Genomic DNA, 57671 nt, shown 5'->3' on the forward strand with positions numbered 1-57671 from the left:
CTATATCTTCCATTCCTTTATCTAGAGCAATCATTTCTACAATTGGCTTTAAACCTGGAATTTGTGCGACTGCGTGTGCAAGAGCAGGGGACACCCGAATGGATCCAATCAAGAGAATCATAAGAATTGCAAAGGCGACGGTCGATTGAAAAAGGCGCTTGCGTTGAGTTTTCTGTTTTTTAAATCGATTGTATCCAATAAGCTGTGCTTCTGTCTGTAAAGTTTCCAGTGGTACTGAATCTAGTAATTCCAAATATCTTTGTTCTAGTTGTTTATCAAACTGGCTCATGAAATGCCCCCCTCTCCAAATAAATGACGAATTTTCTTTAACGTTTTATGTAATCTTGATTTAACAGTCCCCTCGGGAATATTTAGCACGGTCGCAATTTCACTATTCTTTAAATCCTTGAAGTACTTCAAATGAATAAGTTCCTGCTGTTCAATGGGCAGCTTTGAAATGACATCGTTTAGTTCAAATAGCTCTGCCTTATGCTGAGATTGTTCTTGAAAGTCGTTCGTTATGACATCACGTTCTCTCCGGCGCCTCATCATTAAACATGTATTAATGACAATCCGTACGAGCCAAGTTTTTAAATACTCTGGCTTCTGCACTCTATGGATGTTTTTTAAGCACTGATAGGTCATTTCTTGAAAAGCATCATTTGCATCATGTTGATTTCTCAAATAACTGTATGCAATTCGATACATTGGGTCTTTATATAAGTTCAAAAGCTGCAGTTGAGCAGCTTCGTTTCCATTGATTGCTTGTCTGGCGAGTTCAATCTCATTCATCTCCAAGCCTCCTTTACAAATTAGATGCACCAATCGGTTAGTTCGTTCACTTGGGTTTGAAGTTATTTCTAAAAAGGGATTACCTTTCTAGTAATTAAACACTACTAAGGATCGTCATAATAGTAAAATTGGCAAAACTCATCGCCTAGGAATTTGCCATTGTTCCATTCATAAATAATTTCTTATAAAATGGTATTATATGGTTATTATAAGTAAGCTATGGTAAATTGAAAGTGGAACCAACTTGTTAAACCTTTTCTGCAAATACATCGTTTTTAAGAAGAAAGACAGGGGAGGATACGTTTTGACGAAAAAATTCTATGTTTGTTTGTTGGTATTAATAATCGCCGTGATTGCTTTTTTCGGATATAGATATCGGGAACAAAATCTGGCCAATTTAGTGAAAATAAAAGACGTCGAGAAAGTGTATATCATAACGGGGAATAAGGGGTCAAAGGAATTTCAACTTATAAAACCAGACGATGAAACCATTCATGACCTCTCAGAATTTCTTAGTCAATACCGTGTTAAATTAACAAATCAAGAAGGTTGGAGTTCTGAACATCCAAATGAACAGTTTACACTTTACCTCGGTTATAAAGATGGGGATTTGAAAATATATACCTTTGAGCGAGACATTGTCGCATGGACCCGAGGTTATAAGGTATTGAATCCGCCTATGGATTATAAGGCCATTGAGAAACTCGAACAAAGGCTTATTTCTGAATAGTTAAGATTGAAGTTGAACCTTGTCTATTTGCATCTATGCTAAATGTAAAAATAGGAGGGGAAGAGAATTTTATTCAAAGTTATCACTGCTTTTGTCTCTACTGTTGTCTGCTCGCTATATATGCTGCGACCAACAAGTATAAGCATAAGTACTGACCTAAATATAATGATGATTATCTTTTTCGGGTATCTTATTTTAGGAATACCCGCTTCATATCTAATTGACATAGCTAATCAAAAAATTATAATACGGAATAGTATTTGGAGATATTTTTTCAATGTCGTTATGTACGGAATGTTTGGGGTAATCGCATTTTATATTCTATTAGCTTTCTTAGCAGGAGAGCTAATCTTTAGGGATATTTCCAACGTGCTGGGCGGGTTTATCCCTTCACTCATATTTTTTCATGTGTTTTTATTGTTTAAAGGTCTGCTCATCATTATTAGAGTAAAAAAGAAGAGTAAGGGATTTTATAACTAACAGATAAAGTTTAAGAAGTGAGAATAGAAAGGCCGTATTACCAGCGGGTAATCATACAATAATTTGAACAGAGGAGGTTGTTATGACTAAGGTTCCAATTAATAATAATTTTGATGAATTAATGAAGACTACAGAAAAATATGTTGAACCAAATTGGAGAAGATTGGGCTTCGATACTACTCCTGATGTAAATACATCAGGAAAAGGAGTCGGTATTGTAATAATCGATGATATTCAACCTCATAATTTAATTGATCATTTAGGCGATAGATTAAAGCAAGTTAAGGTAGATGATGATTTTAATATTTCATGCTTAAATGTTTCATTAAATCAACCTAAACCACTGGAAAAATCCAAAGAGCATGGTCTGATGTCTTTACTTTTGTTGGCTCATAAACCCTTAATTGTAGGTGATCATTACCATGTTGGACTAGCCCCAGCGGCTACATTTATCATGCTATCTGAAGTGGAGCCCAAAAAAGTTGAGAAAGGTTTGAATTGGATTCTTAAAAAACGCAATGAATGGAATATACAGATAGTATTAAATTTGTTTGTACCTAATACAAGGGAGATAGGTTCGATAAAACATACTATAAATGATCCATTTGTCCGAGCTTTGGAGCCGGCTTTTCGATCAGGATTGTTAATAGTAGCTGCCAACGGAAATTCAAGGACTCATAATAATTTACATCCAATTCACTTTTTTACTGTTGGTGGCTACAATGACAATGGAGTATCTTGTTCAAAAAAACACTTTTCTCATCCAGCTGTCCCATGGGGAAGGAACGGAGACGGTCATTTTCGCCCTGATATTTTAGCTCCATTTACTTATTTATCAGTTCCATATTGTGAGAAAAAGGATTCGAAACGTTTATTATCCTATTTTGGAGGTTCCTGTGGTTCCGCTACTCTTGTAGCAGGTGTTTGTGCATATTTCCTTTCAACTTATCCACAAATAAATAATAATACGTTAAGAAGTGCATTGGTACAGAATGCGACCTTTTATCATAATGACATTCCAGTACCAAGAATCGATATTGGAAAAGTGAAACAATTTTTAACAGATGACTATAATATTCCAGAAATAGTTCCTTTTTCTGCAAGAATAGATATTAAAAATCCATCTGAATCCCTATCTTCAAAAGATCCAGTCCAAAGGGCATCTGCACTTACAGAATTAATTGAAAATAAAATGATAAATAGAGAGACATTATGGTCCTACCTTGATGATGAGTCACCAATTGTCAGAAAAACTATAATATCATATGGGCTAGGTGCACCACGGGGAGAAAATGAGAGGGCATTGTATTGGAATTACTTTAACACGAGTATTAAGGAATCCGGAGAGAAAATTTCTTGGCTATACCAATTACTAAAGGATTCAAAGGAAGACGAGTTAGATCGTTGGATAGAATTATTAATGGAGCTTGATATCGAAATAGTCTTATGCGTTAAAATTTTTCTTGAAAAACACTATAAAGACTCACCAGAAATTCATTTTTTTCCTGATCCTAGCGATGATTTCATCAAAAAGATGACCAGTGATGTATTAGGGTGGTACAAAGAATATAAAGGCAAAAAACATGATTAATATTAAAAGTGGATCCAGCAATCAAGAAGGGTGCATGTTTTGGAAAGCCACTACGAGTGTATTAACATTCAGGAAAGCAGAACCGTCCCACTACAAAATAAGAATCCATTCAAAAAAGATCGCGCATAGGAGTAACGGGTTCGGTTCCCTATCGCAAACATTCAAACCTTTTTTTATTTCAATGTTGACTTAATTAAAATTACTCTGATAAGGCAGTAAAATACTACCACTTTTATAGTATCTATATAAAATTATGATGACAATCGGAATCAAAAATAAAAATGCAATTGCAGAGATGTTGAAAAACAAAATAATCTTTTCTGTATATTCTGTTATCACCCCAGATTCAATAGGAGCATCTTCTACTCCAAATTTTGCCCCTAAAATCGGTAAACCTGCAATCAGATTATTTAATGCGTGTAAAATTATAGAAACAATTAGTCTTTTTGTTTTTATATAGACAATACAACAGAACAATCCAAAAACAAAATGCCCAATGAATCCTGAATTTAAATGAAGAATTGAAAATAATAATGATGTTAAAACCATAGCCTTGGAAATTCCTAAAGTTTCACCCCATTTATTAAACAAATATCCCCGAAATAATAGTTCCTCGGCAAATGGTGTAATGGTGAATGATATTTCTAAAAAGTGGATTAAGCATATTCATTGGTTGGCTATTTGGGGATTTTTAGGAATCGTTTTTTATGTTATAAGTTACATTTTCCGAATTATGTACTCTGATTAATATTGAATTCCTTATTGAGTAAACGTGGCAGTTAAGTAAAGGAAGAGTATTGTAGAGAAGAGGAATGAAAATTGGATAAACAAAGAACTTTCTTTTATGGGTTTATTGTTGGTTTTGTATTATTGATTTTACCTATACCTCATTTTTTCTTTTGGCGAGACGTTACGGATATTGTAGAAGCAATATTTCGATATAGTGGATTTGTTTTGATGGTAGTTTGCGGAATTCCTTTGATTTTTGATGTCTTTAGGAATTTTATTAAATGAATTTTCACTAACTGGCGCCATAGCTGGAGATTCTGCTGCTTGTTCGACTAAAGGGGAGTTGAACAAAGAGGATAGCTTAAGAGGAATATGAAAATAATTAAGCGAAATACATAGAAATGGATCTTTATTACAGGGGGTGATCGTAATGATTTATGAGATGACCTATCAAGTTCGCGTATCTGATTTTGAAGAAGGGGAAAAGTGGTATAAAACATTATTAAATAAAGGACCTGATTATACTCCTCACGCAGGTTTTGCGGAATGGGAGCTAATTCCAGGTTGCTGGCTCCAGGTTGCCGAAGGTACACCATCCAAAGGTAGTGGTCCAATACGCCTTGGTGTATCTTCAATTGAAACTGAACGAAATAGGATGATTAAGGAGTTGGATGTCGATTCGTTTGAAATCCACGAGTTTAACAGGTTTATGGATATGTGGAAATATGGGAATTGGGGTAAAAAAGGGAGGATTTCATAATGTGGTAATAAAGAAAAGTACAATATTAATTGGTTCTATATTTTTTGTTCTTTTTCTTGTTATAGGCGTTTTAATCTTTTATATGTTTTGGTTAGAGGAGGATACGTACTATCCTGAATACCAAGATGGGATAACAGCTAAAGTAATTAACCGAAGTCAGGTTGAATTACCTGACCTGAAATTTTCCTTAGGAACTATAGGTGACCCAAATTATAAAAAAATCGGTTCAATGAAAGGTTTAAATGCTAACGAATTAGGCGAAATCCATGTGCCTGAAACATTTAATGGACCCAACGACCTTAGTTTCTATATTCAATATAGAGATACTAATAATAAATTGGCATTAGATGCCCCATTGTACATCTCTGGTGCACATCCAAAAAAAATTGTAGTTGTTCTGACAATAAAAGAAGTAACTGATTCAGGAATTTTAATCTACGAATATGAAGCATTTGATGGTTGGGATAAAATTGGTCCTTATCCAAATGATATTAATTATATAGATTATGAGGATTAAGGGACCAAGTAAGTTCAACTGCCTAAAGAATGTTAAAAAGGGGTCTCGCCAACATTTCGACAATTTTGTACGGCAAGCGTATTTGGAAGTAGAAAGTAGGCTGTTTCTGTACCCTAAAGCGGTCCCAAAAAGGATTGTGCTGACACTATGGTTTTTGGAACACCTTTTGGTGCTATTATTTAGTGCCTTGTTACTGAAAAGTGCGATAGAACCATAAATAAACGTTATTAGAACATTCCTTTTATTATGTCAAAGATATTATAATTTTTCTTACTCAACTTCGGTGAAGTTTAGTTTTATAAGAAAAAACAAGGTAATTACTACAATGCAAAGGAACTATATATATATCATTATAAAAATTGAAGGAGTAAAATGATGATTGAATTGACGAAAAGTGAATTTGGATTAGTTTCTCATTTTATTAACGAAACCGAATATGAGGTTATTTTTGCTCATGCAGTGCTTGACCAAAATCAGCCAGGAAGAATATTTACTGATAATATCGAAAATCCTACTGTCGCCTTATTTGCAAGTAACGGTGGACATTACTTTTTAGTTGGTAATCCTCAAAACGATGATTTTAATAACTCCTTATTTCAATTCTTAATGGATGAAAATAATCATTGGATCTTTTTCGATCTTTATACTTTTTCATATGAGTGGTCAGAAAAAATAAGTTCTTTTATGCAAGATTACGTAATAAAGGTAAAAAGGTCTGGATTTTCATTTAACCCAGAAAGATTTTCAACTTTGCCTTCATGGAAGGAAAATATACCAGTTGGTTTTGAAATGAAAGAAATGGATGAAACATTGTTTGATCAATATCAAAGCGAAATTGACAATCATTTTTAAATTGTTATGGGATTCCCCAGTTGATTATGTAAAAGAAGGATTCGGTTACTGTCTCTTATATGAAGGGAGATTTGCAAGTGTATGTAATTGTTATTATATCGGTGGTGGCTATGTAGCTTTAGATATAATGACAGCAAATGAATTTCAAAATAAAGGTCTTGCAACTTTAATATCCATGGCTTTCATTAAAAAATGTTTAGAAAAAGATTTAATTCCAAGTTGGGAATGTCAGGCGGAAAACCTACCGTCAATAAAATTAGCCTCTAAATTAGGATTTGACAAGCAAGATGAATTTCATATTTTTTGGTGGCATAAAAACAAAAAAGTATTAGAAAATTTCCTGAAAAGAAATGCCGAATTAAGTAACTGAAATATAAACCTTGTATAACTAACGGTTGTGATGATTCAGGAAGGATTACCTTCCTTTTTTTTGAGTTCCTTATTGAACAAACGGTGCAGTAATGTTTAATAAAGGAGTTCATTTGAAAACTTTTTATAAGGGGGAATTAGACATGATATACATAATAAGACATGGACAAACAAACTTGAATAAAGAACATAAAATGCAGGGAAGAATGGGCTTACCATTAAACGAGCACGGAATAGAACAAGCCAAGGCTTTAAGAGAGATATTAAAGAAAATAGATTTTGATTTTGTATTTTCTTCCCCACAAGAGAGAGCCGTACAAACAGCAGAAATTGTTACTGGAAAACGAGCTATTTTGGATGATAGATTGGATGTTTTTGATTTAGGAGAAGCGGATAGGTTACATATTAATGAAGTAAAAATGACTGGTCCATTACCTGATTCTTCGCTCTATCAAGGGGTAGAAGAACCAAATAGATTTGTTAAAAGAGTGTTTAGCTTTATGGAAGAACTTGAAAGCAAATATGGAAAGAAAGAACTTAATATTCTTATATCTGGTCACAGATGTACCACTGGTTGTATAGGTGCATATTTTGAAGGAATACCGACAGATGGGAATTTGCTGAAATATTCCTCCAATACAGGGGATTATAAAACATTTAATTTTTAGTAAGGTCTGGTCTGTGTGAAAGAAGTCAAATTAAACAAACTGGATTACCGCACTTTTTTATTGAATTCTTTAGTAAACAAACGGGGCAGGATTGTTCAATAAGGAATAATCACTTGAAGGCTATTTTGGCAAGATTAGTTCATAAATATTAAGGTTAAATCTTAGGCAGTCCAGAATGATAGCTGGGCTGTCTTTTCGAATTTTTAAAGATTCTTAATAATAGTGCCAAAAGGTTCACTTTAGTGTAAAATTAAACTATATATTTAATAACAATAGGGGGAATCGTAATGTCTGAAAAGAGTGTGAATATGCTAAATGTCGTTCTTTTTTTAATCTTAGGTTGTTTATACGTTTCCTATCCAAAAGTATTTATCTGAAAAAGAAGTTGCAGAATATATGAAAAAACAAGGGATTTCAAAAGAAAATATAAGAACCAAGGAGGTATTAAAAGATTATAAGCAAAGCGGTTATTACGTAGTTGTTGAGTTGAAGGACGACCCTGGTGTAGTTTATGACTATCACTGGTTTCCTGATAGAGGCGTGGTTCTTACAGGATACGACGACAGCCACAGTTATGATATTGAAGATCGGGAATTGAAGTACCCTCCCATTGAATGATAGGAACCTGTTACCATTGGAGTAGATCTTTTTTTGCTCTAACTTAAAAATTACTTCTTAGGGAACCCGATTTTAGTGATAATATTTTCGGATTTGGAAAAAATAGCGCTAAAAGGAGGGATTCCAAAATGTTTGTAAAAAAAGTAAACAAATTTGCCGTGTTGCTCTTAATGATTATTGCTGTGATTGCTTTAGGATCATTCAATGTATTTGCGGAAACCGGTGTTGGAACAGAGCCTGTTGACCGAGAGAACGCGATTACAGTCGAGTTGAACGATGATTACTTTAATCCGAAAACGATCACTTTGCCAAATGGACGAGCAACAACGGTAATATTGAAAAACAATGGCCAGAAAGAGCACACCTTTACAGTACAAAGGCTCGGAATTGATACCGTTGTCCAGGCCGGAACAACAAAAACCATTACCGTAAAACCGAATATGCCGGGTACATATGATTTGATATGCCGGTACCATTCTCAACAGGGAATGGTTGGAAAAGTAATCGTTAAATAAAGTTTTTTCACAGAAAAGGGCTACTAAGGTAGCTCTTTTATTTTTGAAAAATGACAGGCTCGTTTTTGTCGAAAAAAGAAGTTTAAACTAATTCTTTTAAAGGAATAGTAAGGGTTAGGGTGACAGAAATATAGCAAGATGGGAGTGTAAAGGTTTGGAAGTCAATAACACAAGGACATGGACGTCAGATACGATTAGTATTGGAGCGTTGGATGCAAATGCCATTAAAGTCATTGCCATTATCGCGATGATCGTTGACCACACGGCTATATGGCTGGTAGCGAAAGGGACAACGCTGGACATTGTTATACATACTTTTGGAAGACTTGCCGCACCTATTATGTGCTATTTAATCGCTGAAGGATATCATTACACTTCGAATTTAAAAAAGTATAAGAAGCGCCTGTTTGTTTTTGCTATCATTTCCCACTTCCCGTTTGTGTTGTTTTTAGGGCTTGAGTGGTGGCAGGGGACAAGTGTCATCTGGTCCTTGCTGATGGGGCTCGTTGCCTTGGGGATAAGCAAAAGAGAGGATATTCCTCTTGCCTTAAAAATAACGCTAGTTAGTGTATGCTGTCTGCTGGCTTACAACGCAGACTGGAATTATATCGCTGTATTGTGGGTTTTGTTTTTCGGCATATTCAGAGGCAATTTCAAAATGCAAATGACGAGCTATGCAACGATTGGGACGGTATTCTATATAATCCCTGGTATCGTTTCCATGGGCTTCGATTCCATTTTCCGCTTTGGAATTTTTCTGGTCATTCCTTTATTGGCCTTATACAATGGGGAGCGGGGCAAAAAATCGAAATTGATTCAATGGACATTTTACGTTTTTTACCCGGCGCACCTAATTATCTTGTATCTTTTTAGACATGTTATTTTTGGGTAGTAGAAATTGAGGAGAAGGTTAATGTTTGATAGTAAAAATAAGTCTCTGCTTGCTGTATTGATGGTCATCTTCCTTATTCTTGCAGCCTGCACAGCTAATCCGGACGGAGAGCATTCCGGTAACGATCGACAAACACCGCCAGCTGCAGAGGATCAGGAAACCAATTCAGATTTATCAAAAAAGGAACCCTCCGAAAAAGTAACAGCGGAGAGAAAACCATATATAGGCGAGCTGGAACTCCCGGTCGAAGGTGCAACAGGCTACACATCTGTTGCACTGGAATTAAAGGCTTCGGTAAATCCTGATGCAAAGACAATTGAAACCATGAAGGCAGGAACAGCTTTTGAAATTATAAGGGAAGAAGGGGATTGGTGGTTCATAAAACGGGGGCCTTCATCTGGCTGGCTGCCGCATCAATATTGTTTTATCAATCTTCCCGACGTCATTCCTTCGATTGTATATGACAACACGAATACGTATTCTTCAAAATTTGTCTCATCAGGCAAGGAAATTCCCACTATTACGAACCGGGCTTTATATCCAGGGAAGACATTTAACGGGCGGCTTGGAAAAGAAGAATATATCATGCCTGTTCTTTACACGATGTCGAAAAAAATCCACAACGCTCAACAGAATGCATTGAAGGAAGGGGACTCCCTCAAAATATATGAAGCGTTCAGGCCATTCTCGGTTCAAATGGCGGTCGTCAACAGCCTGAGTGCCTTGGCAAAAAAAGACCCGCACGTGATGGCGGGAATCAATACGCCGCCATGGGACATCACCTGGTTTATTACAAACGGTGTTTCGAATCATCAAAAGGGTTATGCCATCGATGTGAGTTTAGTGAAAGTTACTGAGAAAAAAGAGGTGCCAATTGGCGAATACAGCGTTACTATGATTACCGATTATACTGAGTATGAGATGCCGACACCCATTCACGAATTGAGTGGAGCATCGGCGATTTTTACTGCTCCAGTCTCATCGAGGTCAACAACAGCCTGGAAGAACGCGACGTATACCGATTCCATGAATGAGGCTGCCATGAAATTGCAGTCCTATTGCACTAGCGCCGGGCTTAGCCCGCTCGCTTCGGAATGGTGGCATTTTAACGATCTGGAGGCAATGAATGAAATAGCCGACAATCCCGGAGAGGGAAAATTTGTTTTGACTGAAAGCTATAGTTCGAGCCGAGATTGAGAAACAAGTTAAATACGATAATAAAACAGTGGGTAGTGTTTGTTTCCCACTGTTTTATATTAATGGAGTGTTTATATTAATAGAACGAGCTTGATTAGCACATCCAATCTCTGAAATCCCGGTTGGATTTCACAAAACCACCGATTCGTGACAACCCAGCCCCGAAATCCGTGTTTGTTGTCACAATACCCCTTGATTCGCGACAACCAAGCTCAAAATCCAGGTTCGTTGTCATAATACCCTTTGATACATGACAACCAAGCTGCAAATATTCTCCAATTGCAACTGACCCTTGTGTAAAATGATATTAATGGAACTTATTGTTACTGAGACCGTATAAAAGTTTCAAATAGTAATTTTTATTAAAGAATAGATAAGGAGGAGCGCCGATGGGTTGGTCAATGGCAAGCAATACTGATTTTTCCGGGTATCAACTTGAAATTGCCCTATACCTGACAATTGTCTTCATGTTCGCGGTTTGGGTATTTTTCAATTCGGATTATCACTTTCGTGGGTTATTGCGACACTTTTTCTGGCTTCTCACGATTGTCCTAGGTCCAGTTGGATTATTCATTTATCTATGTGCAAGGAGATTAGAGCTACGGAGAAACGGATGATCAAGAAATCCAAGTGTCAAATACGTTAGGATTTAAAAGGTAGTAGGGTTATGACTCGCGAATATACATTTCGGTGTTAAAGAAACTGAATTAAAATAAATGCCCTCCCAATCGGAAGGGCATTTCGCCTGTTTATTTTTGTAAGTTTAATTCCTTCATTGCATACATGAGCCCACTGTTCAGTGAACCGAACGTTTTGATCTCACTTAAGTTAATGCCTAATCCGATGATCGTTTGGGCAATTTCGGGCCTCATTCCGACAATCATGCATTCTGTTCCTAGCAATCTTGCAGCCGTGGTGGAATTGATGAGTGACTGTGCTACAAAGGTGTCGATTGTCGGGACTCCGCTTACGTCCAGAAAGACAATTTCCGCCTTATGTTTTTCAATTCCCTTTAGAAGGCTTTCCATTATTGTAGTGGCGCGTCGCTCATTGATGTTCCCGACCAAAGGCATAACAATGATGTGGTCAAAGAGTTGAATCGCCGGCGCCGACAATTCCTGGATGGTTTGTTGCTGCTGCGAAAGGGCGTTTTCCCAATCATTTGAGCAATCGTTTACAACTTGGGAGATGATTGGGTCGAACCAACGGTCAATCTCGTAATAAACTTGAAGAACTTCCTCTTTTGTTAAATCTTTCTGAAGGAGCGTTTTTAAGGCAATCCTCCGAAACCCCTGAAATCCATAAGTTAAAAAATTTATTGAGCCATTGAAGTCCATCAATTTTGAATAAAAAGCACTTAAGTCAGATGAGGAGTCGGTGTCGACTTTTTTAATGCTTTCAAAAATAATCTCAAAAAGTTCAGTTGCCAATATCCCTTCCGTATACTCGGGTTTTGGAAGGGCATGATGTAATTCAATTTTCCAATCTGCCAAAAGCTTCTCTCGATGTTCATTTAAAATTTCAATAATTCTTGTTCGCATTTTCTACCTGCCCTTAAAAAAATTGTTAGACATTATCTCAGTGAATTTACCCGTTTTTGGGTTAATGTAACCATTTTTTCAAAGATGGAACAAAAAGGAACAAAAATGAATTTCAAATCTTTTTTTCCAATACAAAAAGGACCAATTGATTGGTCCCAAATCCATAAAGACATTTTCAGTTACTTATCGGGCGTAAGTGCAAGGGCAGGCTGCTTGTAAAACGTGTCCGTGATTAACCTTACTCCAAATAGGGCGAATACGAGATAAAGATACGCCGGAAAGTTGAAGAATCCGAAGAGGGGGGCGATGATAAAAATGGGAACCAGAAGTACCAGCATTAGTGCCATCCAACCTGGATACGTTTTCGCTTTCCAAAAAGCTACCGCTGACCAAAGCGGGCCAATCAGGCTCAGCAGCAACAAAAAGTTTAAAAATCCAAAAGGTTCTTGATCGTAAATCGTTGTCACAGCCTGGAAAATTTCCTTTTCACCGTTCACATCCGCAAGCACATGAGGATAGGTAGCCAACCTGATAACCGGCTGTATCAGGTCGACGACCAGCAAACCAGTGAACATTAGAGGATATCCTGCCCATCCCCAGAGTGATAAAGAATCGGATTGCTTGATGAACAGTGCTGCCAAACAAAGCAATACGACCGGAACCCCAACCAATAACAACGTATCGGAAAGCAGCGATTGTGAAATAAAACGCTCGATCCCACCATTGTTTACTGGCGGCTGCGGCTTCAGTAAATGGCCAATGACTACCGCGATGGACCCCAATACCATAAATGCTCCGCTAACCCGAAAAAAATGATCGGAAAACTTCATTTCTCTCATTCTCCCTTAATTGAAATTTAAAATACCGTAGTAGAAAGAAGAGTTCAAAATGTAATCCGGTATTCTATAGTTCAAAATTATCATCGGGTATTACCCGCTGTCATGGGAGCCATGACCCGATACTACCGGGAACTTTTCGGGAATAATTCGGGAGCATTTCATCAATTTTTAAAACTTCCTGCCCATGCCCTCGTTTTTAGCCTGTTCAATCGCTTCTGCGCGGTTCGCCACCTGGAGCTTGTTATAAATATTCGACAGATGATTCCGGACCGTCTTTAAAGAAATACCTAATTTCCTTGCTATTTCCGGATTATCTTTGCCGTCCACAATCAATTCCAAAATGTGCCGTTCTCTTTCCGTTAATTCCGGGAAAATAACGGTTTCTTTTAATTGCCCTGTCCGAAAATAGGATAAAAGCCTGCTTGCGATTTGGGGACTGAAGATCGATTCACCATTTGAAACGGCGCTGATTGCCCGCAATGTCTCCGTACGGTTCGCACCTTTCAATAAATATCCTCGCGCACCCGCCTTTAGCGCGGCAAATACTAAATCATTGTCATCAAACATTGTCAAAACCAGAATCCCGATTTCAGGTTTTCGGCGGGTTATAGATTGGATGGCGTCGATTCCATTCAAAACCGGCAAATTTAAATCCATTAAGATGACATCCGGATGTAACCTGTCCGCCATCTCAATCGCTTCCTTCCCATTTGTGGCTTCCCCAATCAATTCCGCTTCGTCTGTTGACTGAAGCAAAGTTGCAATTCCTTCCCGAAACAGCGGATGGTCGTCCACAACCAATACCTTTATCATTTATTCCACCTCTATTTGATTGGTATTTTCGCAAAAACTTTTAAGCCTCCATCTGGCAAGTTCTCAATGATTGTAGTTCCTCCAAGCTCATCCGCGCGCTCTTTCATCGAGTGAAAACCAATGCCTTTTTTAAAAGTCTCAACGGGTATTCCGATGCCGTTGTCCATAATTTTCACATGCAGCAAATTCTCATTTTCAGCATCTATCGTAATCGAGCACTCATTTGCGGACGAGTGGCGGACCACATTCGTAATGGCTTCCTGTGCAATCCGGTACACCGCTATTTCAGCGGCAGCCGGCAAAGCGGGCAAGGGTTCCGGAATCGAAACGACTGAAAAGTTTATTTCTGACTGGCTATAGTGGTTGCACATTTCCCGAATCGCCGCAACTAGACCCAGTTCATCGAGGACAGGGGGGCGAAGGGAATAGACCAGGGTCCTGATTTCTTCAATCATTTTCTTTAATTGGTTCCCGGTCTCATGGATGATTTTCGCGGTGCTTTCAGGCTTCCCTTCAATAAATGATTCCGCTACATCCAGCTTCATTTTTATGCTAGCCAAACTAGGTCCTAGCCCGTCATGCAAATCCCTGCGCAACCTTCGCCGTTCTTCTTCCCTGGCTAGTACTAGCTGGCTCCGCGACCGCTGCAAATCCTTGTGGAGCATAATCGATTGGGCAACAATACCAACCTGTTGCGCCAGGCCGTCGAGAAGCTTCATATCCGACGGCCTAAATGGTTCAAGCGAATCCCGGCTCGAGAGCAATAATGAACCGAGCCGATTCCCCTGATAAAATAGAGGAATTTCCCTGTCCACCTCACTTGGTTTTCCGTAAGAGGCAGCGATATACGAGTTTTCCTGCTCAATTAGCCGTATCGCCACATACGGAATTTTCAAAGTTTTCGCCAATGTCGTGGCGACTAAAGGAAGGACCTTTTCCATGCTGCTTGCGGCCGTTAAGATCGAATTCAACTGTGTCAGGATGAATAGGGGATTATCCCGGTCCCCATACACGAGGCGGTTCACAAAAGATTGGAGTTTTACTTTTACCGGCTGAAAACAAAAAGCAAGGATACCTGCCGTGATCAAAGAGGAGATCATTTTATCCTTTTCAACGATATACCGGCTCAATACACTGACGCTTACGCTGTAAAAAAGTACAACGAGGATACTGAGAATCCCGTATAGAACTGTTCGATGAATGATGATATTAATGTCCCATAATCTGTATTTGAAAATGGCAAAACCGATGGATAAAGGAATCAATATTGAACTCAATGCATAGACGAATTCCGTTGCCATTTTTAGTGAAATGCTAAGCGGGCCAACGAAATTCAACAGCAGCAGGGCAATCACGTACATGATAATACTGTATACATACCACTTCATTTGATGCCGAATAATGGCATCGGACCTTTTCCTGTATCGATAAATTTGTGAAAAAATCAAAATGACATGAAAGGATATCCAGAAAACTGCCCCAAGCCAAATGGGCCAATTCTCCACATCCATAACACTTCCTTTAAAATAAACCGAAAAGACACCTACCATGATCCAAAACACGGCGATGGCAAAGGTCCATTTAGGGACAAACTTCCCATCCGGGAGCAAATAGAACAAAACAAGGTAGGTTGCGCCGAAATTGCTAATAAAATGGTACATGATGAAATGCGTTGGATGATCTGCTAGAAAATTGTAGGAAAGACCGATTCCCAGTGAAAGGAATACGAGGGAGACATAGAGGTTGAACCAAGGCTGCTCTTTACGGAAAAGCAACAGGGATGAAACGCTAAAATAGACAAACACTTTCACGATTTCCAGAAAAATTTTAAAACCTGCGAAGGCATCCAGGGACAATCCCATTTGGCTTAACTGCCGTGCCTCGTCGCGGTTAAGCTGTCCAGTCTCGAGGCAAATCGTCTCATCACCGCATACGGAACTATACATTTCAAGCCGAAAAGGAAAATCCAATATAAAAAAATAAATCGCAAAACAGGCGGTCACCAACCACAAAACTCGTGTCAGCCAACGTGTTTTAGTTTTCTTTATGAAGGCAATCGTGTTCATATCAAATCTCCTTCAAGGGTCCAGTCTAGTAAAACTTACATAATTCTATTCAAAAATAAGGATAATAGAACATTACACAGTTGTTTTATCCTTTTCGGATTGAAAGTAGTAGAATAATTTCACTATATGGATTAATATGCCAAGAGGTAGGTTTATTTAGTATTATATGTGAACACAGGTTTATAATGGAATAGCAAAATGACAAATATAAACTGATAGCTATTATAGGGAGGGATAGTAAATGATTGAGAGAAATATTCACTCATCTAACGGTACGGTTTATTACTGGACAAATGAAATGGCTGTCCCACAGAAATTTGCAATTGTTTTTTGCCACGGATTAACAGCGGACCACACCCTTTTTGATAAGCAATTTGAGCAGCTATCTTCTAAATATAAGTTAATATCTTGGGATTACCCTTTACATGGAAAATCAAGACCCTATAAAGATTTCTCTTTCGTGAATGTAAATAAAGAGCTGTTAACTATACTCAAACAGGAGAATATAGAAAAGATAGTCTTAGTGGGGCAGTCAGCCGGAGGTTATATTGCTCAGTCCTTTATTCAGGAATATAGTGATAAAGTGATAGGGTTCATAGGTATAGGCACAACGCCATTTGGTAAAAGTTATTATAAGAAGTCGGAAATGTTTTGGATAAAACATTATTCTACCATCGCCAGACTGTACCCCTATAGTTACTACTGTAAAGTAGGTGCCAAAGCAATTACGGTAACTGATGAAGCTAAGGAAAGCATGTACAAATCATTAGTTAGTTTGGGTAAAAAGGACATGTTGAAAGCGGCTAGTGCGGTATATGGTGAGTTTTTGAAGATAGAAGATGAAGTTCAATTTAATTGTCCAGTTTTGATTACTTATGGAGAATATGACAATACAGGTTATGTTAAAAAATACTGTAATAATTGGGCAGAAAAGACAGGGTATCCACTGAGAATTATTTCTAATGCCTCTCATAATGCAAATTATGATAATTATGAGGAATTTAATGAATTACTCATTTCTTTTGTTCAGTCCATTAAATGAATTTGTGATGGAATGTACTTAAAGGGGTAGTACCAGTGAAGCTGTCACCACCCGCATTAAGGAAATGTCAAGAAAACATGTATTATTCAATAAAGACCTTTTATTCATTATTGTAAAAATCAATAACGGACTTGGCTAACGATACGACTTTATCCGGAAGATCTTTTGGTGAAACGACCTTTATTTTGTTTGCAAAACCCAATATAAACTCTATAGCCTCTTGCTCATCATTAAATCTTAGAGTCGCAGGTATCCATTTGTCTACAATTGGATTTTCTGTTTCTATAACTTTAACAAACTTACCTGTATAATTAATTCTTTTAATAATTTCTGGATGTATTTCTACTTGTACATCATATTTCGGTAAATTTTGTACAAACTCTACTTTTGATTGTTCCCAGTATGCCGCTAAATTGAAATTAAGTGGTCTTTTAAAAGTTTCATTTTCAACTTTTGCATTGTGTATACGTGATACCCTATAATTACGTAGTTCTCCATTTTTTGCAGCAACAAGGTACCACTTATTCCCTTTTGCCACCAATCCTAATGGTTCAATTAACCTTTCTTTTTGCTCCCCATCTACCTGTTCATAGTGAATTTTCAGCTTTTTACTATCCCAAACTGCTTGTTGCACGGTATTAAGTGCATGCACTTTTTCTTTGGATTGTCGCCAAGTGCCCGAATCTATATGAATTCTTTCCCACATCGCCTGTGCTTCATCTCGAAAAGTCCCTGGGATTGCTGCAAGTAATTTTTGTCTGGTATCTATTGCTTGGCTATTTAATCCTAAGTCTTCAAGTAATTTTCTTGAAGGGAAGAGGAATAGAGTTTTTATGTCATCTGTATTTAATCCACTTAATTTACTGCGGAAGTTGTCTAACAGACGCCATCCTCCCTTTTTTCCCCTATCAGAGACAATGGGTACCCCTGCAGTACTTAATGCATCCATGTCTCTAAGGATGGTTCTATCTGATACCTCTAGTTCATTAGCTAATTCTTTTGCCGTCATTTTCCCTCTGTTCTGTAACAAAATCATAATATTCATTAATCTATCTGCTCTCATTAAATCCACCCCTTCGATGAAATTACGAATTAATTATTTTTATATGACAAAAGGTGTCGTGTATTGATAATATACTTTTTTTAAAGCTAAGGAAAGGAGAAATATTATGAATCAAAATCGAAAAGTCGTATTATTTATTGCATCGAGTTTAGATGGATATATTGCTACAAAAGATGAATCTCTTGAGTGGTTATTTAAAGTAGAAGGAGAAGGTGATAATGGCTTTTCGGAGTTTTTGGATACGGTTGATACAGTTTTAATGGGTAAAAAAACTTACGATTGGGTAATGAAACAAGAAATTAAGGAGTTCCCGTATAAAAATAAGGAATGCTATGTGTTTACAAGATCTTCTTATAAGGATCTCGAGAATGTGAAGTTTGTTAATAATGACATAAATAAATTTGTGAATAAACTAAAAAACAAAGTCGGTAAAAACATTTGGTTAGTCGGTGGAGGTGAATTGTTAAATTCTTTTATTCAAGAGGATTTAGTGGATGAGTTCATTATAACCATTGCTCCAACTATAATAGGTAACGGAATCCCTTTATTTAAGGAAGGAAATCACCAACTAGACCTTTCTCTGAAAGGAACGAAGAAATTTAATCAATTTATTGAATTGCATTATGATGTTAAAAGGTAAATTATCTAACTAAGCAAATAAACAGCCCTAATAAGGAGAACTGTTTTTCTTTTTAAACTTCCTCAACGATCTGGTCCGAGTTGAACAAGCAATTAAAAATAAATGGGCTTAGAGAAGATTCTCTAAGCCTTTTTTGCCTAATGTCTTTTAGACCCAGTATCCAATTGATTTTCCACCGCGGTTTTCAAAGCCGCAAACGCATTTTATAGTTTATTATCAATGATGTCTTTCAATCGATTCGCAACCCACTCAATGTCATAGCCGATTTCGTTGAGGATAACTGTGTTATAAATCTCTTCCAACCCGATACGAATCATATAACAGTACATTTTCTCGCGCGACTCATCAGAGGTGAGACGCGGGTTATTGTTATTCATTCACATTGCGATTCCTAAACCCCCGACTGCCTATCATAATTCCGGAAAAGCATGCCGTTCGACCTGAACATCCCGATCTTTTCATAAAAAGGGACGAGGTCGTCTTCGCAGCAAAGGTCAATCATGTAAATGCTGCCGAGTTGTTCGAGCATCCGTTTTACAAGTTCCTTCCCGATACCTTTGCCTTGGTATTCCGGCAGCACTTCGAGGAAGGGGATGTAGGCGGATAGGACGCCGTCACTTGTTGCCGTTATAAAGCCGACAACTTTATTATCGTCAACCGCAATCACAATATGGCTGCTGTTCCCAAGCAGCTTCAAGTGCGTTTCCGGGCTAGGCGGATTCGGCCAGCCAACGAAAAAACCGTGTAGCAAATCAGAGGTAATGCCATCAATCGTATGTTTGTAATTCATTTTATCAACTCCTGTTTTTTTTAAAAAAATGACCGGGAAGTTGATAAAAATCAATTGTAAAGTAACAAAGCTAGTGCCTCCAAACATATTGTACTCTCTACACTATTCGGCATTAACTCGAAAAACCCTTTTTTAAAATGGCTATGTTAATTTCTAATGTAGATATTTGACCATAAGAAAACTGCCTTAGTTGAAATGGCGGTTTATTCTATCGTTCTCCGTTAGGTCAATCGCCAATCCCATAAAAAACTACGTCATTTCGCATAACTGAACAAATTTCAAAGAATAAGGGATCCTCTGACTGCCGCTACAGTCGGAGAATCCCTATTAAAGTAATGTACCCTTTAGGCCGCTGGGTCAGCCACACAATTAAGCTGGAACGTAGGTCAACCTGATCACCTGCTCGCCAATCCTTTCGCTTGCCACGAGGCGCAGCGGCGGCCGCGGACCTGCGAAGAACGGCTTGCCGTGACCCAACACGACTGGATGGAGATAGAGCCGATACTCATCAACGAGACCGAGCTCCGTTAGACTGTGCGCCAACTCCGGCCCGGCAACTTCAATCTCCCCTTCATGCTGAGCCTTCAGCACACGTATGGCCGCTGCGAGGTCGCCCTCGATCAGAGAAGCGTTCGGACCGACGGACTTTAACGTCCTGGACACCACCCACTTCGGTTTGCTTTGCCACGCCGCTGCGTATTCCCGTTCAGGTGCATCCCATTCTAAATGGTCTCCGTCCCAATACCGCATGGTCTCGTACATGCGGCGCCCGTACAGGCAGCCCGCCATGCCGCGCACGTCGTCGATGAAATGACGGAATAGCACGGGGTCGGGCTGAAATGCCGGGTGGTCGTGGTCGACGAACCCGTCCAGAGACTGGTTCAATGCGAAAACGATCTTTGCCATGCGACTGACTCTCCTCCCTGGTTTTCTCGCACATTCATCATCAGGATTACACTGTCCATATTCAGCCTCCTTTATGTCTACATTTTATCATCCAACAGCATGTCCGGTTTCTCATGGATTGCTAATGAAATTGGTGGATTCACTGTAAATAAAACTCATTTTTATAAGAAAGTTGGGAAACAACCTATTCAAAGATGTAATATCTGAATTTTCCAATTATAATATTACTAAAATATACAATGAAAAAATGATATTCACTTTACGATTCTTAAACTAATCAACTTCTTATCAATGGAGGCGGTAGAAATGGCGGAGAAAATGAACATTTCAGTCGGCAAGCTTCTAGAGGAAACCGCTGTGAGGCAGCCGGAGCGAGATGCAGTTGTTTATCCAGACAGGGGGTTGCGCTATACATACGGAGAGTTTGAAAAGCTGTGCCGGGATGTGGCAAAGGGATTGATGAAGCTTGGCATCGAAACAGGGGAGCATGTGGCCATCTTGGCGACGAACCGGCCCGAATGGGTGACGGCACAGTTCGCGACTGGGAAGATGGGGGCCGTCCTCGTCACCGTCAACACGAGCTACCGGACGGCGGAACTCGAATACCTGCTGAAGCAGTCCGATTCAACAACGTTGATCCTTATGGAGAATTACAGGGGTGCGTCCTACATCGACATGCTCTATGAAATCGCGCCCGAATTGAAAACGTCAGAACCAGGAAAGCTGAAGTCGAAGAACCTTCCTTTTTTAAAAAATGTCATCGTACTCGGGGACAACCGCTATCCGGGCATGCTGCATTGGGACGATATCCTTGCGCTAAAGGATGAAGTATCCGACGAGGAGCTCAATAGAAGGATGGGATCGCTTGACCCGGATGACCCAATCAACATGCAGTACACATCCGGTACGACCGGGTTCCCGAAAGGCGTCATGCTCACCCACAACAACCTCGTCAATAATGCCATTAACATCGCGGAGTGCATGAAGCTGACAGCAGCGGACAGGCTCTGCATTCCTGTGCCGTTTTTCCATTGCTTCGGCTGCGTCATTGGGACGCTCGCTTGTGTTTCGGTCGGCGCGACGATGGTTCCCGTCCAGGAGTTCGACCCGAAAAAGGTGCTTGAAGCGGTAGAAAAGGAACGCTGCACCGCGCTGCATGGTGTTCCGACGATGTTCATCGCCGAACTTAACCATCCCGATTTTGAAAAATACGACCTATCAAGCCTTCGGACAGGCGTCATGGCGGGGTCCAATTGCCCAATCGAAGTCATGAAAGCGGTCATCGAAAAAATGGGCGCATCTGAAATTACGATTTGCTATGGCCAGACGGAAGCATCGCCGGTCATCACGCAAACGCGGACAGACGACCCGATTGAGCTACGCGTTTCCTCGGTCGGCAAAGCGCTCCCGAACGTTGAAGTGAGAATCGTCGACCCAGTAACGAACGAAGAAGTGATGTACGGGGAGCAGGGCGAATTGTGCACACGAGGCTACCATGTCATGAAAGGGTATTACAAAAATCCCGAAGCGACCGCCGAAGCAATCGACAAGGACGGCTGGCTGCACACAGGTGACCTTGCTGTCATGGATGAAAACGGCTACTGCCGGGTCACCGGCCGCCTTAAGGATATGATCATCCGCGGCGGCGAAAACATCTACCCTCGTGAAATTGAGGAATTCCTTTATCAGCACCCGGCCGTTCTTGACGTCCAAATCGTAGGGGTCCCGGATGAAAAATTCGGGGAAGAAGTGATGGCCTGGATCCAGCTTAAGGAAGGGCAAACCGCGACAGTAGAAGAAATTCGCCAATTCTGCCTCGGAAAAATAGCCCGTTACAAGGTGCCAAGGTATATTGAATTTTGCGAAGCGTTCCCGACAACCGCGTCAGGGAAGATACAGAAGTACAAACTGAGGAAGATGGCGGAGGAGGCAGTTGCCTCCAAGAGCGCAATGTCCTGACAACCAAGAACAAAAGCAGTTTTAAGTACAAAAAATATAACGAACACACCAAAAAGCAGCCCAAAACGAAACGGCATTGGGCTGCTCATCTTGTGGTTAGCGAAATGTTTTCAATCAATTATCACCTAAATGAACAACAACTTTTAAGGGGCTGTGCTTTTTACCAAAGTCATATAACCCACTTGTTTTTTTGGTGTAATGGCTGTGCCGCTATGATGGTCCCGCCCCCAAAACGAGTTCTTTGTTACATCCCAATAGGTGTCACTGCCGTAGATTCTGAAACCATACCATTCATAAATATATTCAACGACTCCGTCACAGCGCATGGATGTAATTTCGCTTGGATCGACCCAAGTACCAGAACTCCCAGTGTCATAATACACTTGGTAAGCGACATTATAGGATATATTTTCAGTTCTTAATTTTCTGCCCATTGATACAAATAAATCTCGATCCGCCGAAGTAGGTGCCTTATTGGGTCTGTAAACACCTTTGAAATTATTGCCTTTCATGAAATTACTCCAACTATCCCAGCTTACAATACTGCCTGATCCAGGTGCATGGATAACCGGAAGAGAAGTAGTATCTCTATATGGATCATCCATCATTCCAGCGTGCCAATCATAACCATAAAACACTCCATCCCGGTAAATGGCATATCCTTGATAACCGGTAGCCGCTTCCGCTGGATTTGAAAACAATGGGGCCAACAACGCTAATGTGAAAAGTAATACCGCAATTTTCCTAATGTGTTTTTTCATTTTAATCACCTCGCAATTTTTAGTTTTTATCCAACCATTTTTCATTTCCTGTTACACCTTGTTCTTTCATTAAATTTATGGCGGCATTAGCTTCCTGTTTCAACTGCGGATTCTTTATTGTCTTAATGGCATCATCAAGTGGTTTTGCCAAATCGACAATTGGATATAAATTCATTGCTTCAATGACTACCTTAATATCGGATTCTGTTGGATTAGTTTGCAGCATTTCCTTTAATGTAGCGAAGTTTTGATCAATCGCGAATACCTTTAACTCTTTATCAATGGACTTGCTTTCAATGATTTTTTTGATGGCTTTTTTACTTTGTAAATCAGATACAGCAAAGAAAGCTGAATCTTTTAGATAGGCATCGTCATTTGTATCAATAATTTTAAAACTTAAATTTAGGAAGTCTTCTTCTGTCTTTGCGTAATTTTTGTGGTTTGAGGGATGCTTTTTTAAATACTGGGCTGTGGATTTTAGCGCGGCGGAAACTTTATCTTTTGAGGCAACATCAAGGTTGGAAAGGATTTCACTCGCAATGGTGAAGGCTTCATTTGCATTTGTATTACTTAGTTGTTTTAAGCTATGGAAAGCTACGAGGGCATCATCTTTTGCTATTAATTCTTTTAAGAGATGAACGTCTTTCTCAGTAAAGCGGGCTCCAGCCACAATTTTAGTCTTTACTCTTTCGTTAACATCAGGACTTTTAAGAAGCTCTTTGAATTCAGCTGTTATTGGTTCCATTTCATGTTTGTGCAGATATAAATCAACCATTGCCTCCCGGGTTTTATCCGCTTTGGTTTTGTCTTTAATGACTTTTAATAACTCCGAATCCTGAACCTTATTTTTCTTTTCAAAAAGTGCTGAAACAAAGGGCATTAATTTATCATCCGTTTCTTCTGTAGAAGCAATTGCATCAATTTCATCAATAAGCTGTTTTGTTTCTAACGTTTGTAACTGTGATTCAACGCTTTCCTCATTCCTACCTAAGTATTTCTGAAGAGCGTCACTTTTAGCAGCTGCCACACCAGACGATATGACAAGCGACAAAGATGCAAAAAGCAATCCAATGATCTTGAATTTTCGATCCATCTGAACCTCACTCCTTTAGGAAAATTTGGGTTTGACCCCATATACATATTAATACTGCGGCTATTGTAATAAATACTTTGGATAAGTTGGGAAAATCAATAGACTGCTTCTATTGAATACCACAATGGTTCTTCTGTTGTGTCTAAAAAAATGACATAATTACCGGTTTCCCGGCATTAATGAAATAAAAAAGGATTTGATGGTGAGTTTTTTTGAAAGGGGGGAAAGCTATGACAACGTTAACGATTTTAGGAGTATTTATATTGGGATTAGTAATTCTAGCATTCGGATTTATTGCTAAAAAAAGATGGCTAAAATTGTTATCTATCATTCCGCTTGCGGTTTCAGGTTGGCAATTCCTTCGTCTATTCTTAATGAGTTCCTAAAGAGTTTGACCCGGGATTATAATCAATATGGATATAGTGTTTGTGAACTCGGAAATCTTCATGCGACAGCCCTTTGGATAGATCATACGATTATATTGGGTGCTACCCTCAAACTGAACGGCCAAAGAAATTAACACTTCATTGGCCGTTCATCTACTTCATGAATGTCCCAACTCAATCCATTTCCGGTTGTTTCCCTTTTATAAAGATGCCTCCCGTAAACCAATCCTCAATTAGTAAGTTAAGCCATCGCCAAAGTGATAAAAACCTTCAATGTTAACAGGAAGTTTGCCTCCTGGTTGGGTTCCAAAGATCACATCGACTGCCGCATTCCAGGATGTCGGAACAGGGGAGCCCCAACGTTCAATTGCGTATGACGCCAAATAAGCATCAACTTCAGGGAAATGCTTGATATCATATGGCAATCCCAGCGACAGAACAACTACAGGCTTTCCGGTCGCCTTTAATGCTTTCACTAGCTTTGTCTGACCGGAAGCGAGTTCGCCTGGCGAGAACGTCGCCACAATTACCCTTTCGGCTTGAGACGCCAATTGCACAGCATTTGCAATCTCCGCATCAGATGGATTGGTAGCGGTAATCGCACTCACTACTGCACCTGAGGATTTTGTCTTAACAGCCTGAATAACGCCATTCATTTGACTGGAGGAATTGTAAATTCTCGGCCCAATCACCAGGGTGGTTTTGTCAGCAGATGCGTCAAAAGGGAGGACTCCATCATTTTTCAAAACTGTAATGGACTTTCTTGCAACTTCGGCAGCCGCTTCCTTAAAGGCAGGTGAATTGACGACCTTTGTCGCGGTTGCAGGATCGACGTAGCGGTCATTGAATAAATCATATTTATACTTTGCCATTAGAATCCGTTCCAGGGATTCGTTCACTCGTTTTTTCGTCAATTCACCGGATTTCAATGCAGCATATAAGGCATCATAGGTTTCAAGCTGCTGTGCGTAAGTTCCGGTTGCCATGACGATATCGGCTCCCGCATTAATAGCCATAACGCCAGCCTCCCCGGCTCCCCATTCCTTGTCAATGGCATCCATGCTCATCGCATCTGTCACGATAATACCCTTGAAGCCCATTTCTTCACGCAAAAGTCCCGTCAGTACCTTTTTGGAAAGAGTCGCAGGGAGCTCAGGGTCAATCGCTTCTATAATGACGTGAGCAGTCATAATAGAATCAACCCCGGCATCAATTGCAGCCTTAAAAGGTGGCAAATGTACTTCCTCAAGCGTTTTACGGTCATAGGTGACAGCGGCGAGGCCATAATGCGAATCGACACTTGTATCACCATGGCCGGGGAAATGCTTCGCTGTAGCAACGACTCCATTTTCCTGATAGCCTTTTATCTGGGCAACAGTCATTTGGGATACAAGGTCCGTTCTTTCGCCAAAAGACCTGACACCGATGACAGGGTTGGCTGGATTTGTATTGACATCAGCAACCGGCGAGTAGTTCCAATTGAACCCTGTTGCTTTTGACTCAATTGCTGTAATCTTCGCAACTTCTTCAGCAGCCTTTAAATCCCTCGTGGCTCCAATCCCCATTTGGCGCGGAAAGGCAGTCCCATCAGTGACATGCTGAACAGAACCATATTCCAGGTCAGCCGAAATGAATAACGGGATATGTAAGCGTGTCTCAGAAGCCCATTTCTGCAGCTGATTGTTATTTTCAGCTGTTTTTTTGGCGTCCCTGTTTCCGTAAACAATCACAGAGCCAACATTGTATTCCTTTATTAATTTTTCACTGCGTTCATCTGGCATTCGATTTGAGTTATCATGGGTGGAAGGCATCACAAGCTGTCCGATTTTTTCTTTATCCGACATCTGGGCAATGATCCGTTGAACCATGCCTTTCCTTGCTTTTTCTGTAGGCGGGTCTGGGTAGTTGAAGTCGTTCGGAGATTTGGCTGTTGCCGCAAGCGGCAATACAAGAGTAGAAGCTAAAACAAAAGTGCTAATAAGGGTACTTAGTTTCTTCAATTGTTTTCCTCCTCTTGATTCAAGTTTATCAAAATCTTCCGTGAAACCTCCTTTCTCACAAAAATGTAAGGGCTTACAACATGAGTGTAGTTGATAAAACGGCGAGTTTAAATCAATAACCCTGATAGTAGGTTAAAATGAGAAAATAGACTGGTATATTTAGGGTCCCTAAATACATTTCTGGAATAAAAGTAGTATCAATAAAGGCCTATTTTTTATATTCCAGAAGATTAGTCTAAATTCTGAACTAGTGAGTATTATTTAATTAGATAAGGAGGGGGATTTGGTGAAACCAATTGGAATCTTGGGCGTAGGCCAGGCAGGTGGCAATATTGCGGAGGCGGCATCGGCCTTGGGCTTTCCAACCGCACTTATCAATACGAACAAGCGTGACGGGCAAGTCAATATGAGGGTTGAAAACAAGTATTTTGTTCCAGGGTATAACGGGGCCGGACAGGATCGGTCGATCGGTGCCCGGGCAGTACACGATCATTACAGGGAAATTGTGGAGTTTGTTGAAAAGTCATTCAAAAAAGTAAAGTTCCTGTTTGTGGCATTCTCCACTGACGGTGGGACCGGCTCGGGGATGAGCCCGCTCCTGATTGAAATCCTGCTGAACCAGCTGCCAAAACTGAAGGTAGGAGCGATTGCTGTCGTGCCTGAAAGGAATGTCCTTGCTGGCAACCGGATCAATGCAGCGGAATGCCTTGAGGAATTGTCCAAAATTGAAGGGATTTCATCCACCTTTCTGGTCGACAACGACCAGTTACGTAGGACTAATCCCCAATCCAGCAAGCAGCAAATTTATCGGGCTTCAAACCACAAGGTTGTGGAAGCAATCAACCATGTCCTGCAAATAACCCAGAAAAGCTCTCTTTACGGGAATTTTGATGAGACAGATCTCATGAATATTCTTAGCACACGAGGTGTGACTGTCATTTCCACAAGCACGGTGACAGATGCCAAAACGACTGCGGAAGTATCCCTTAAAATCCAGCAATCATGGGCGAATTCGATTTTCTGCCCGGTTGAATCGGCTGGCGTCATCCGTGCCGGATTGATCTATGAAGGACCAGAGAATGTCTCAAAACTGATTAACATCCCATCGATTTTCGAGAGGGTCGGGGAACCCCTCGAACTGTTCGAAGGAACCTATATCTCAGAAACAGACCCATCCATCACCACGATTCTCGCCGGACTAAGCTTCCCAACGCGCCGGCTTCAAGTAATGGAAGAATTGTTGACCAAAAACAGGGACCGGCTCCATGAGCTTGTCCAAAAGGAATACACACAGAAATATGAGTCCAATATCGGCTGGGCGTCCAATTTAAAAGCCAGAAACAACTACAGGCCAACACGGACAGTTAATCAAAAACCGACAAAATCCAATAGCTGAATTAGGCACTGGGCCTTCCCAGTGTCTTTTTTTGATAAGCTGTTATTGTAAGCATTTATATTCATTATTGCACTTTGAATGGTTTTATTAACTTCGGATCTGATTTGGGTTGGACAAGTCCGTTAACAAACGGCCATTTGGCTACCGCAATTGTATGTTTAATTGTGTTCATTAACGTGGAAAATAGTAAAGAGGTCGTCATGACTTTGCTGTTCTTTAAAAACATGCCATATACTGGTGCTAATCGAAGCTTTGAAGCAGCTGCACAAATGGGATTATCGTAAACATTATTTTCGGTATACTATCTCTTATTTCAATTTTCTCCCTGGTCCTGCAAGTGTCGGTAAAACGTCTGCGTCTAAAAAATATCGAGGCAGCAACAACCGGGAAGTGTATACCTTAAATAAGTAGTGCGAAAAAAACGCCACATTCAGTGGCGTTTTTACAAATAAACAGAAGGGTAGGAAACATCATGAAAGAAAAATTAATGGAAATGCTGGAGTCCCGCGAGGATGAAATTATTGAAATTCGGAGGCATCTACATGAAAATCCTGAACTTTCCTTTAAGGAAGAAAAAACAGCTCAATATATCCTTGATTTTTACAAAGGCAAGGACGTAGAAGTTCAATCGAATGTTGGAAATGGCTACGGAATCGTTGTAACCATTAACGGTGGTAAGCCAGGGAAAAAGATCGGTTTGCGGGCCGATTTCGATGCTCTGCCAATTGTTGAAGAAGCAGATGTGCCTTTTAAATCCAAGAACGAAGGTGTCATGCATGCATGCGGCCATGATGGCCATACCGCTTACTTGCTCGTACTAGCCGATTGTCTAATTCAAATGAAGGATGAGATTCCTGGTACGATAAAAATTATCCATCAGCATGCTGAGGAAGTACCACCAGGCGGGGCAAAAAGCATTGTTGAATCAGGTGTACTTGATGATTTGGATCATGTGTTTGGCATCCATCTATTGCCGATGGGTCCTGCCGGCCTTGTTGGCTATCATGCTGGATATTCGTTTAACGGCAGGGCTTATATGAAATTAAAGATTCAAGGTAAAGGCGGCCATGGTTCTTCCCCCCATCTTGCGAATGATGCTATTGTGGCAGGTGCCCATTTTGTTACAGCTGCCCAAACAATTGTTAGCCGCCGCTTAAATCCTTTTGAAATCGGTGTTATTACGATAGGTTCATTTGATGGAAAGGGAACATTCAATGTCATCAAGGATAGTGTCGAACTTGAAGGCGACATCCGTTACATGGCTGTTGAAACAAGAGAAACAATTGAGAAAGAGATTAAGCGCCTTGTTAAGGGACTTGAAGAAGAGTTTGGCGTAACATGTGACCTGACCTATGAGAATGATTATCCACCGTTATACAATGACCCGGCCTTAACGAATATGGTTGCTGAGATTCTCCAAAATGCGAATGATAAAAATATTAAGGAAGTAAAGGAATTCCCAGCCATGCCGCCATCAGAAGACTTTGCGTACTATGCGGAAAAATTCCCTTCTTGCTTCTTTTACATTGCTTGTACTCCAAAAGGGGTGGAGAAGCCTTATTTTAACCATAACCCTAAATTTGATATTGATGAAGACGCGCTGCTTGTCGCTGCCAAGGCAGTCGGACATGTTGTATGTGGCTTCTATGGGTTGGACTAGGAAAAAATAGGCTTGGATAACCTTACCCTCTTTGAGTTATAATGAGTTGTCGTTTTGTGACGAAAAGGTCAGTGGAGGTTTTTTTCTCCACTGATTTTTAGTTCCATCTAGTACGGATAAACTCGGTAAAAGGAGGGGTGCGCTTTGACATGGGACATTCTAAATATCATTGGTACCCTTGCTTTCGCAATTAGTGGTGCCCTTATTGCCAGGGAAGAGGATTATGATATCCTTGGAATTTACGTTCTTGGGTTTACGACTGCCTTCGGGGGAGGCCTTGTCCGAAACTTATTAATTGGAATTCCGATTGAAAACACGTGGATGCAAGGGAACTTATTTCAACTAGCCTTTTTCGCGATTACGCTTGTCTTTCTGTTGCCCAATAAATGGCTTGACCAAATTAAAAATTGGATTGTCTTTTTTGATGCGATTGGTCTGGCGGCATTTGCGATCCAGGGTGCGAACTATGCAGTTTCTGTTAGTGCGCCTTTTATAGCTGTCATCATCGCCTCTACCATTACTGGTGCTGGTGGCGGGATGATACGTGATGTCTTTGCGGGCCGAAAACCAATGATTTTTCATTCTGAAATTTATGCTTTATGGGCAGCGCTCGCCGGTTTCGCAATCGGTTTAGGCTTGGTACGCGGGCCTTACATGACAGCGATCCTGTTGATTCTTATTGTATTCTTAAGGATCATATCCGTCCGTTTTAACTGGAATTTGCCGCACCATATTCCTTATGAGAATAAGAGGAATTTGGGTGGGTGAGTCAAAGAAAAAACCGGGCACTCGTCTTTAGTAAAGATGAGTGCTTTTTCGTACATATAATATAAACAGGTTAACAAATAGCAAAAATTAAATTAGACCGACAAAATTTCATGTCGGTCTACTAGTAAAAAATTCTTAATCCCTCATTGCTCCTGCTTCACGGGAAGTCATGGCTCCTTGTCCAGCGTTTACATCTTGCTGTATATCTTGTTTCACTTTTCGGGAGTTGGTGCCTGATGATTTTGTAAGGTTGTTTCTGTTTTGCTGTTGATTCTGCTTCATTGAGATAACCTCCTCTAATTTGGTTACACATTATTATTAGCAAAATCGTACGTTGTATGTTCCTGGTCTTCTTTTAAAGATAGGGTTTACTGTATTTTTTTAGAAATTTTGAAACAGTGGAAATATGTATTTAAATTATAGTTCCTTCGATGACACAGGCAAGAGGAGCTTAATACCACGTTTATTCATTGGCAGGATTTTTAAATCTGCGATTAGGTGGCTGACATAGCCTCCTAAACAAGTATAGAAAACGCCCTGGATTCCGAGAGAGGCCTCCAGCTTATAAGCAATGAATCCGAAGAAGATAACCCCTAAGAGGGAATGGGTGTAACTGCGGTGCGAAGAAAAGGACGCGATAATAACGTAGACTCCCAACAAGATTAACCAAAGTTCGTCCAAGGAAAAACCTCCCGCAATGACCGCAGCACCGGTAATCGTCAGCATATGTTTTTGCTTGATAAACGATGCAACCACATTGATCAATACTCCGATTCCGAGTCCGAGCCACCTTTCAGTCGCCGTTTTTTCAATAAAACTGTACAAAATCATGAGTATTCCAATGACCTGGGCGGATAAACTGATCACCTTATGCGACAACGTTATTTTGCCGCGAAGCTTCCCGTCAATATCCAGGTCAGGAATCAGCCCTGAAATTCCTCCTAATCCAACAAGCAAGAGTGTTGCGGACGGAGAGGCTGCAAATGAATTGGCCACAACAAACCCTGTTGCTGCTCCAATTGCTGCGTGCGTAGTGCCATTCATATTCATTTCTCCTAAAAATAATTTATGTAGAAAAACCATAAATCTTATTGTATACCAAAACGTGTGTTCTGTAGAGTTTATACTTAAGATTACTACATTCAAGTTGCAAACCAAATGATGGTTCGAGAAGGATTACAACCCTGTTCGTTGAATTCCTATTAAGGGAACCAATAGTAAACGGATTGGGAGAGATGGCCATGGCATTGCAGGTGGGAGAGAGCATCCCGTTTGAACTAACGTTTACCGAAGGGGATATGGAAATAGTCATCTTGTTGAAACGGAAGGGAGGATAAGAAAGAATTTTGAAGTTACATCGCAGGGAAATTTAAAAAGGAAGGCTGTGAGATTTCAATGTTGGATGAAAAACGAGAGAGTTCAATTTTAGGGAAGGTCTTAGCGGTTAGTTTAAGCAAGAAACATACATTCAGTAAAGAAAATCAAGAAACCATAAGATTAGTGAAAGGTTTTGGGGTCGAAGGTGATGCACATTTTGGTTCAACGGTTAAACATCGATCGAGAGTGGCACAAAATCCAAATCAACCGAACCTAAGACAAGTGCATTTAATTCAGAATGAGTTATTCGAAGAGTTAGCGGAACGTTTCAAAATTAAACCTGGAAACATGGGTGAAAATATTACAACGATTGGAATCAATCTACTTGAATTACCTACTGACACGAGATTATTTGTAGGTGAGTCAGCAATTCTTCAAGTAACAGGCTTGCGCAATCCCTGTAATCAAATCGAACTTTTTAAACAAGGTCTTTTAAAGGCTGTTTTAGATAAGGATTCGGACGGAAATCTAATAAGAAAAGCAGGAATAATGGGAGTTGTTTTGCAGAGTGGAGAAGTGAAACCAGGTGATACCATCCGTGTCGAATTACCTCCTAAACCATTTAAAAGGCTTGAACGTGTTTAAACAGTTTGGAGCGTATATGTACCATAGTGAAATTAATCTTATTTTTAACAGAAGCACCGAAAGTAACGAGTCTTTCAGAATAGAAAAAGAGCTGGAAAACAGCTCTATACCAGGAGCTCAATTAGATAAGGAGGTTGTTTATTGATGATAAAAGGTTTCGGGGGAATATTTTGGAGGACCAAAGATCTGGATGCCGTGAAAAAATGGTACAGTGAAGTGCTGAAGATTGATATGAATAATTGGAATGGGACGATTTTTAAACCCCATTCAGGAAATGAAACGATCTTTTCTTTCTTTACTGAAGATGACCCATATTTCCCAACAGAGCAACAAGTAATGTTAAATTTCCAAGTTCATAATCTAGACGAGACTATAAAGCACCTTGGAGAAATTGGTGTACCTTTAGCGAAGGAAAAAGAGATTAGTGAATTTGGCAAGTTTGCTTGGATTAAGGATCCTGACGGTAGACTGGTTGAGTTATGGGAAAGATAACGGGTTGATATTTTGTGGATTGAACTGGTGATTGGGCGAATTAAAATTCCTATCCATGAGGAAACATAAAGCCATATACATAGGAGGTGGCTTTATGGAACAAAACAAAAAGAATTTGACATCAGTTGGCACGGATATCGAAGAAGTTAAAAGGCTCAACGCCGAGTCAGGATTGTCCTATAACGAGGTAAAGGAACTACTGGCAAAAACCGGCGGGAAGGGGACAGCGATGTATAGTGATACGGATGTCGAGGAAGTAAAACGGCAAATACATCCTGGCATTGAAGAATAAATCTATGAGGAAACCCCATTCGGATACGATACTGTTTCCGAATGGGGTTTTTCTGTTAAAAAAATGATGATATCTATGAAATTTCTAATTCATCTTTCCCAATTCTCATGATGTATTCATCCCCGTCTTCTGTGCTTACTGTCTTTACATATTTGAAACCGACTTTTTCATAAGTTTTTATCGCAGCGGTATTATCGGGTTCAGGTCCCAGTACACAACTGACTGCATCACTTAAAGGGAATACAATTTCCTTTAAGAAACGTCTGACGATGTGTTTGCCTAATCCTTTATGAATGAACGCGTCTTCGCCAATGAATAGATCCACACCTGATGCATCTTCATCTATTTCTACCTGTTTTGCATAATCAGGATAGTCGTTTATTTTATAAGTTTGGATGTAGCCAATAGGCTTATTTTCATAAGAAATAATATAACTTTGTGTAGGTTTTTCATTGTTTATGTAAGGCAAATATTTTTCTTTAACCTCATCCATCGTCATTTGTTTTTTGCCATACCATTGGGCAGCAAATCCATTGTTTAGCCATGTATGCATTTTATCCAAGTCATTACTATCCAGCTTTCTAAAGTTTAATAAATTGAAATCATAGCCCATAGCTAATTCCTCCAATGTCTAATTTCCATTTGCAAAACGGACTTTACCCGATTTCTAATCCTGAGCCCGCTATCGACGTCTCCTTTATCGCTTATGAACACATATTCTTGCCCTTTGTGAAGGAGGAGAGGCGAACTTTTTTTCCTTATTATAACATTTTTATTATTTTTCTGATGGTGTCCCGGATGAAAAACTCGGAGAAGAAGGGAGCGTATGTTCTATTTTATTTGAAAAAAAAGTGCCCGAAAGGTGGGCCAAGTAAAAAGACTTACATATTTCTTATTCGAGACCAAATTGAGACTTGTTTTGGAGCTTATTTCCTTGAAACATTAACGAAACGTTTGCTCCTATGCTCCCTTTTCCTTTGTATGAATACATAACGGTATGAAGGTCTGTTCCTTTCGTTCCTGACTCTGATAAAATTTCTCCTTTACCCCCAACAATATCTATAACTTCTTCGAGGGTCATGCCGTTTTGCAGTTTATTAAACTCTTCAAGTGAAATTTCGACATCTGAACCTTCACCTAAACCGAATTGCGCTTTATTGATCAACTTTCCACCTTGAAACATCATCGATGCGTTGGACATAAAACCGTCCGTATCAAATTCATACATAACTGTATGGTACTGAGATCCTTTGTCGCCTGTTTCAGAAATCACCTTACCTTCAGCACCAACGATGTTAACGACTTCTTCATAAGTCATACCGTCCTTAATTTGTTCGAATTTCTCTTTGGTTAAAACGCCTTTTTTTGCAGCCGGCTTATCAGTTTTCTTTTGTTCTTTTTTAGGAGTTTCCTTTTTGGGAGTTTCTTTATTAGCTTTATCTTCTTTACTATCATTTTCGGTTGCTGGAGTCTGTACTTCTTTATCTGTATCTGCCGACTCCTCACTGCAACCAACAATACCGACAATGAAAAGGATTGCCAAAACCCAGACCCACCATTTTTTGCTGAAAGGTTTTTTCACTTTCGACATAACCATTCCCCTTTCATAAGTATTTAGGTGTTTCTTCTTTTCCTTTACCTCTTAATCCATTTCACAAACTGCTCATAAAGTTCCACTACTTTACTCTCGTTTGGATAAAAAGAGATAGCCTAAAGAATTATTATAAAATATAAATTGAAGGCGGCCTTACGGATTGCAAGCGGTATCCGTTTTATGCAGTCCGAACATTTATGGAAGAAGTAGAAAAGCTGAAAACCCGATCAGGTTTGTTAAACAAAGAGGTAAAGAATCACCTCGCAAAAATAGCCTGAGTAGGCACTTCGTTGTACTCGTATATGGAAACACATGAATCTTTATCGGCATACTTAACTGCTGCCATCCGGGCAATGCTTCTTTCCAGGTGGACGAACAGTATTCCTTTTAACAAATTTTCACTATAATTGAAACAAATACCGATTTTATTCGACTTGTTTTATAAAGGGGGGGAGTCGGTGGGGGAGCAGTTGGATATTGAAACCTTATTTAAGGACTACCATCGGGATGTTTACCAGTTTTGCTTGTATTTTACGCACTCCGTCCAAGACGCGGAGGATATAACGCAGGAAACATTCATTAAAGCGATTAAGAATATACGCACGCTGGCGAATCCGGACCGGGGGAAGTACTGGCTATTATCGATCGCGAGGAACACAGCCATCGACCATTTGCGGAAAAGAAAAATGAAGGAACTTCTGCCTGATTTTTTTGAAAAAATCATCTCGGGCGAACAATCACTGGACGACCATATCCTTCGTAAGGAAGAGTGGGAGGAAGTCCACCATACCTTATTAAAAATGAAACCTCATTACCGGGCAATCATGATTTTACGGGGAATCCAGGAACTGACCGTGAGCGAAACCGCAGAAATACTGCAAATCACAGAATTGAAGGTCAGGGTCGACTTCCATCGGGCCGTCAAGATTTTGAAAAAAGAAATGCAGGACAGGGAGAGGAAGGTGATAAGCGATGAATACAAACGACGAATTGACTCGTGAGGTAAAACAATTGCTGAGACCTATTAAAAATCACCCTTCGCTGGAACCCCGCCAGCAATTTGTTTATGAACTGCAAAATAAAATAAAGGAAGCCAAATCCACCAACAAAAAGCGATTCAACTTAATGCCTCTAGCTGCTGTTTCTGTCGCTGCTTTGCTTTTCACACTAGTTGTCCTTTCCAATAAAGATTTACTTAATTTGAACCTTGCGGGGGAAACGGAAAAGCCGTTTGCAATCGGTGAGGAATCCAACTTAACGCTGGTGCGGACAATTGAGTACGGGGACGGCGAAGGCAAGGCTGGCTTGACGTTCATGGGCGAAAATGAAACATTGCCGGTCACGGTGACCAGCTTTGATGTAGAAGACGGGACTTTTTATTTGCTAGATGAAGCGAAGAGGCAAGTGATCATCGCCGGAAAAAATGGCAAGACTAGCTCCTTTCCTATTACGGGAAACAACCAAATGACAGGCACCTTGCAAGATATCCTCGTCACCCCGGATAAACAAATTTACATCTTGAACACCTGGGATCCATTCGTTGTGTATCAATATACGGAGAAGGGAAAACTCGTTAAAACCCATAATTTAACGGCCGACCTGTTCCATCCGGATGAGCTCATTTATGTTAAAAATATCGGGGTGTTGGCAAGCCAAAGCCAAGAGCGGTTCCTGAACATTGAAACCAGCGAAATGATGGAAGGAAAATCACTTCCGTATCACATGGCAACGGTCAATCGTAAAGAAGCGGTCATCACCATTAATAAGGAAGAAAAGCCAACGGAGCTAACGATTCCATACGAAGAGGCGGTGGGACAAAGTGCAGTTGAAGCCATAACGGATCGGGAAATCATCTTTACGAAAACAGAGCAGCCGGCGGTGTATAAATCCCTATCGGAAACACATGTTTTCGCCTACAACCAACAAGGCGAAACACTTGGAGGCATCAGGATCCCGATTGAAAAACTGATGGAGGTCCCGCAAACAATCGCGTCGAACATCAAAGTGGATAAAAACAAAATCTACTTCCTCTCAACAGAAAAGAAGCATATCGCCATCTATAAATTAACCCTTGGGAAAAAATACGAGAGTTTTATTAAAGAACAAGCCGCCGATGCGAAAATCGGCTTCGATTACAAAACCTTTGGCCAACCATTCCCAGAACTGGAACAAGAGATTAAAAAACTGTTCACAACCGGCACTATCTTTTCCCAATACGGCGATGAGAGCAGCGTAAATGGAGCCGCCATTGACGAATCGGGAACAGCGGTTGTAGATTTCAAGGAATTCCACGCCGGTGGCCCATCCAGCCATCAAGCCGGCGAAATTGGAAAAGCACTGAATGAAGCCATATTTGAAAAGTTCCCGGAAGTGCAAAAAGTATATCTGCAATTCGACGGAAGCTTCAGCGCCTGGTGTATTTGGATGCAAACTACTGAGGAGCCTTGGGTGCGGCCGTAAACTAGGCACTGGCTCATAATTCATCCCCGTTAACAATAAATCGAAATCCCCATTTGGATATGTTTTCAAATGGGGTTTTGCTGTTTAGGAAAAACAATGAAATATTTGTGAAAATATATTATGGTATGAATGTAGAAAGGGGCCATTTTAGGTTGGGAATTTATTCTTTCGAAAAGGGAACTTCTTGGGATGGATGATTGAAATCCAAATTAATCTTTTAATTTAATTGCAACCATCAAGAACTAAATGTGGTTTTATAATACAAATATATTATCGAAGTCATCAAAAAAAACGGGGTAAGCTATCCCCCTGGGATAATTTTAAAGTTGAAATAAGAATAAGGAATTTCAGGAGTCGGAAGTATACAAGCAAAAAGTAAACAATTGTAATACTGCCGAGGAGCTTGCGTACTGGACATCAGTCAAGCGCTAGAAATATCATGTTTTTTCGGGGTATTAATGCTGTAAGATTGAGTGCTGAAGAAAAATACTGTAAGGAGAGAAATTCCAATTTGTACAGATTTTAAGATAGCAGAAAATGAGCAATATTGGGAAATTTATTGTGGAAATAGTTGTTCTTACTTGTTGTTCCCCTAATATTACTTCCATTATTTAAAATAGTTATGCCATGTAAAACGGCTATTTTATATATTGTAAATATAATACAATAGAATAAAAGAATCTCTAATTGGAGTGTTGAAGATGAGCAATAATTTTATTTCCTATCTTAACTCGATGAACAACGCTAATAGTTCTAACGAGAATGCTATTGCAGAATCACAAATTACAAATCCCTATTATGATAAAATTCGTGTTGAAAGAAATATTGGGAACTACCTTATCGAAAGGATAAAAGAGAAACCTACTACTGTACTATTAACTGGCCATGCAGGTGATGGGAAAACAAGTCTAGTATACCAAATGCTTCGGGAACTAAGATTAATTGATGGAAATGAACAGTTAAAAGTGTACGATGAGTATTATTCAGAGGAAATTAGTTCTAGATTATTATATATAAAAGACATGAGTGAGCTTAATAAACAAGAACAGGTCCACCTTTTAAAAAGAAGTTTAGATATTAAAGAAAGTGGTGGCTCGGCAGTTTTAATATCTAATACTGGACCATTAATCGATTCATTTAAGGGATTAGAAGAGAAATATCCAACTGGTATATCTAACACAACTGTTGAAATGGACTTATTAAGATTAATGGATGAAAATACAGGTCTTGTTGGAAAAGTTGGTGTGTATGATGTTTTACTAATAAACATGGCTAGGATAGATAATGTTGTAATGGTGCCAAAATTATTCAAAAACATGCTTTCAGATGAGCTGTGGGAGCCATGTAATCAATGTGATAAAAAACAAGTGTGTCCGATGTATAATAATTATTTGTCTTTAAATGAAAACTACAATAATGTTGAACAGTTTATTACTAGCTATTATAGATGGTTATATGAGACGGATAAGCGACTTACTATAAGACAAATTTTATCACAGCTTTCTTATTCTATAACAGGTAATCTTACTTGTGAGTCAATCGAAGAATCCAACTCAAATGAATCCCAATTATACATTTATCACTTTTCAAATTTATTTTTTGGGTATACGGGTGTTTCGATAAATACTGATGCTATTCAGATTAAGGCAATAAAGGAACTTCAAAGCTTAGGTTTAGATACTAAAGAACTAAAGAACGATTATAATATTTTTATTAAAGGTGATTTTGAATATTTAACTCCTATTGCTAGAAGTGTAATTGAACCTATTTGGCAGAAAAGAATGAGAAGATTTACTACCTTATCTATTGACTTACTAAGAGAGGACGAGCCTTACCAATTAAGGAAATCGGTAAGAAGAATGGAAATCCTATTTGGCAAACATAATGAGAAAACGATGTCGGATTTGTTAGGTAGGCTATTCTCTCCAATTTATCCAGAATTTCTTAATACAAGAGTAACCGAGTTAACTGGTCGTGAATTAAGGAATATTAAATCAAAAGTTATTAAAGCACTTTATTTTATGTTAGTCGGAATTCCGATAGATTCAGGTGCGGACGATGTGATTTATCTACCGCTTAATCGAAAAGGAAAAGGTATTCAGAGTGTACAACTACTCTTAGGAAAGATAGAGACCTCGGATATTTATATAAAGCAAAATTTTATTGAATCAGATTACGATTCTGATGAAAATCATTTTGCTTTGGAGTTAAGTTTTGGAAGAACAAGCGAACGATTTTCAATTTCCCTGATGTTATTAGATTACTTCGATAAGGTATCCAAAGGGGCAGTTTCAACAAAATTAAATCCCTCTCTTAGTCATGGTGTCGATAGAATGAAATCAAAACTATATCATGAATATAAATTTAATGAAAATGAACCATTAATTAAAGTATTGGTACAAACAATTAAAGGCCCTAAACTTATCAGTTTTGAGATAGCTGGTAAAGAATTGTATGTTGATTAAATTTGGTATAAAGGACTTGATAAAAGTGTTCCCTAATATTAAAAATTATGACAAGGATAACGAGAATCTTCAGATACAAATATACGGACAGAGAATTTTTCGGAGTCAAACACTTTATGAATATCTTCTTGAGTTCTTGCTTGTTTTTATTTCACCCAAAGGTACAGGATCTATAGAAAAAGCTGATCAAGGTTTTTCATTTTTTGTACCCGAAAACGGGGAAAAACTATCTTATTTTCCTAGTCCTAAAATGGGATTAAAGAGATTTGTTTTTCTTAATAGAAGTGAACAAGAAAAAAGATTCGATATTGACAAAGAGGCTCTTAAAGAGCATAGAGATTATTTAATACGTAATATGGACATCGAAAATGTAAACATGAATGCGGAGTTTGTATTGGATGTATTACAAGATCTCCTTTATGGATTTAATGCAGTTATAGGCAAAAGGTCTTGGTTTGCCCAATCATTATTACCAGTAGCACCTGAATTAATATTTTGTGAGGCGATGGGGAAGAAAAGTGTTCGGTCAAACCTAGAATATGAAAAGGATAAGTCCAAAGTGGATAAGGGTTTCTCTTTTACTGATAGAGCATTTATGGCACGTGGGGGAGAAGTATATTACTTGCATATTGTTCAAGGAATAAAAGAGGCGCCAGAGTACGAATCAAAACTTGTTCAAGGATTGAAAGAATTAGTCAAAGGAATTCCGCAATTAAGTACGATTGCTCAATATCTTCAAGAGACATGGCTAGAATATAATTATAAAGAAAAATCAGATTCACTGTCAGTTGATAATGTAAACAGAATAAAGAAGGATGCTATGTGGATTCCTGATAACTATTCAATTAGAGCAAAAAAATCTGTAATTGAATTAAATAATCTACTAATGAGTGAATTTGATCCATTTGAGAAAGTGGAATTGTTAGGAAAACTAATAGCCATCCAGATAATAAGAATGATGTGTCTACAGGCTACAATGACACTTAATGAAAACGATGGGCAAGAATGGTTGGTCGATTTGACTGATCGGCCTAATGGTCAGATTAGAAAAATGGCAATATCCTCTTATCTAAGCGTTGAGGAAAATGTTTTTAGGGCAGTTCACATGGCTGATATAGAGTCATATAAAAGTAAAGAAAAAATAGAAAGTGATCTCAAAATACTTAAAGAAGCATCTGAAGACACAAATAAATTAATAAGGAAGTTAAGTAAGGATATCGAATTTCTTATCCCCCCTAAAGGGAAAAATATGAGATTAAGCCTTAATGAAAATTTACTTAAAGTATTAGTATTAAGCCTAATTCAACCTGGAGAAAGAGTATTATTTACAACTTTTCTAGAAAAGTGTTATGAACATTTTAACATTATTATAGGGCCAAATGAGGCTTTGAAACACTTTGGGAAGGTACAAGAATTAGATTTAAGTGCTTTTGATGAAAATCAAACTTTGATGCAGGAACTTTTAAAAAATTCTGGATTTTTAAGAGACCTATCTGATGCTACCTCTATTGTAGAAAATCCATTTAAAGGGTGAATAATTTGAAACGTTATATTAATGAATTAATTCACATTATTGAAGATAATGTAAATAAGAATAAGAATAAAAGTGCCTTTTTTAGACTTGATCATTTTACACATCCACAAGTTTATTTAGATATTTGCATATATTTTAAAGAATATGCTACTCGCAATAATTTGAATTTTACAGCGAAAATAGCAAAGGAAAAGTATGATTTCTTTTATGAAAGAGGATTTTATGTAAATATCTTGGCTGAAATAAGACATGGGAATTTTGTAAGTGACGGAGAGCAATCGACTAAGTGGAGAAACACATTTGCTGAAGAAAAAGGTATCGTTATCTTAATGGGAACTGAAAGTGTACAAGACAAAGGGGGATTAGCTGATTTTTATTCCATTAACCCAATTAGTATTGAAAAGAAATTGGATCAAAAATTTCATAAATGGTTCAGTGATTTCATAGATGTTAACGATAGTTTTCAAAAGAATTTAATTGACAATTTTTTTAAACATATTTTCCAGCATTCCCCAACAGACTTATTTAAAGTTAGCATGATTGTAGATGATTTAAAAGATGAAGAAATACACCATACAGAAGATGCAATAAACTTTATTAGTAGCAGACTATTCAAATATTTTAGATTGCCAAATATAAAAGAATTAGAAAATTCAACTATTACCAAACTAGGTAACAATAAAAAAATAGATATCATAAATAAGGCTGTTAAATTTATTAATCGTTCGGAATATAAAGATGGGGTTTCGGATTCACAATATAAAAAGTTAAAAGAGAAGTTTCAGAAGTTCGAACAGGAAACACCTGATTTACTCACTACTTATAAACAAGAGGTAGTTAAAGAATTTGATAATTTTAATCATTTTAAGGCTGCAATCTTTGATTTTATTATGGGGAAGGATGTTAAAAAACTTAGAACAAAGCTTTCAAATTTAGATTTCAATCTCATAAATAATATTTTAGATCTTCGTATATCGAAAGAAAAGAAGCCACAAAAAGATAAAGTAATTAATATATATGGCCCCCCATTACAAGTTTATACAAAATTTTTAATTAATATAATTAATGCTTATAAACAAGAGTATGAATTAGAAAGTATAAATAACTTAGAAATTATACTTAATGTAAAAGAAATTACCATGACCGATACGAGCAAGGACGAAGAAAGTATTTTTGAAAAATGGAATGATATTTGTATTGCTTTGGGTGGAATTCTTGATTATATCAGTGAAGAACTAAAAGAAGAAATAAAGGTTTCTTATATAGACAATGTTGATCCATTTTCATTAGATATGTATAAGGAAATAAAAATAAAAGCTGATAGTGCCACAGAGAAATTGTCAAAAATCCATTTTGAAATTAATGTAAATAGTGAAATGCGAAGGGAATATAAATGGGTTTTTAACTCATATGAATATTGGCTTCAATCCTTTTCTTTTGTTAAGAGCCTAAAGGATATAACTGCTCGAGAAAATAGATTCTTACCGATATTTTATTGTAAGGGGTTAGGAAGTCTATTAACAACTACAGATAGAGACTCTTTTCATTACTTATTAAAAAGTTATGAATTACAGTACATTAATATATTTTCTACTTTCCCTAATGAGATGCAATCGAGTCTATTAGTTACGAGATTATATCAATTAGTAGAACCATTTTATACATTTACTCAAAAAATTTGTGAAGTAGGTTTCTATAATACAATAAATGTTTCTAAGGAGAATAGTACTGTTAAGTTCATTGATAAATACGTAGAAGTAATTGATACTATAACAAAAAAAATTGGTGATTTAAGCCCAACAGAAAAGGACTTTCTTAATTTAGTTGCCAATCAATTTTTAATTGTTTCTTCTAAAAATGTTGCGGAAAAACATCTTAAATTGGAAGGTGCTATAGTTCCACCTTTTCACCCTGCTATGTTAGAAAAGATAATTGAACAACAAGCATTCCAAAGAAAAGGATTTGCAGAAATAATTAACGCTCTTTTTGAGAGTAATCATTTAAAGCAGAGTTCCATTATAAATAAAATGGATAAGCTTGAAAAACAATCTACAATTATTTCCGGTGTGGATACGATTATTTGTGAAGAAAGTATTAATAGAATACCAACAGAAGTATTTGGTTACTATGCTTTACATGGTAAAGATGAAAATGAGAATATTTTGGATAGTTCTATTATGATGGATGATGGATTAATATTTGATGAAGATTTTAACAGTAAGGAATTACTTTCAAATACATCAACATCCCAAATAATCACAAGTCATATTCTGGAATATGTTTTCACCTTTCCTTCTAATACTGACTCTTTAAGTATTTGTTTTATAAATTTTGAACAATTACAACCTGTAGTAGCAGGACTGCATAGTTTTATAGAAGAATTCAAAGAACTATCTCATGGTATTAATATTAAATTGCATATTTTATCACCTTCTAGAAATTATCAAGGAAGGAACTATATGCACATATGGTTGGACAACTTTTTTAGTGAAGAAGATAATGTAAGCATTGAAACATACTATAACGACTATAATTTTAGCGAATCCTCTTTAAATGAAATAAAAAGGCATTTGTTGAGTTATGATATTGTCTTTTTAGAAAATATATTAGAGACAAGCGGTATAGATTATGAACGGACTGGTGAAAAATCGATAAATCCAAGTGAAACAAGATTTCCTATGGTTTTCCACCCAATTCCAGCACCAAAAAAGGATAAGTCTAGAAATGTTTCCATTAGCCAAAAACAATTTCAAGCTGCTTTTTCACATTCGCAATTGGTATTTTGGATTGAGAGACCATATAGTGAAAAAGAAATATATAGAGTAGAGAAGGAATTGGTATTAACTGATTCATCAAAAGAAATACTCAAATACCTTCATGATAAGTCACATTGGGTAATCACTTTAGATACAGGATTGGATAAGTCTTTTTATGATGCTGCAAATATAATTAGTTTTTCTACTGGTGAAGGGTCATTTGGTGAATTAAATGTAGCTATTTCATCGTCTGCACAAATAAGAACAGATATTACAGAAAGATTAAAGTCAAGATTAAAAGCAATTTTTACTTCATGGAGTAAAGATACATGCAGTGTTTCTGCGGAATATTGTATGGGAAAATCATCATTATTAGATGGTATTAAAGTACTTAAAGCACTTAATCCGCATAATTATGAAATTCATAGTTTTTTGTCAAGTCTGCTTTCAGTAGAGTCGCTAAATATACAATCCATGAGTGAAGATACTATATTAAAAAGTTATATATCATTAGATTCTTATCAACATTGGTTTGTAAATGAACAAAATAGGCCGGACTTTTTATTGTTAGAAATTAACAAAGAGGGGCTTTCTTCTGATGCACTAATCATTAAGGTAACTTTAGTAGAGTGCAAGATGGGAAAAGAAAGTGATTCACACGTAGAAAAAGGAAAGCGTCAACTGAAAAATGGCTTAAAATTTCTTACACGCATATTTAATCCTTCTTCAGATGAATATGATAGAAGGTATTGGTACGCACAACTATATAGGTTATTGGCTTTTTCTCCAATTTTTATTACAAAAGATGAGGAACAACGTAATAAGTTAAATCAAAATTTACTAAAGATATTAGATGGTAATTTTAAAATAAAATGGGATGCCGCTTTATTGACTTACTGGCTTGATTATAACCACGAAATTATTTCAGAGGTGAATATAGAGCTAGAGAATATAAATATTCCTTGTGTTCATAAAGCGTATGGCCAAATTTATATCCAAAAGAAATTATTACCCGAAAGTTCCCAATCAGATATATCGTTTGTTGATCCAAGAAATAACGAAATTGAGATTTTTGCCGATGATCCTAATGATTATAAGGAAAAATTGAAAGAAATAAATTTTGAAGAAATAATTGGATCTGATCCATCCCAAGATCACAATATTGAAATGAAAGAAGTAAATAAACACGATACCATTATAGAATCCCAAACAAACCTTCCGTATTCCAAGGAGAATGAAAAAACAAGTATTTCACTAGACACAACCACGAATAGTGAATTTGAAGATTTTTCTAATGGATCCTTAGTTGGAACAGGTGAAATTCAGATCACTGAAGAGTCTAATCATGAAATTAATCTAAAATATCATAAGGACAAAGAACCTTTTGATAATCAGAGTCCGATTGTACTATCTAATGACCTAAATTCAATAAGAATCCTGTTAGGAGAAGACTCGAGAACAAAGAAGAAAGTATATTGGGAGTACGGACATCCGCAGCTTGAAAATAGACATATACAGATTTCGGGGAAGTCTGGGGTGGGTAAAACCTACTTTATGCAATGTTTGCTACTCGAATTAGCCAGAAATAATATTTCAAGTATTATCTTTGACTATACAGACGGATTTAAAAAATCAAAACTAGAACCTGAGTTTAAACAATACTTAGGTGATAAGGTTCAACAATTCCATGTTCAATTAAAAGGGTTTCCAATTAATCCATTTAAAAAGAATATGAAGGAAATTGACGAGGATTTATATAAGGAAGAAGATAATACTGATGTTGCCGAACGGATTAGAAGTGTCTTTTCAGCTGTTTATAAAGGTATGGGGGACCAACAGGCAAATGCGATATATAGAGCCACAATGAAGGGGCTTGAAAAATATGGATCGAAAATGAATCTTCAGTATTTAAGGACTGAATTAGAAGCTGATGGTACGAGTAATGCCAAAACTGTATTAGCCAAGATCGAACCATTAATCGATAGAAATCCATTCGATACTGAATCAGAGTATAATTGGGAAGAGCACCGAAAACATGAAGGAATTGTTTTTGTAGTTCAATTATCCGGCTTTGTAAGAGAAGTACAATTAATTGTTACTGAATTTATTCTTTGGGATTTATGGAACTACAATTTATCTCATGGAGATAAGACTAAACCATTCCCGGTTGTTTTAGATGAAGCACAAAACCTAGATCACTCTGAAAATTCTCCAAGTGCAAAAATACTAACCGAAGGAAGAAAATTTGGTTGGTCGGGTTGGTATGCTACCCAATTTATGCAAGGGCAATTAGGAAAAGATGAAATTCAACGTTTACAAATGGCTAGTCAGAAAGTCTATTTTGCACCGCCAGAGGCAGAAGTGAACGACATTGCTTCATTTTTAAGCACAGATAACCAAAAGAAAAAGGAATGGGCATCGAAATTATCTAACATAGGGAAAGGCGAATGTGTCGTTTCAGGTCCAATATTGAAACCAGATGGTAATTTAGAACGTACATCTCCTATAGTAATTAAAGTAACGCCACTGAATGAAAGGATTAATTAAGAATGGATTATTCAATAAACTTTCACCAAACATTTGCTCCAGAGAAAGAAGCGATTGCACAGCTTGTGCAATTCGCTTCTATTAATAATGAATATTTTTCAAAAGAAGAAATTTCTGCGATGACGGCCATACCTACTGGAGATAGGTCAGGTAAAGTGGTTCCTCATATTTTGTATTCAGAAGCGATGGGACTAATTAGTGTAAGTAAAGAGGAATCTAATTATTCTTTAACATTAACCCCCTTGGGTGAAGTGGTAAATAGCGAGGATCCATTTTTAATGGAGGATATTACACAGTGGTTATGCCATTATAATCTTGCTAGGATTGGCTCACCTGCAGCTTTGTGGTCATATATATTTAATTCTATTATATATAGTAATGGCATGGAGTTCACGAATCAATCATTAGTAAATGCACTTACACGAAAATTTGATACTAATAAGATAAATGTAACGCCATTTAGAACTTGCTATACAGCTGAAAAATGTTTTAGAGATTTAAACATCTTAGACATAACAGAAGAAAAATATTATTTTAAACAGCATAACATTGATAGGGCATATAGATATTTCTATGCTTATATTTTACTTAATAGTTGGGAAAGAACCTTGCTGAACCAAAGTGAAATAACTTATGAAAATTTATTATCTGATATCGGGTTCGGGGGTCCTTTCTTATGGGATGAGAAATCTATAATGGAAGTGCTTGAGATATTTCATGAGGAAAGGTTAATTTTCATTAACAGACAACTTTCTCCAATTACTTTAATTAAACAAGTATCTTCGGACTTGATGCTAAGCAAGATGTATAGCTTTTTATTATAAGGGGATGAAAAAATGATAGAGCTTAAAGATATAATACGTTTTAAAAAAGAGTTGTATTTTAATGGAGCTGTCCAAGTAGATTGGTTTTATAACAAAGAGAAACAAAATGAAATCGCAAAAAGCTTTGTATTTCATGGGCCAGAATACTTCGGTGTTTCGGAAGAGGATTTAACCTTTAAATCACATCGTCTAGTAGATACAGCTTCCTTTGCAAATATCTTAACAAATAAATTATATGGGGAAAGTGCTTTATCAAATTTCTTTATGACAATAGCTCCCTACGGTACGGGTAAATCTCATTTAGCAGTTACTTTAGCGAGTCTGTTTAGTGGAAATGAAGAATTACAAAAAGGGATTATATCTAATATAGATAAAGTAGATAAAAAAATTGGATCGGATATAAAAGATTATCACTTAAAACCTAACTTAGTGTTAGTTCTTAATGGGATGAAAGATTTTAACCTGAATTATGAAATTCTAAATGCGACTCAGAAAGTTTTAGATCTTCATGATGTTAGTTCTGATTTTCTAAAAACCATAACAAAATCTTATGATATTGCTAAAAACTTTGTTTCAAATACTTTTGAAAATTTTGAAGAGCAGTATCAAAAATTTGCTATGGAAATTTTAGATAATAGTCCTTCAACAAATTTGAAAGGTTTTCTTTTGAAAAATATATTACAAGATTCAAACGTTTTTGAGGTAATAAATAAAGTTTACTACAATATCAATGGAACTTATATACGATGGGATGAAGGCGTATCTGCAGGTGATATTCTTTCAAAAATAGCTGAAACTTTATGCGGGGATAGAGGTAAGTTTAATAAAGTCGTTGTGTTTTTCGATGAATTTGGTAGGTATATAGAATACGCCTCATCTTATCCAACCAGAGCAGGGGATTCTGCATTGCAGCAAATATACGAGGCTGTACAAGATAGCGAAGACAAAATTATTTTTGTTGGCTTTATCCAATCTGATTTAAAGTCATACCTAACAAGAGTTGATCGAACAGCAAATATTAATAGGTATATAGGTAGGTATGAAGCAAGTGAAAAAATTCATTTGTCTTCTAATTTGGAAACAATTTTTGCAAATTTAATAGAAAGAACTAAACCTAAAGAATTTAAAGATTTAGTTGTAACTAAAATCGAAAAAAATATAGGGGAGTGGAAGAAATTTCATGAATTATTCATTTCTTGGGTTCCACAATCGAAAAATTCGAGTGTATGGGGAAGTTTCGACCATTTTAAAAAGGTAGTTCTAGAAGGGATTTACCCTTTACATCCCCTAACAGCATGGATGCTATCTAATTTATCTTCCTGGCTTCAACAAAGGTCATCATTGACATTTTTGGAGAGGCAAATAGAAGCTGAAGGTGAAAAAGAATTAAATGAATTTGGCGACTTATTGGTTGTACCTGCCACAAGAATCATCAGAACTGAATTTTTTAAGGAACTGCTAGCTGCCGAGCAAGAAGGTAGGAAGCAAAGTGAATATTGTATCCTGTATAATCAAATTCTAGCTAGACATGGTGATAAACTCGATGATAGACAAAAGGAATTATTAGCTGCCAATTTAATCATTAGAATCGGAAGACTTAAAACAAAGTCGTTAGAGGAAACCAAACAGGCATTAGCATATGCTTCAACCTTTACAATAAAAGAAGTAGAATCTTTAATAAATCAACTAGAACATGACTACGGAATAATTAGTTATGATGAAAGTGCAAATGTATTTGATTTTGTGGCTGATGCAATTGGAATAAATGATTTCAAAAGATTAGTTAACAGTAAGAAAAGAAAATTGGATATAAATTTAAGTTTAGTATTTGATAATGCTATTGATCAAGTACTTCCTTTAGAAAAAATGGATACTGCATTTGGTAGGAAAAACCAAATCAGCACAAACGAATGGCAATTTAATCAACAAATTATTCATATTGATGATATTACAAAAAACTATCTATTGAACCTAGTAAATGATTGGGAGCAATCGACATCTCCTGATAAACCAAAAGGCAAATTAGTATGGATTTATATTTCATCAGATACTGATAAAGAAAAAATTGAGAGTGTTTCAAAATTATTAGAACGTTTTGAATTCAATAAGAAACCTATTGCCTTTTTTATTTTAGATGACCAAGAAGATATGTTTTATGGTTCTCTCATTGATTATCAAATCTCTAACTTGTTTACGCCACAGGAAAAAGAGAAGTATAGTAGGTTCATTCAGGATTTTAAGGATAAAGCGGATAACTTAGTAAAAGACCGTTTTAGCGAACTTGTATCAAAACGGATTATTCTAACAAAAAAAGGTTTGACTAAGATTGATAAACGTCCAAAGCTATATATGGATAGTTTATTTGAAGAGTTATATTACTCTGTCATCCCATTCCCTTTTACGGAGTTTTCCAACAAAACATTAGGTAAGGCTAAGAAAAATCTATCCCGAATTGGTAGGTTGATTTTATCTGGAGCGGCTTTTCAAGTCATTCACTCTGAAACATCAGAAATTAAAAATCGGATAGAGGGGGTTTTATTTGAAAAAAGATTAGGATCATGGGGAATTTTTAATAGTGATTATCAGTTAATATCACCGACAAATTTAAAAGTTAGAAAGATTTATGAAGAACTTGATGAATTAGTTGAGCAAAAGGGAAGTTTCGGCCTAGACGAAGTTTTTGATATTTATCAAAGACCGCCCTATGGGATAAATGACTATGCATTAGCTCTCCTTATTGCTACTTATCTAATTCAGAGAAAAATTGAATTAAGAGTAAGTATTAATGATGATAGATTACGACTTGAAGAGTGGGGGAATGAGATCTTCACTGATAAACAGGTGAATTTTAAGGGCTTGTTTGATACATCAATTATTAAAGTTGATCCTGATAAATCAGCAGGTCGTTATTTAGCTTTATATAATAAGGTGGAACGAAATAATGATATAGATCTTTGTCCTTCTCTATGGAAAGAATATGAGAGGTTAAAACTAGAAGAAGATATTCCACAAGAACTTGAAGACAAAGTTATGAATCTAGAAATGATTCTTAAAGATGGATTAAAGCTCCAAGAACAAAATCTTCGCTATATAGGTGGACTTAAATCGAAATTTAGTGATGCATTAAGAAGTAATACAAGTTTTAAAGAAATTTTTGAAGTCCTTGATGGATGCGATAATATAGGCGGTGCTGTAAATGGTTCAGCAAAGTATGTATATAATTCTCGACATATTGAAGAAGCTAATAATATGATAAATAAATGTCATGGGTATATTAATGAGAAATTTGCAAACTTTGTTACTAATTTAAAGTGTCAAAGCTATGCGCAGGTATCAGGATTTGAAAAATGGGTAAAACAAATAATTGAATCGCTAATAAGATATAATTATCATGACGAAGCCAGGAAATTAAGAACAAAATTAACTCAAATACTAGATGATTTAACAATTATTCAAAAATTACAAAATATAAACGATACTGTCCAAAACTATTTAAGTAGAAATAGACCTAATAACACAACCGGGTACAACGATTTAATTAAAATGAAAAATGAAGGTAAAGAAATATTAGATCTATTGCTAAACCATAAGGTTGATAAAAATTACTTAAATGAAAACATTGAAAAGGTTAACAATAACCTAATCAAAATTGAAGAATATATAAATAAGCTAACTGAAGAAGTTTCAGAAATTTATGATTCAATGTACGAACTAAGTACTGTTGAGGAGTCCCAAAATTTTTTACTTCACATTAAGAGTGTTCTTAACAAATCTATTAACGAAGTAGATAGAGAGGGAATTGAGCAGGCAGCAAATGATTTGCAAAATTTCCTTAATGATATTCAGAATTTAGAGAAATATAAGGATAATAGAAAAGAACTTATTCTTGAACTATCGGGCTTAAAAAATAAATGGGTAGAAATCGAATCGGAAATCGAATTCGCTCCAATTTTGGAAAACCATAAGAGTAGGTTAATAGCCCGGTTAAATCATATGGAAGAACGATGGGCAGTAAATTATATTAATATAAGAGAAAACCTTAATACATTGGATGCTTCTGAGTGTACAACTTGGATTAACCATACTAAAGTCATTCCCTCGTATATTAGTGATTCAACAATAGAAACACTAAAGGAAATAAAAAGATTAATTAATAAACGTTTAAATGAGTTAGAAGTTGATGCTGTCATTAGTTTGTTTTCGAATTTGACTGATGAACAAAAAGTAATTGCATTGGCAAAATTGCAAACTTTGGTTAACGCTTCACTAACAAGAGGATAGAACAAAGCTAATAGCCTAGGGTTGTACTAAAGGATGAACTTTTTAAGAGTTCCATCCTTTTTTCTTACCATTTTTTTATTAAGGACAGAAAGTTTGTTCTTATTTTTAGGTAATATCACTTACTAAAAATATAAATATGAGGTATAATCATTACTGGATATCACCATCCAGTAATGATTTTTGATTTATTTCTACTGGAATATTAAACCCAGTACATATTAGGAAGGGCGTTTGGTTATGGCTTACGGTAGACATGAGAGTTTTTATTTGCGTGATAAATGGGTGAGTAAGGGATTAAAAGCAATAAATGAGGACCCTCGTTTCTTTTATGATAAGGACGGCTTTGAGAAAATAGGCTTAGGTAAAAATATGGTAAAGTCTTTGCGTTTTTGGCTAACTGCTATGAACCTAATGGAGGAGACAAAAAATAAAGAGCACCAAATGACAGAATTAGGGGAATTGATTTTTTCTGTTGATAGACTACTACAAAGAAACGAAACCGTGGCGCTTCTTCATTATAATCTAATTCGTAATAAAAATGATTTAGCAACAGTATTTTATTGGTTTTTTAATATCTACAAAGAAACCATTACACAAAGACCCGAATTAAAAAAGTCATTTAAAACTTGGGTTAAAAATAATGAACCTAAACCTGTTTCCGAGACTTCTTTAAATCGGGATATTGATGTACTAATACAACAGTATACTAAAAATGCAAATGAAAATGATCCAGAAGACTTTATTTTTAGTCCTTTTACCAAGCTAAATCTTATTAAAGAAGAACCTTCAGAAGAAAAAAACGAAAATATTCGGAAAGTATCTCCTGAAGTTAATGAAATTGGCATATCCGCATTGTACTACGTATTATTAAACTATTCACTTGAAAAAGGTGTTGATCTAATTAGTCTTGAAGAAATCATTAATGAGCCGTTTTTATGGGGTAAAGTATTTAATCTTTCTAGAAACAAAATAATAGAAGCTTTAAATATTTTAACGAACCATGAAAATTTTCCAATCGAATATGTTAGAACAAATAATCTTGATAATGTTCGAGTACCAAAGATTGATTCAATTGAATATTTAAATTATGAGTTTAAAGCAGAGACAGGAAGGGCGACTATCAAGCATGGTGTTTAAGACTAGTGTTAACATTCGTTTCGATGTTGGGAAGGAAGAATTTATTAATAGATATATTCCAACTCCTTCACATACAGAAGTTTTAAAAGGTATATTAGACGGGTTCTTAAAAGAAAGCAATAGAGCTCATATTGTAGTGGGAGCATACGGTACTGGGAAATCACTACTTGCTACAGTGGTAAGCAGCATAGTTTCAAAAAATGCTGATCCTTTAGGTGTAGAAAAACTAATAAATAAATTTGTGTTATTTGATGATTACATAGCGAATCAGTTTAATAGTGTAAATAACCTGAATAAAAGATACGTACCGGTACTCTTAACAGGTAATGAAGGAAGATTTAGGCAAGCTATACTCTCAAATGTAGTTAAGGCATTAAAAAAAGAAGGTCTTGAAGTTGTTCTACCTGGTGTAAGTAAAAAAATTCTTGAATCGGTTAAGTTATGGGAAAAACGATTCCCACAAACATACTCTTCCTTTCTTGGTTACCTGGAATCTAATAATAAAAATATTACCTCATGGAAAGAGGAAATAAAGAATCAGAATGAAGAAGAGATTTCATTTTTTAGTGAGATCTATCCTTTACTTACTTCTGGAGCTACTTTTGAAATAGGATACACTGAAGACTTTCTGGAGCAAATGGGTTACATTTCAAAATTAATAAACGCAAACAATTTAGGGTTAATGATTGTATTTGATGAATTTGGACGTTTTTTGCAAGGATTAAATAATTCTAGCCTTAATGAAACAATGCAAGATATTCAGGATTTAGCTGAATTAACAGATCGTGAAAAATCTTTGCATTTAATCCTCATAACCCATAAAAGTTTAAGACAATATTTTGGTGGAAACCAAGGTGATATTGCTAAAGAGTTTCAACGAATTGAAAAACGTTTTAGACAATACAATATTACCAGTGATCAAGCAACCTTCCTCAAGATTGCTGAAGTGATAATGACAGAAAATATTAAAGAAAAACCTGTAATTGCTGAGTCAACTTATAATGAAACACTAAAAAGTTTAAAACAATATTCCCTTTTCCCAAGCTTAAATCCAAATGAAAGAGAGCAAATAATTGTAAGGTCTATGTATCCCTTACATCCAGTTACGCTTTTTGTTTTGCCACAACTTTCTAGTATTTTTGGACAAAATGAGAGGACTCTTTTCACGTTTTTAGAAAGCGAAGAAACAGGTGGTTTATTAAATCATATAGCTAAAACCAAGGGTTATTATAAACCTCATCAATTGTTTGATTACTTCTTTTCTGATGCATCAGGTAATGATGTTGATCCTGAGGTTTCTAAACACCTTTTGCTATATAAAAAAGCTGTGGCAAGAATCCCCGACAATTTGGTTGATAAGAAGCTTGCATTTCAAATAATAAAATTTTTATCAATATGGAGTTTATGTGGATTACAGAATGAGCAAAAGATTACAACTGATTTCCTTAAGTTTGCTATCCAAGAAATCGATAATATTAATGCAGTACTTGAAGCATTAGCAAACCATAAAGTAATTAGGTTTAACAGATTGAGTGAACATTGGGAACTTCATTCTGGAAGTGCTATTGACATCCAAGAAAAAATATCTGATAAAAAATCTGGACAAATCTTGACAAACACTGATATTCATAAAATTTTGTTGAAAAATTTATCAAGAAAGTATTTCTTTCCAGAGAGATTCAATGATGATAAAGAAATGACCAGATTTGCCAATATAGAGCTTCTTCTAGAAAGTGATTTGCAGGGATTCGATAAGGTTAAATTAAAAAATAATATTAATGATTTAACTATATACTATGTTATTCCAGAAGATAGCGAAGCGAAAAATGTAGTGGAAGATCTTTCAAAATTATCGGGATCCCATAAAGATATTTTTGTAATTCATCCCAAACCCTTATCTTCAATTAAGGACGAAATATTGGAGAGTGTGATTATCGAGACCTTAACTTCAGATAAAGAATTACTTTCAGAAGATAGAGGTATTAAGGAAGAATTAACAGTTTTATCAAAAGAAGTAAATTATGTTATTAATAGATTTTTATCATTACTAACAAACTTCGATCAAAATTTAACCTGGATATCTACTAGAAAAAGGATACCAATTAATAGTTCGATAGAATTATCTGAACTTTTGTCGGAAAAATGTTACCTACTTTATGGTGAAAGTCCAAAGATCATAAATGATTCTTTTAATAGGATGAACAGTTCTTCTCAACAAATTTCTGGGGCAAAGTTATTAATTGATCAAATTATAAAGGCACCTACAGAAGATCAATTCGGTGTTTCTGGTAATGGACCAGCATATGCAATTTATGCTTCAATATTTAAAAATAATTTTAATTTTGATTTTAATATCATGAACTTGGACTACAGGTATATTGAGTATGGCCCATATAAAAAAATGAGAGAGAAATTAGTTGACTTATTAGATCAACAACCTAAAGGGAATTTTTCAGATATTATAGACATTTTTGCAAAACCTCCTTTTGGAATTAGAAAACCAGTTATACCTATTCTTTTAGTTGCTATGCTTAGAGATCGATGGAATGAATTTATGCTTTACCGGAATGAGATCTTTGTCCCTGGGTTGAATGGTAGTAAACTTTATGAAATTCTAGAAGAAGAAGGTCCAGAAAACTATCAATATGTCTATGAACATATTGATGAAGAGTTTATTAAATTCTTTAATATTATTGAAAACTTTTTCCACAGTCATATCGAAGATCGTCTTGAGGGACACCATAATTCGAGATTGATTCAGATATGTGGTACTTTGTTAAAATGGCTAAGATCATTACCAAGATTCACTCAAATTTCTGAGTCAGTCGACCAAGAATTTAGAACACTTCGGGATTTAATAAGAAGGACGGAAGTAAAACCTCAAATGAGTATCTCGGAAATATATTCTATTTACCATGATGAGAATATATTAGGTTTATTAAGAGTTAAGGAATATGCAGAAAATTTTATTTTGGTGGAAATACAAAAACTAAAACAGGTAGTTTTAGAGAATACCAGAACTAAAAACTTTGAACAGCTTAGAAAATGGGCTGATAGCCAACATGAATATCTAAAGAAAAACAGTGAGTTAGTAAAGTGGATATTAAGTATTAAAACGGATGACTGGGTACGGGAGTTTGCTGAAAATTTCTCTGGTGTAAGAGTAGAGGATTGGTCTGACAAAACTAAAGAAAAGTTTACTAAAGATATTGAACAAGGCGTCCATGAAATTGATCGGTTTTATGTTGAGAGGGATAACCCATCACATTCTGTCAAAGAAACTCATTCTAGTTATTATACTGTTCAAATTGGTAATAAATCAAAAGTAATAAATAAAGTAGAGCTCTCTGTAAAGGCAAAAACTGTTTATACGAATATTGACAGAATAATTAAAAATGCTGGTCGTAATATTCCGAAAAATGAATTAGAGTATATGATTTATCTTTTAATGGAAGAATATATCGAATAAACAGGAGGTGTTAACTTGGATACTTTAAATGGTAATCAAGTTCATATTGCCGTACTAACAGGTGGAGTTGCAAGTTCTTTCGTAGCAAAAAAAGTTGTTGAGAAGTACGGGAAAGAAAACAGTAGACTGTTGTATTTAGATTTCTTTAGCGAAAATGGTGAAAACCCTAATTATATTGATAATCATAGGTTTATGAAAGATGTATCTACTTTTTTGGATCTACCATTAATTAAAATTGAAGCAGATCCAAATGAAATAAACTATGAGTTTTGTTCTGTAGATGAAGATACATCTATTTTAAAATATGAAGTTGAAGTAAAACTAAAAGAGTTGGTAAAGTATGTTTTATCTATTAGGGAGCAAGAGAAACTTAACCCAATATTATATTTTGGCAATGTTCCGGAAAATTGGTATGACAACAAATCTATTTGTTTAGAAAGTATAGAGAAGGGTTTTGCGAAGTCAACGGATATTATAACATTCTTTGAACAGCTTCCTATTGAAGCTATCCCTATAAAATTCCCACTATATGATGAGGTAGATACAAAAACTTTAAATATAAAGAAAACTATTCAAGATGAGTGGGGAATAAATTTACCTCGGTCAGAACGTAAACGTATTTATATTGCGATGTTTTCTGGTGGGGCTGGTAGTGCCTATGTTGCCTATTACATGGTACAGACTTTTGGGAAAGGCAACTGTAAATTATTCTTTACAAACACTCTTTGGGAAGATGAAGATAATTTAAGGTTTATGGATGAAGTCTCAGATTATATTGGTCTTGAAATCACAGAGATATTAGATGGCAGGACTCCAGAGGAAGTCTTCTATGATTATAAGTTTCTAGGTAACTCTCGGTTAGCAAAATGTTCAGAAGAACTAAAAGTAAGACAAACACTTGTCTATTTAGAGGGCTTGCGTGACAACGAAAATTTAGAGCCTGTTTTATATTTTGGTATTTCACCTCATGAAAAACAGCGCCGAGATGATAGTCATATTAGGCGTAAATACAACATCATAGATGAAAATAGTCCGGACATGAATATTAGAAAGGCAGCTGGGATTAGGTCTTTTTATGAGCATTTCCCATTAGAACCCATTGAATCAAGGTTCCCGTTAATTGAAACATTAAGGGAAGATCTTGACGCAAAGGGAATTATCCAGAATGAATGGGGTATTAATTTACCCCGGATGTACACTGCCGCAATTGAAAAAGCAGAAAGTGAAAATGATCCTATTGCAAAATTATTAGTTAAGTTCGGTATTTATGGATTCTCTCATGCTAATTGTGGTGGAAGGTGTGTTAGAGGCGGCTTACAACACTATGCAACTTTACTGGCTATATGGCCGGATCAGTACAAAGAACAAGAAGAAATGGAGGAGCGTTTTAGAGCTCACTTTGCTAAAGATGTTTCTATCCTTAAG

Annotated in this window: 48 protein-coding genes and 2 pseudogenes (2 of these 50 only partly in view); 32 read left to right on the forward strand and 18 right to left on the reverse strand. The window is 36.8% G+C overall.

Annotation, left to right across the window (positions count from 1 at the left end):
- Together V1499_RS10905 and V1499_RS10910 are read right to left on the reverse strand one after the other, a co-directional pair.
- Positions 1 to 289: the 5' portion of a DUF4179 domain-containing protein gene (locus V1499_RS10905; protein WP_409276098.1), read on the reverse strand. 1040 nt of this gene lie to the left of the window's left edge; only the first 289 of its 1329 coding nucleotides appear in the window; the start codon lies at positions 287 to 289; its stop codon lies off the left edge, out of view.
- Positions 286 to 792 (reverse strand): sigma-70 family RNA polymerase sigma factor, encoded by a 507-nt coding sequence (locus V1499_RS10910; protein ID WP_409276099.1) that lies wholly within the window; start codon positions 790 to 792, stop codon positions 286 to 288. Before V1499_RS10910 ends, V1499_RS10905 begins: the two co-directional genes overlap by 4 nt.
- Before the next feature lie 304 nt (positions 793 to 1096).
- Between V1499_RS10910 and V1499_RS10915 the strand changes: the two genes are divergently transcribed.
- Together V1499_RS10915 and V1499_RS10920 are read left to right on the forward strand one after the other, a co-directional pair.
- Positions 1097 to 1522 carry a hypothetical protein gene (locus V1499_RS10915; protein ID WP_409276100.1) on the forward strand — a complete coding sequence of 142 codons (426 nt, stop codon included), beginning with the start codon at positions 1097 to 1099 and terminating at the stop codon, positions 1520 to 1522.
- Positions 1523 to 2084: 562 nt separating this feature from the next.
- On the forward strand, positions 2085 to 3593 hold the full coding sequence (locus V1499_RS10920) for a S8 family serine peptidase (RefSeq protein WP_409276101.1): 1509 nt from the start codon (positions 2085 to 2087) through the stop codon (positions 3591 to 3593).
- Positions 3594 to 3782: 189 nt separating this feature from the next.
- Here V1499_RS10920 and V1499_RS10925 read toward each other — a convergent pair whose 3' ends face one another.
- Positions 3783 to 4259: a lysostaphin resistance A-like protein gene (locus V1499_RS10925; RefSeq protein WP_409276277.1), complete on the reverse strand. Its 477-nt coding sequence runs from the start codon at positions 4257 to 4259 to the stop codon at positions 3783 to 3785.
- A 153-nt stretch (positions 4260 to 4412) separates the two neighbouring features.
- Between V1499_RS10925 and V1499_RS10930 the strand changes: the two genes are divergently transcribed.
- From V1499_RS10930 to V1499_RS10975, 10 genes and pseudogenes are all read left to right on the forward strand, one after another.
- Positions 4413 to 4607 carry a hypothetical protein gene (locus V1499_RS10930; protein WP_409276102.1) on the forward strand — a complete coding sequence of 65 codons (195 nt, stop codon included), beginning with the start codon at positions 4413 to 4415 and terminating at the stop codon, positions 4605 to 4607.
- A 145-nt stretch (positions 4608 to 4752) separates the two neighbouring features.
- Positions 4753 to 5082, forward strand: a complete 330-nt coding sequence (locus V1499_RS10935) for a VOC family protein (RefSeq protein ID WP_409276103.1) — start codon at positions 4753 to 4755, stop codon at positions 5080 to 5082.
- Positions 5048 to 5599, forward strand: coding sequence for a hypothetical protein (locus V1499_RS10940; protein WP_409276104.1), 552 nt, complete (start codon positions 5048 to 5050; stop codon positions 5597 to 5599). Before V1499_RS10935 ends, V1499_RS10940 begins: the two co-directional genes overlap by 35 nt.
- A 375-nt stretch (positions 5600 to 5974) precedes the next feature.
- Positions 5975 to 6821: pseudogene (locus V1499_RS10945) on the forward strand (GNAT family N-acetyltransferase).
- A 142-nt stretch (positions 6822 to 6963) separates the two neighbouring features.
- Positions 6964 to 7488: a histidine phosphatase family protein gene (locus V1499_RS10950; RefSeq protein WP_409276105.1), complete on the forward strand. Its 525-nt coding sequence runs from the start codon at positions 6964 to 6966 to the stop codon at positions 7486 to 7488.
- A gap of 354 nt (positions 7489 to 7842) precedes the next feature.
- Positions 7843 to 8106 (forward strand): annotated as a pseudogene (locus V1499_RS10955) (DUF3139 domain-containing protein); the annotation flags it as partial.
- 128 nt (positions 8107 to 8234) lie between these two features.
- Positions 8235 to 8621: a cupredoxin domain-containing protein gene (locus V1499_RS10960; protein ID WP_409276106.1), complete on the forward strand. Its 387-nt coding sequence runs from the start codon at positions 8235 to 8237 to the stop codon at positions 8619 to 8621.
- Between the two features lie 154 nt (positions 8622 to 8775).
- Positions 8776 to 9513 (forward strand): TraX family protein, encoded by a 738-nt coding sequence (locus V1499_RS10965; protein ID WP_409276107.1) that lies wholly within the window; start codon positions 8776 to 8778, stop codon positions 9511 to 9513.
- 21 nt (positions 9514 to 9534) lie between these two features.
- Positions 9535 to 10710 carry a hypothetical protein gene (locus V1499_RS10970; protein ID WP_409276108.1) on the forward strand — a complete coding sequence of 392 codons (1176 nt, stop codon included), beginning with the start codon at positions 9535 to 9537 and terminating at the stop codon, positions 10708 to 10710.
- A gap of 389 nt (positions 10711 to 11099) precedes the next feature.
- Positions 11100 to 11327 (forward strand): hypothetical protein, encoded by a 228-nt coding sequence (locus V1499_RS10975; protein WP_409276109.1) that lies wholly within the window; start codon positions 11100 to 11102, stop codon positions 11325 to 11327.
- Positions 11328 to 11459: 132 nt separating this feature from the next.
- Here the strand turns inward: V1499_RS10975 and V1499_RS10980 are convergent, their stop codons facing one another.
- The 4 genes from V1499_RS10980 to V1499_RS10995 form a co-directional block, all read right to left on the reverse strand.
- Positions 11460 to 12251: an STAS domain-containing protein gene (locus V1499_RS10980; RefSeq protein WP_409276110.1), complete on the reverse strand. Its 792-nt coding sequence runs from the start codon at positions 12249 to 12251 to the stop codon at positions 11460 to 11462.
- Positions 12252 to 12430: 179 nt separating this feature from the next.
- Positions 12431 to 13081, reverse strand: coding sequence for a hypothetical protein (locus V1499_RS10985; protein WP_409276111.1), 651 nt, complete (start codon positions 13079 to 13081; stop codon positions 12431 to 12433).
- A gap of 177 nt (positions 13082 to 13258) precedes the next feature.
- Positions 13259 to 13903 (reverse strand): response regulator, encoded by a 645-nt coding sequence (locus V1499_RS10990; RefSeq protein ID WP_409276112.1) that lies wholly within the window; start codon positions 13901 to 13903, stop codon positions 13259 to 13261.
- Positions 13904 to 13914: 11 nt separating this feature from the next.
- The gene (locus V1499_RS10995) at positions 13915 to 15969 is read right to left on the reverse strand and encodes a sensor histidine kinase (protein ID WP_409276113.1); all 2055 of its coding nucleotides are present in this window, start codon (positions 15967 to 15969) and stop codon (positions 13915 to 13917) included.
- Between the two features lie 241 nt (positions 15970 to 16210).
- On the opposite strand from V1499_RS10995, the gene V1499_RS11000 reads away from it, so the two are divergent.
- On the forward strand, positions 16211 to 17011 hold the full coding sequence (locus tag V1499_RS11000; protein ID WP_409276114.1) for an alpha/beta fold hydrolase: 801 nt from the start codon (positions 16211 to 16213) through the stop codon (positions 17009 to 17011).
- Positions 17012 to 17111: 100 nt separating this feature from the next.
- Here the strand turns inward: V1499_RS11000 and V1499_RS11005 are convergent, their stop codons facing one another.
- Positions 17112 to 18074 (reverse strand): helix-turn-helix transcriptional regulator, encoded by a 963-nt coding sequence (locus tag V1499_RS11005; RefSeq protein ID WP_409276115.1) that lies wholly within the window; start codon positions 18072 to 18074, stop codon positions 17112 to 17114.
- A 106-nt stretch (positions 18075 to 18180) separates the two neighbouring features.
- Between V1499_RS11005 and V1499_RS11010 the strand changes: the two genes are divergently transcribed.
- Entirely contained in the window at positions 18181 to 18714 is a 534-nt protein-coding gene (locus tag V1499_RS11010) for a dihydrofolate reductase family protein (RefSeq protein WP_409276116.1), read from the forward strand.
- A 203-nt stretch (positions 18715 to 18917) separates the two neighbouring features.
- On the opposite strand, the gene V1499_RS11015 is transcribed toward V1499_RS11010, so the two are convergent.
- From V1499_RS11015 to V1499_RS11025, 3 genes are all read right to left on the reverse strand, one after another.
- Complete coding sequence (locus tag V1499_RS11015; protein WP_409276117.1) at positions 18918 to 19043, reverse strand: hypothetical protein; 126 nt, start codon at positions 19041 to 19043, stop codon at positions 18918 to 18920.
- Positions 19044 to 19105: 62 nt separating this feature from the next.
- Positions 19106 to 19504: a GNAT family N-acetyltransferase gene (locus tag V1499_RS11020; RefSeq protein WP_409276118.1), complete on the reverse strand. Its 399-nt coding sequence runs from the start codon at positions 19502 to 19504 to the stop codon at positions 19106 to 19108.
- Positions 19505 to 19873: 369 nt separating this feature from the next.
- Entirely contained in the window at positions 19874 to 20410 is a 537-nt protein-coding gene (locus tag V1499_RS11025) for a dihydrofolate reductase family protein (RefSeq protein ID WP_409276119.1), read from the reverse strand.
- 306 nt (positions 20411 to 20716) lie between these two features.
- Here V1499_RS11025 and V1499_RS11030 point away from each other — a divergent pair, with 306 nt between their 5' ends.
- The gene (locus tag V1499_RS11030; RefSeq protein ID WP_409276120.1) at positions 20717 to 22369 is read left to right on the forward strand and encodes an AMP-binding protein; all 1653 of its coding nucleotides are present in this window, start codon (positions 20717 to 20719) and stop codon (positions 22367 to 22369) included.
- Between the two features lie 143 nt (positions 22370 to 22512).
- Here V1499_RS11030 and V1499_RS11035 read toward each other — a convergent pair whose 3' ends face one another.
- Both V1499_RS11035 and V1499_RS11040 read right to left on the reverse strand, forming a co-directional pair.
- On the reverse strand, positions 22513 to 23175 hold the full coding sequence (locus tag V1499_RS11035) for a hypothetical protein (protein ID WP_409276121.1): 663 nt from the start codon (positions 23173 to 23175) through the stop codon (positions 22513 to 22515).
- Positions 23150 to 24223 carry a hypothetical protein gene (locus V1499_RS11040; RefSeq protein WP_409276122.1) on the reverse strand — a complete coding sequence of 358 codons (1074 nt, stop codon included), beginning with the start codon at positions 24221 to 24223 and terminating at the stop codon, positions 23150 to 23152. Before V1499_RS11040 ends, V1499_RS11035 begins: the two co-directional genes overlap by 26 nt.
- A 230-nt stretch (positions 24224 to 24453) precedes the next feature.
- Between V1499_RS11040 and V1499_RS11045 the strand changes: the two genes are divergently transcribed.
- Positions 24454 to 24609: a hypothetical protein gene (locus tag V1499_RS11045; protein WP_409276123.1), complete on the forward strand. Its 156-nt coding sequence runs from the start codon at positions 24454 to 24456 to the stop codon at positions 24607 to 24609.
- 233 nt (positions 24610 to 24842) lie between these two features.
- Here V1499_RS11045 and V1499_RS11050 read toward each other — a convergent pair whose 3' ends face one another.
- Positions 24843 to 26609: a glycoside hydrolase family 3 protein gene (locus V1499_RS11050; RefSeq protein WP_409276124.1), complete on the reverse strand. Its 1767-nt coding sequence runs from the start codon at positions 26607 to 26609 to the stop codon at positions 24843 to 24845.
- Positions 26610 to 26895: 286 nt separating this feature from the next.
- Between V1499_RS11050 and V1499_RS11055 the strand changes: the two genes are divergently transcribed.
- The 3 genes from V1499_RS11055 to V1499_RS11065 all read left to right on the forward strand — a co-directional run bounded on the left by V1499_RS11055 (position 26896) and on the right by V1499_RS11065 (position 30433).
- Entirely contained in the window at positions 26896 to 28005 is a 1110-nt protein-coding gene (locus V1499_RS11055) for a tubulin-like doman-containing protein (protein WP_409276125.1), read from the forward strand.
- A gap of 472 nt (positions 28006 to 28477) precedes the next feature.
- A complete protein-coding gene (locus V1499_RS11060) occupies positions 28478 to 29665 on the forward strand; it encodes an amidohydrolase (RefSeq protein ID WP_409276126.1) in 1188 nt (395 codons plus the stop codon).
- 144 nt (positions 29666 to 29809) lie between these two features.
- Positions 29810 to 30433 (forward strand): trimeric intracellular cation channel family protein, encoded by a 624-nt coding sequence (locus V1499_RS11065; protein WP_409276127.1) that lies wholly within the window; start codon positions 29810 to 29812, stop codon positions 30431 to 30433.
- Between the two features lie 135 nt (positions 30434 to 30568).
- Here the strand turns inward: V1499_RS11065 and V1499_RS11070 are convergent, their stop codons facing one another.
- The gene (locus tag V1499_RS11070) at positions 30569 to 30715 is read right to left on the reverse strand and encodes a hypothetical protein (RefSeq protein WP_409276128.1); all 147 of its coding nucleotides are present in this window, start codon (positions 30713 to 30715) and stop codon (positions 30569 to 30571) included.
- A 135-nt stretch (positions 30716 to 30850) separates the two neighbouring features.
- Positions 30851 to 31477 carry a metal-dependent hydrolase gene (locus V1499_RS11075; protein ID WP_409276129.1) on the reverse strand — a complete coding sequence of 209 codons (627 nt, stop codon included), beginning with the start codon at positions 31475 to 31477 and terminating at the stop codon, positions 30851 to 30853.
- A gap of 351 nt (positions 31478 to 31828) precedes the next feature.
- Between V1499_RS11075 and V1499_RS11080 the strand changes: the two genes are divergently transcribed.
- The 3 genes from V1499_RS11080 (at position 31829) to V1499_RS11090 (ending at position 33179) form a co-directional block, all read left to right on the forward strand.
- Positions 31829 to 32395 carry an MOSC domain-containing protein gene (locus V1499_RS11080; protein ID WP_409276130.1) on the forward strand — a complete coding sequence of 189 codons (567 nt, stop codon included), beginning with the start codon at positions 31829 to 31831 and terminating at the stop codon, positions 32393 to 32395.
- Positions 32396 to 32539: 144 nt separating this feature from the next.
- Positions 32540 to 32887 (forward strand): VOC family protein, encoded by a 348-nt coding sequence (locus V1499_RS11085; RefSeq protein ID WP_409276278.1) that lies wholly within the window; start codon positions 32540 to 32542, stop codon positions 32885 to 32887.
- A 94-nt stretch (positions 32888 to 32981) separates the two neighbouring features.
- Entirely contained in the window at positions 32982 to 33179 is a 198-nt protein-coding gene (locus V1499_RS11090; RefSeq protein ID WP_409276131.1) for a gamma-type small acid-soluble spore protein, read from the forward strand.
- A gap of 73 nt (positions 33180 to 33252) precedes the next feature.
- On the opposite strand, the gene V1499_RS11095 is transcribed toward V1499_RS11090, so the two are convergent.
- Both V1499_RS11095 and V1499_RS11100 read right to left on the reverse strand, forming a co-directional pair.
- Positions 33253 to 33792 carry a GNAT family N-acetyltransferase gene (locus V1499_RS11095; RefSeq protein ID WP_409276132.1) on the reverse strand — a complete coding sequence of 180 codons (540 nt, stop codon included), beginning with the start codon at positions 33790 to 33792 and terminating at the stop codon, positions 33253 to 33255.
- Between the two features lie 279 nt (positions 33793 to 34071).
- Complete coding sequence (locus tag V1499_RS11100) at positions 34072 to 34770, reverse strand: DUF3862 domain-containing protein (RefSeq protein ID WP_409276133.1); 699 nt, start codon at positions 34768 to 34770, stop codon at positions 34072 to 34074.
- 461 nt (positions 34771 to 35231) lie between these two features.
- On the opposite strand from V1499_RS11100, the gene V1499_RS11105 reads away from it, so the two are divergent.
- From V1499_RS11105 to V1499_RS11150, 10 genes are all read left to right on the forward strand, one after another.
- Positions 35232 to 35774: an RNA polymerase sigma factor gene (locus V1499_RS11105; protein ID WP_409276134.1), complete on the forward strand. Its 543-nt coding sequence runs from the start codon at positions 35232 to 35234 to the stop codon at positions 35772 to 35774.
- A complete protein-coding gene (locus V1499_RS11110; RefSeq protein WP_409276135.1) occupies positions 35746 to 37233 on the forward strand; it encodes a hypothetical protein in 1488 nt (495 codons plus the stop codon). The genes V1499_RS11105 and V1499_RS11110 overlap by 29 nt, the downstream gene beginning before the upstream one ends.
- 701 nt (positions 37234 to 37934) lie before the next feature.
- Positions 37935 to 39698 carry a hypothetical protein gene (locus tag V1499_RS11115; RefSeq protein WP_409276136.1) on the forward strand — a complete coding sequence of 588 codons (1764 nt, stop codon included), beginning with the start codon at positions 37935 to 37937 and terminating at the stop codon, positions 39696 to 39698.
- On the forward strand, positions 39688 to 41232 hold the full coding sequence (locus V1499_RS11120; protein ID WP_409276137.1) for a hypothetical protein: 1545 nt from the start codon (positions 39688 to 39690) through the stop codon (positions 41230 to 41232). Before V1499_RS11115 ends, V1499_RS11120 begins: the two co-directional genes overlap by 11 nt.
- A gap of 5 nt (positions 41233 to 41237) precedes the next feature.
- Complete coding sequence (locus tag V1499_RS11125) at positions 41238 to 46535, forward strand: helicase HerA domain-containing protein (protein WP_409276138.1); 5298 nt, start codon at positions 41238 to 41240, stop codon at positions 46533 to 46535.
- A 2-nt stretch (positions 46536 to 46537) separates the two neighbouring features.
- Positions 46538 to 47359: a DUF4007 family protein gene (locus V1499_RS11130; RefSeq protein ID WP_409276139.1), complete on the forward strand. Its 822-nt coding sequence runs from the start codon at positions 46538 to 46540 to the stop codon at positions 47357 to 47359.
- A 12-nt stretch (positions 47360 to 47371) separates the two neighbouring features.
- Positions 47372 to 51640, forward strand: a complete 4269-nt coding sequence (locus tag V1499_RS11135) for a hypothetical protein (RefSeq protein WP_409276140.1) — start codon at positions 47372 to 47374, stop codon at positions 51638 to 51640.
- A gap of 237 nt (positions 51641 to 51877) precedes the next feature.
- Positions 51878 to 52777 (forward strand): DUF4007 family protein, encoded by a 900-nt coding sequence (locus V1499_RS11140; RefSeq protein WP_409276141.1) that lies wholly within the window; start codon positions 51878 to 51880, stop codon positions 52775 to 52777.
- Positions 52767 to 56246, forward strand: coding sequence for a hypothetical protein (locus V1499_RS11145; protein ID WP_409276142.1), 3480 nt, complete (start codon positions 52767 to 52769; stop codon positions 56244 to 56246). The genes V1499_RS11140 and V1499_RS11145 overlap by 11 nt, the downstream gene beginning before the upstream one ends.
- Positions 56247 to 56261: 15 nt before the next feature.
- Positions 56262 to 57671, forward strand: the 5' portion of a protein-coding gene (locus V1499_RS11150) for a hypothetical protein (protein WP_409276143.1). The gene runs 117 nt beyond the window's last position; 1410 of the gene's 1527 nt are visible here — the first part of the coding sequence; the start codon lies at positions 56262 to 56264; its stop codon lies off the right edge, out of view.

This window comes from Neobacillus oceani (genome assembly GCF_046237595.1).
Taxonomy (GTDB): domain Bacteria; phylum Bacillota; class Bacilli; order Bacillales; family Cytobacillaceae; genus Bacillus_D; species Bacillus_D oceani.

Coding starts and splice junctions, on each gene's coding strand:
- V1499_RS10990 (WP_409276112.1), bottom strand. CDS start 13,903: ATGATAAAGGTATTGGTTGTGGACGACCATCCGCTGTTTCGGGAAGGA.
- V1499_RS11030 (WP_409276120.1), top strand. CDS start 20,717: ATGGCGGAGAAAATGAACATTTCAGTCGGCAAGCTTCTAGAGGAAACC.
- V1499_RS10970 (WP_409276108.1), top strand. CDS start 9,535: ATGTTTGATAGTAAAAATAAGTCTCTGCTTGCTGTATTGATGGTCATC.
- V1499_RS11135 (WP_409276140.1), top strand. CDS start 47,372: ATGATAGAGCTTAAAGATATAATACGTTTTAAAAAAGAGTTGTATTTT.
- V1499_RS11060 (WP_409276126.1), top strand. CDS start 28,478: ATGAAAGAAAAATTAATGGAAATGCTGGAGTCCCGCGAGGATGAAATT.
- V1499_RS11120 (WP_409276137.1), top strand. CDS start 39,688: ATGTTGATTAAATTTGGTATAAAGGACTTGATAAAAGTGTTCCCTAAT.
- V1499_RS10995 (WP_409276113.1), bottom strand. CDS start 15,969: ATGAACACGATTGCCTTCATAAAGAAAACTAAAACACGTTGGCTGACA.
- V1499_RS11040 (WP_409276122.1), bottom strand. CDS start 24,223: ATGGATCGAAAATTCAAGATCATTGGATTGCTTTTTGCATCTTTGTCG.
- V1499_RS11045 (WP_409276123.1), top strand. CDS start 24,454: ATGACAACGTTAACGATTTTAGGAGTATTTATATTGGGATTAGTAATT.
- V1499_RS11100 (WP_409276133.1), bottom strand. CDS start 34,770: ATGTCGAAAGTGAAAAAACCTTTCAGCAAAAAATGGTGGGTCTGGGTT.
- V1499_RS11090 (WP_409276131.1), top strand. CDS start 32,982: ATGGAACAAAACAAAAAGAATTTGACATCAGTTGGCACGGATATCGAA.
- V1499_RS10985 (WP_409276111.1), bottom strand. CDS start 13,081: ATGAAGTTTTCCGATCATTTTTTTCGGGTTAGCGGAGCATTTATGGTA.
- V1499_RS11010 (WP_409276116.1), top strand. CDS start 18,181: ATGAATCAAAATCGAAAAGTCGTATTATTTATTGCATCGAGTTTAGAT.
- V1499_RS11080 (WP_409276130.1), top strand. CDS start 31,829: ATGTTGGATGAAAAACGAGAGAGTTCAATTTTAGGGAAGGTCTTAGCG.
- V1499_RS11095 (WP_409276132.1), bottom strand. CDS start 33,792: ATGGGCTATGATTTCAATTTATTAAACTTTAGAAAGCTGGATAGTAAT.
- V1499_RS10940 (WP_409276104.1), top strand. CDS start 5,048: ATGGGAATTGGGGTAAAAAAGGGAGGATTTCATAATGTGGTAATAAAG.
- V1499_RS10980 (WP_409276110.1), bottom strand. CDS start 12,251: ATGCGAACAAGAATTATTGAAATTTTAAATGAACATCGAGAGAAGCTT.
- V1499_RS11115 (WP_409276136.1), top strand. CDS start 37,935: ATGAGCAATAATTTTATTTCCTATCTTAACTCGATGAACAACGCTAAT.
- V1499_RS11000 (WP_409276114.1), top strand. CDS start 16,211: ATGATTGAGAGAAATATTCACTCATCTAACGGTACGGTTTATTACTGG.
- V1499_RS11020 (WP_409276118.1), bottom strand. CDS start 19,504: ATGAATTACAAACATACGATTGATGGCATTACCTCTGATTTGCTACAC.
- V1499_RS11130 (WP_409276139.1), top strand. CDS start 46,538: ATGGATTATTCAATAAACTTTCACCAAACATTTGCTCCAGAGAAAGAA.
- V1499_RS11110 (WP_409276135.1), top strand. CDS start 35,746: ATGAATACAAACGACGAATTGACTCGTGAGGTAAAACAATTGCTGAGA.
- V1499_RS10960 (WP_409276106.1), top strand. CDS start 8,235: ATGTTTGTAAAAAAAGTAAACAAATTTGCCGTGTTGCTCTTAATGATT.
- V1499_RS11035 (WP_409276121.1), bottom strand. CDS start 23,175: ATGAAAAATGGTTGGATAAAAACTAAAAATTGCGAGGTGATTAAAATG.
- V1499_RS10935 (WP_409276103.1), top strand. CDS start 4,753: ATGATTTATGAGATGACCTATCAAGTTCGCGTATCTGATTTTGAAGAA.
- V1499_RS10950 (WP_409276105.1), top strand. CDS start 6,964: ATGATATACATAATAAGACATGGACAAACAAACTTGAATAAAGAACAT.
- V1499_RS11145 (WP_409276142.1), top strand. CDS start 52,767: ATGGTGTTTAAGACTAGTGTTAACATTCGTTTCGATGTTGGGAAGGAA.
- V1499_RS11025 (WP_409276119.1), bottom strand. CDS start 20,410: ATGGCAAAGATCGTTTTCGCATTGAACCAGTCTCTGGACGGGTTCGTC.
- V1499_RS10920 (WP_409276101.1), top strand. CDS start 2,085: ATGACTAAGGTTCCAATTAATAATAATTTTGATGAATTAATGAAGACT.
- V1499_RS11070 (WP_409276128.1), bottom strand. CDS start 30,715: ATGAAGCAGAATCAACAGCAAAACAGAAACAACCTTACAAAATCATCA.
- V1499_RS11005 (WP_409276115.1), bottom strand. CDS start 18,074: ATGAGAGCAGATAGATTAATGAATATTATGATTTTGTTACAGAACAGA.
- V1499_RS10910 (WP_409276099.1), bottom strand. CDS start 792: ATGAATGAGATTGAACTCGCCAGACAAGCAATCAATGGAAACGAAGCT.
- V1499_RS11015 (WP_409276117.1), bottom strand. CDS start 19,043: ATGTACTGTTATATGATTCGTATCGGGTTGGAAGAGATTTATAACACA.
- V1499_RS11140 (WP_409276141.1), top strand. CDS start 51,878: ATGGCTTACGGTAGACATGAGAGTTTTTATTTGCGTGATAAATGGGTG.
- V1499_RS10975 (WP_409276109.1), top strand. CDS start 11,100: ATGGGTTGGTCAATGGCAAGCAATACTGATTTTTCCGGGTATCAACTT.
- V1499_RS11085 (WP_409276278.1), top strand. CDS start 32,540: ATGATAAAAGGTTTCGGGGGAATATTTTGGAGGACCAAAGATCTGGAT.
- V1499_RS11075 (WP_409276129.1), bottom strand. CDS start 31,477: ATGAATGGCACTACGCACGCAGCAATTGGAGCAGCAACAGGGTTTGTT.